Consider the following 57,671-nt stretch of genomic DNA (forward strand, 5'->3'; position numbering starts at 1 on the left):
TGTCGGGGAAATCCTTCAGCAGTTCCTCAGTCAGTTTCATGATTCTGGATAACCTCTCGGATAAAATTCTGGATAAGTGCCGCGTTCTTGATTCCGGGCGCGTCTTCCACACCCCCACTGACATCCACTGCCCAGGGCCGTACCCGGCGGACAGCATCTCCCACGTTTCCCGCGTTAAGGCCGCCAGCAAGAATCAGCGGTCTGGACGGCCGTTCAGGGAGCCAGCCCCAGTTGAAGGTCCTGCCAGTACCCCCGTACTGGTCGGGATCATAGGCATCGGCAAGAATTCCCGAGGCCCCGTGATACGCCTCCTCAGCCTGAGCGACCACCCCGGCGTCACGCACCCTCACCGCCTTGATCCAGGGATGACCGAAGGAGTTACAGAACCCGGCGCTTTCATCGCCGTGGAACTGCAGGAGATCCAGTGGGAGCGCCTCAAGGTGTTTACGAACCATTTCGGCTTCCGGGTTCACCATCAGCCCGACAACGGTGACAAACGGGGGCAGCACATGACAGATGGCGCTCGCCTGGGGAATGGTCACTGCTCGCGCACTTGCGGGGTAGAAGACCAGCCCGATGGCATCCGCTCCGGCTTGAGCGGCGGCGAGGGCATCCTCCGGTCGCGTAATGCCACAGATTTTGACGCGGGTGCGATCCAACGGGCCTCTCCTGCCGATAAAAACGATAGGATAGCGGTCCTTGCCCGCGAGACCAACCGTCAGGCGTCGGAAACCATCCAAAGAGGGCCCGGCAACGGACGGGGAATGCCGAATTCCGGCGGGTAATGAATATCCACAAGGTAGAGACCTTCCGGCGGTGCGGTAACCCCAGCCCTGCGCCTGTCCCGGCCCTCGAGCACCTCGGCGACCCAGTCCCCGGGAAAATCACCACGGCCGACCGCCATCAGGGTTCCGGCGATATTCCTGACCATGTGATGCAGAAAGGCATTGGCGGTAACATCCAGAACCAGGAAGGGTCCGGAAGCGGTCACCGAAATCCCGGTAATCTCACGGTTCGGAGTGTTGGCCTGACACCCTGCCGCACGAAAGGCGGAAAAGTCATGCTCTCCCACAACATGCTGGGCGGCTGCGTCCATCGCCTCTGGATCAAGGGCGTGGTGTGTCCAGGCGACGCGCTGACGCAGCAGCGCCGGCGGGGTCTCCCGGCTCAGCATCAGGTAGCGGTAACGACGGGCCGAAGCCGTGAACCGGGCACTGAAATCCTCCGGAACCGGACCCGCCCAGTGCACCCGGATATCGGAGGGAAGCGCCGAGTTGATACCCAGGACCCAGGAACGCAGCGGGCGTGTCACCCGCGCCTCAAAACTCACAACCTGGTAACAGGCGTGAACGCCCGCGTCCGTGCGTCCAGCGCAGACCAGGTCCACCTCATGGTTGGCCACACTTGCCACGGCCGCGTCCAGGGTTCCGCCTACGGTACGGATGCTGCTTTTCTGGTCCTGCCAGCCGTGAAACCCCGTGCCATCATATTCGATGACAAGAGCGACCGGCCCCGGACCGACCGTAACCTCCGTTGAGAGCTCGATGCGCTGTTCAAGCACGCTGTATCAGAGTTCAGCCAGAAGGCGCTGGGCTTCCTGCTGCTGCTGCTCGCTGCCCTCTTTCGAGACTTCTTCGAGAATATCCCGGGCGCCTTCCGCGTCACCCATTTCGACATAGGCGCGCGCGAGGTCGAGCTTGGTACCAGCCTCGTCCGTGCCTTCGAGAAAATCGAATTCGTCGTCCTCGCCGCTTTCGCCGGAGGCCGATTCTTCCTGGGCAGGACCCGTTCCCTCAAGCGCGGCCTTCTCCTCATCGGAGAGCGTTTCCTCCGCACTGTTGTCCCCAAGATCAGTATCCAGAAGCCCTTCCTCGCCCTGATTGGATGATTCCGAAGCCTGCTCCGTGGTTTCGCCGGATTCCTCACCACTCAATTCATCCATCAGCCCCAGATCATCCTCGGACACATCAAGCTCCAGGTCGCTGAGCTCTTCTCCGGAGGTCTCGCCCTCTTGAGCTGCTTCCGGTTCTGCCGGCGCCTCAGTCGTGGAGGTATCAGCCCCTTCGCTCCCGGACTCCGCCTCGGTCACCTTGTCCAGCTCCGCATCCAGCTCATCAAGGAACGATTCGTCGAATGACTCAGAACCAGTATCGGCCTCTGCCTCGCTTTCGGCAGCCGACGGCGCCTCCTCCCTCTCGATACTTTCATTGATTTCCGTCAGTGGTTCCGGCTCTTCCTCGGCCAGTGGTTGCCCGGACTCACCTTCCCCATTGCCAACATCGGCTACCGGGATCTCGTCGTCAGAAGCATCCTCGAACTCACCGGTGTCCGGAATGGCCGAATCCTCATCAAGCTCCAGGTCAAGCGCTGACTCGCCAGAGGTTTCCTGCTCAGCCGGCGCTTCAACGGCCGGCTCTTCAAGCTCCAGGTCATCCAGGGAGAACCCGAGATCCTCTACATCCTCATCCGCGGGCTGCGGAGCGGACTCTGTCTCCGAAAACTCGAAATCAATACCCTCAGATTCACTGGAACCCTGCTGCGGCTCCTCGTCATCGAAGCCAAAGTCCTCTTCGAACTCAAGGGCCTCGTCGGTCTCCGCCGAGGTGGACTCACCGGACGACTCATCGTCAGACAGCAGCTCATCCGCCTCATCGAGGGCAGAAAAGTCAAAGGAGTCATCATTCTCGACGTCAGCGCCCGTCGCCTCGGATTCAGCGCCGGGACCCGTCTTCAGTTGCTCGGCAAGATCGTCAATGCTCAGGTCTTCTCCGGCGTCACCCAGTTGCTCGCGCAACGCATCCGCCTTTTCAATCGCCTTGTCGTCACCCAGGGCGCTCAGTTCCCGGTACTGTTTCTCGAAAGTATCGCTGTCACCGGTGTTGGCATACACCTCGAGAAGCTTAAGACGCAGATCCGCGCGGCTTGGCTCCTTGGAAATAGCCTGCTCAAGGTGCTGGGACGCTTGATCCATACGCCCATAGGCCATGTAGACATCCGCGTCCGCGATCACATCATCACTGCTTTCCGGCGCCCTGGAGTCAGTCTCTTCGCCCGCGTTCTCACTGCCGCCCGGTGCTTCCGCTTCAGGCTCGAGGTCAAGAACATCGTGGGCTTCCTCGTCCCCGGAGACATCCCGGACCTGATCGTAGAACGCCTTTTCGCGCGCGGCATTGCGCCTTGCCAGAGCCCAGAGGACAAGGAGCAGGAGAATGCCAAGAACCCCGGCACCGATCTGATACATCGGCTCTTTCACAAGCCGATCAAAAAAACCACCTACCGTGGTGGGCGCTTCCGCCATTCCGGTCTGCTCACGGGACGACTCATCAGGGTCGGCAGCCGCGCCCGTGTCCGCGGCGGACGTTTCCGTCTGATCTTCGGAGCCACCCTCGGCTCCGGACTCCGCCCCATCGCCGCCAGTTCCGGTCGAAGGCTCACCTCGGTCAGTGTCACTGTCACCACCACCGGCATCATCGGTTTCCGGCTCAGGTGCCTCACCGGACTCCGGGTCGGGCCCATTATCGCCTGTTGCGGCCGCAGGATCCGCGCGCTCGCTTTCCTCATCCGTTTCGTCTGTATCCGTTCCGTCTGTAGACGCTGCCTCGTCGTCCCCGGCAGCTTCCTCGTTGGCCTGAAGATCCTCGGGGATTTCAGCATCCTCGTCCGCCTCAGCGAGACGCTGCTGAAGTTCGGCAAGCTGGTCGTCCTTGAGTTCGATCAGCTGGGCCATGGTGTCGATCTGTTCCTCAAGGTCGCCCAAGCGCGACTTAAGCTCATCCCGGTCACGCTTTGCCCGATCCAGTTCCTCGAGTGCCGCTGAGAGAGCTTCATCGCCCTCGCCATCGCCCATCCCGGCGGTGTCGCCTTCACCATTTCCAGACTCATTGTCCGCAACCAGGATACGAAGCTCATCGTCACTGGAGCCCCCTCCACCGGCTGCGCCCGAACCTGCCGCCTGGTTGGTGGAATCCGAAGGTGAATCCTGAACCACAGCATCGGAGGCGGCATCACCCCGGCGGGATCGATACGCCTCGTTCTGCGCCATAACCTCCCGCACGGCTTCCTGGGTGGAGCGCGAGCGGATTTTCTGTTCGGACGGAAACCGCAACACCTGGCCCTTGCGCAGCTGGTTGATATTGTCATTCACAAAGGCGCCCGGGTTGGCGTCCTTCAGTGCCAGCATCACCTGCTGGCGGCTGGCACCTTCTGGTGCATTGACGCGTCCGGCAATACTCCAGAGCGTGTCATTGGCTGATGTGGGCCCATACTCATCGGATTGGCTGGGTTGCGAACCGGTTTGCGCTGCCTCCGTGGCGGAACCTCGCTCAGCAGGTTCGGGGGGGCTGGCGCGGGTCTGTCCCGTCTCACCGCCCCCCTCCGGACCAGCCGCCTCAGGCCCACTGGAGCGCTTCGGCGGGTCGACCAGGAACGAGTACTCCCGCATCAACCGGCCATTGGGCCAGGTCAATTCGACGAGCATCTTCACAAAGGGTTCCCGGACAGGGTTTTCAGTCGTTACTTCAACAATGAGCTTGTTGTCTGCGTCCCGGGTTATCTCAAAATCGAGCTGACTCAGTATCCCCATACGCCGGATCCCGAAACGCTCAAACTCCTCCTGGGAGGCGAGGCCAATCTTGATCTGGTCCATGGAAACGTCGCCGGGCCGGGTCAGCTCAATTTCGGCACGCAGGGGTTCATTCAAACGGGTGAGAATCTGTCCTTCACCCATCCCCATTGCATGGGCCAATCCCGAACTCAGCCCACCTGCCAGCGCCAGTGCAACCGCCAGTTTGCGTACTTTCATGCCGTTTCCTTTCCCGTTTCGTTATGCCGCCGATCCACGGAGTCCGCGGAAATCACGGAAATACACCTGTAATTATGAAGTTAAGCCGAAGTATTGTTGATAAACCGGGATTACGCAATAAATCGCGGGCATCCCGACCCCATTGGGGCCGGAACACCGTTTATACTGCCCCGGAGATGGAGCGGGGAGGGATGACGTGCAGGTCAGCCGTTGCGTTCCCGGAGAATCCCCAGCATACGCCTCAGGGGCTCCGCCGCGCCCCACAGCAGCTGGTCGCCAACGGTGAACGCGGAGAGATACTCGTTGCCCATGGACATCTTGCGCAGCCGCCCCACCGGGACATCCAGGGTGCCGGTAACCTTCGCCGGTGTCAGATCGCGCATGCTGGCCTCCGGCTCATTGGGAACCACGCTCGCCCACTGGTTTCCCTCGCGCAGAATCGCCTCGATATCGGCGATCGGTGCATCCTGGCGCAGCTTGATGGTCAGCGCCTGGCTGTGGCTCCGCATGGCGCCGATCCGAACACAGATGCCGTCGATGGGCACTGGATTATTCTCGCGTCCGAGTATCTTGTTGCTCTCCGATTCTGCTTTCCATTCCTCCTTGCTCTGACCGGATTCCATGGCCTTGTCGATCCAGGGGATCAGGCTGCCGGCGAGCGGAACGCCAAAGTTGTCCACCGGGAACTCACCGCCACGCATTGTCGAGGTAACCTGGCGATCAATATCCAGGATGGCCGAGGCCGGATCCGCCAGGAGATCCGCCGAGGTGCCGTGCAGTGCCCCCATCTGCTCAAGCAGTTCGCGCATGTGCTTGGCACCGGAACCGGAGGCCGCCTGATAGGTCATCGGCGAGATCCACTCGACCATGTCCTGCTCCAGAAGCGCGCCCATACCCATCAGCATCAGGCTGACGGTACAGTTGCCTCCGATGAAGTCTTTCTGGCCGGCGTCGAGCGCACGATCAATCACGCCCCGGTTAACGGGATCCAGGACAATCACCGAGTCGGATGCCATGCGCAGGGCGGAGGCGGCATCAATCCAGTACCCCTTCCAGCCGGATTCGCGCAGTTTCGGGTATACCTCATTGGTGTAATCGCCGCCCTGGCAGGTGACGATGATGTCCATGCCGCTGAGTTCCTCGATGGAGGTGGCGTCCTTGAGCGGCGGCGCTTCCTTACCGAAGTTCGGAGCAGGCTTGCCCGTCTGGGAGGTGGTAAAGAACACGGGCTCGATGCCGGCAAAGTCATTTTCTTCCTGCATGCGCTGCATGAGGACGGACCCCACCATTCCACGCCAGCCGACCAGTCCAACTCTGTTCATGGGTATACCCTTATTTCAATACAGTCGATTTCGTTCACGCGCTCACAGGCGCTTGTCCAGTGCCGCCAGCACCGCTTCACCCATTTCGTTGGTACCCACTTTGCGGGTGCCCTCGAAATGGATGTCCGGCGTGCGCAGCCCCTGGTCCAGCACATCACTGACGGCCTTCTCAATGGCGTCCGCCGCCTGCTCGTAGCCCAGGCTGTAACGCAGCATCATGGCGCCGGACAGGATGGTCGCCAGCGGATTCGCCAGGTCCTGGCCCGCGATGTCCGGGGCCGAGCCATGACAGGGCTCGTACATACCCTGCTTGCTCTCGTTCAAAGCGGCCGATGGCAGCATGCCGATGGACCCTGTCAGCATAGCCGCCTCATCCGACAGGATATCACCGAACATGTTGCCAGTGACAATCACGTCGAACTGCTTGGGGGCGCGCACCAGCTGCATGGCGGCATTATCCACGTACATGTGGCTGAGCTCCACATCGGGGTAGTCCTTCGCCAGCTCCTCCATGACTTCCCGCCACAGGACGGTGACTTCAAGCACATTGGCCTTGTCGATGGAGCAGACTTTTTTATTGCGCTGGCGCGCCGACTCAAAGGCCACGCGACCGATGCGCCGGATTTCGGATTCCGAATACCGGTAGGTATTGAACCCTTCCCGCTCGCCGTCCTCGCGAGTCTGGATACCCCGAGGCTCGCCGAAATAGATGCCGCCAGTCAGCTCACGCACGATGAGAATATCCAGGCCACTGACCACCTCAGGCTTGAGGCTCGAGGCCTCTGCCAACTGTGGGTACAGAAACGCCGGACGCAGGTTGCCGAAAAGGCCGAGCCCGGAGCGCAGGCCGAGCAGCCCCTTCTCCGGACGGACCGCCATGTCAAGCGCATCCCATTTGGGACCTCCCACGGCACCGAGCAGGATACCGTCCGCCTCGCGCGCCTTGGCCATGGTGTCGTCGGGCAATGGAACGCCGGTCGCATCGATAGCGGCGCCGCCGACTTTGGCTTCGTCGAATTCCAGACCAAGGGAGAAGCTTTCGTCGGCGCGACGAAGAACCCGCTCCGTCTGGGCGATGATGTCGGGACCAATGCCATCTCCGGGCAAAAACAGTACTTTATTCGTCATTTTTCATCCATTGAGTCAATTGGGTAGTCGGGGTCATCCTGCGGGGAAGAGCCAGGGCGCCTCCTGGCGGCGCCGTGTCTCATAGGCACGAATCGAATCAGCGTCCTCGAGCGTCACGCCAATATCGTCCAACCCGTTGAGCAGGCAGTGTTTCCGGAACTCGTCCACCTCGAATGAGTAGGTCTTGCCATCTGGTGTGGAAACCGTCTGGCTCTCCAGATCCACCGTTACGGAATACCCCTCAACCGCCTCCACGGACTTGAAGAGTTCATCAACCTCTTTCTCATCAATAACAAGGGGTAACAAGCCATTCTTGAAGCAGTTGTTGTAGAAAATATCCGCAAAGCTTGGCGCGATGATGGCCCGGAACCCAAAGTCCTCCAGCGCCCAGGGCGCATGCTCACGGCTGGAGCCACACCCGAAATTCGCCCGCGCGAGCAGCACACTGGCGCCCTGGTAGCGCGACTGGTTCAGCACGAAATCCGGATTCAGGGGCCGCTGACTGTTGTCCTTTCCGGGTTCCCCACTGTCCAGGTAGCGAAGCTCATCAAAGAGGTTCGGCCCAAAGCCGGTCCGCTTGATGGACTTAAGGAACTGTTTCGGGATGATCATGTCGGTGTCGACATTGGATCGATCCAGGGGGGCAACGAGCCCCGTGTGCTTGGTGAATGCCTTCATGCCATTACCCCGCCTTAGAGTAGAAATCGCTGATGTCCACAAAGTGGCCGTTGATCGCGGCTGCCGCGGCCATAGCCGGGTTCACCAGATGCGTGCGGCCACCGAAGCCCTGCCGGCCCTCGAAGTTGCGGTTGGAGGTGGATGCGCAGTGTTCACCCTCACCCAGCTGGTCCGGGTTCATCCCCAGGCACATGGAACAACCCGGCTCACGCCACTCAAAGCCGGCCTCGAGGAAAACCTTATCCAGACCCTCCTGCTCCGCCTGGGCTTTCACCATCCCGGAACCAGGCACGACCATGGCCTGCTTGAGGCTAGGGGCTACTTTATGGCCCTTCACAATCGCCGCCGCCTGGCGCAGGTCCTCGATGCGCGCGTTGGTGCAGGAACCGATAAAAACTCGATCCAGCCGGATATCGGTCATAGGCGTATCAGCCTTGAGACCCATGTACTTCAGGGCCCGCTCCATCCCTTCGCGCTTGATCGGGTCCGACTCGTTGGCGGGGTTCGGCACCCGGCCACCGATGTTGGTCACCATCTCCGGCGACGTCCCCCAGCTCACCTGGGGCTCAATATCCGCCGCGTCCAGGTGCACCACCTTGTCGAACTCCGCGTCCGGATCGCTCTTGAGATCCCGCCAGGCTTCCACGGCCCGGTCCCACATCTCACCCTTGGGCGCCATGGGCCGGCCCCGGACATAGTCGATGGTCTTGTCATCCACCGCCACCATGCCGGCACGCGCACCCGCCTCGATGGACATGTTGCAGATGGTCATGCGCGCTTCCATCGAGAGGCTGCGGATGGCGGAACCGGCGTACTCAATGGCGTAGCCCGTGCCACCGGCGGTCCCGATGGTGCCGATAATCGCCAGCATCACGTCCTTGCCCGTGATCCCCGGCTTCAGTTCCCCATCCACCTGGATGAGCATGTTCTTGGACTTCTTCTGAACGAGACACTGCGTCGCCAGCACATGCTCCACCTCGGAGGTGCCGATGCCGTGAGCCAGGGCCCCGAACGCGCCGTGAGTGGAAGTGTGGGAGTCGCCACAGACAACCGTCATCCCGGGCAATGTCGCGCCCTGCTCCGGCCCGATCACGTGCACGATGCCCTGGCGCTTGTCATTCATGCCGTACTCGACGATACCGAACTCGTTGCAGTTCTGGTCGAGAGTCTGCACCTGGGTCCGGGAAATCGGATCCGCGATGCCCTCGACGCCGCTCTCGCGTCCGGTGGTGGGCACGTTGTGATCCACGGTCGCGAGGTTCGCATCAATCCGCCAAGGCTTCCGCCCGGCGATCCTCAGCCCTTCAAAGGCCTGGGGCGAGGTCACTTCGTGCAGCATGTGCCGGTCAATATAGATGAGGGATGACCCATCCGGTCGATCCGTCACCACGTGCGAATCCCAGAGTTTGTCGTACAGTGTCTTGCCACTCATGAAACGCTCTCCTGTGCGGCTTTTCAGCCAAGTTGACGGCTATTGGGGTAATCATACAAACTTGCTATGGATTACAGCAATTCATGTTTTTTATGTTTCGGATTCTATATTGGAATTTGAACTAACAACTGAAACAGAGGGATAGGCGATCTCCGGGGGTGGTGGGAAGGTCTCCCAGGAACCGCCACAAGTACGTCCGTGTAGGCGGTTCCCGGAAAGGGCACCCCCTAGCCTCTCGTCAATAAAGCACAACCCCAAACAAGCTAGGGACAAAACCAAACAATGGACACCCAAGCACTAACGGCATTCGTAGCAGTAGTCGATGCAGGCTCATTCTCGATAGCCGCCGAAAACCTGCATTTAACCCAATCGGCAGTGAGTAAACGAGTAGCCACCCTCGAGGACCAGGCAGGACGGGAACTGATTGAACGCCATGGCCGCCGAATCAGCCTGACGGACGCCGGCCGCGCCCTGCTGCCCCATGCCAGACAGGTCCTTGATGACCTCCATAACGCCAGGCAGTCCCTCACCAACCTCGATACCGAACTCCAGGGCCCCCTGCGGCTGATCACCAGCCACCACATCGGCCTTCACCACCTGCCCCGCTGGCTCCGGGCCCTCACCCAGCGTCATCCGGATCTGAGATTCCAGCTCCAGTTCATGGAATCGGAACAGGCCCTGGAGCAGCTTGATCAGCGGGATGCGCCGTTGGCCTGGGTGACGTTGAATGATCGGGTCATGGAGAAGTTCCAGGTGTGGTTTGCCTGGGAGGATCCGATGAGTTTTGTGTGTGGGACGGACCATCCACTCGCGGCCAGGGAGTCGATCACCCTCAGGGATCTGGCCGAATACCAGGCCATATTGCCGGCCGCCAGCACCGAGACGTACCGGGTAATCTCGCATCTTTTTCTGGAGCAGGGGCTGCGGCTGGAGGCGCAGATGCCAACCAACTACCTGGAGACCATCAAGATGATGACGTCTGTTGGGCTGGGTTGGTCGGTGCTGCCCGATACCATGTTGGATGACTCTCTGAGGGTGCTGTCCGTGGATCAGCCGGTCACACGTATGCTCGGGGCCGTCGGGTTGCGAGGTCGGGAGCCGGGGCGTGCTGCCCGGGAGTTGGTGGACGTGGTGCGGGAACAGGAAGCGCCGGCCGGTTAGCCTGCTCTGCTGCCGGCATAGGCATGCTCAGGGTTGGGGCGCATCCAGATCCACGCAGCAAGCACCCCGATCAACATGGCGCCCGCCCCCATCTGGAACGCAAGAACAGTGCTCTCCCACTCCACCATCAGCCCGGCCAGGGCCGCGCCCGTGGCACCCCCGGCGCCGTAGGTTAAACCGCTGTAAAGCGCCTGGCCCTGCCCCTGGTGGCCTTCCCCGAAATGGGCGTGGATGTAGTGAATGGAAGCGGCGTGCAGCGCGGCGTAGGAGGCCGCATGGAGGAGTTGGGCGCCCAGGAGTATCCAGAGAATCGCGGAGAACTCAGCGATTACCAGCCAGCGGAACGCGGTCAGGATTGCGGCGCAGAGCATGATGGTGCGCATGGGGAACCGGGCGAGCACCTTGTGCATAACCAGGAAGAGCCCGACCTCTGCCAGCACCCCGAGCGCCCAGAGGGTACCGATACTGAACTTGCCGTAGCCGATCTGCTCCAGGTGGATACTGAAAAAGGTGTAGTAAGGACCGTGGCTGGCCTGGAGCATGAAGTTGAGGATGAAGAAGGACCAGACCTCGGGCTTTTTCAGTATGGCGGTGACCGGGCCATGGTGGGGCTGACGGCGCGTTCGGGGTTCATCCCGGACGCCGAAGGACGCGAGAAAGAGCGCCATAAACAGCGGCAGCACCAACCAGGGCAGAATGGAAACCGGCAACCATTCGAGCAAGGCCCCGAAACCCGCCACGGAACCAATGAAGCCGATGGAGCCCCAGAGCCGGACCCGCCCATAGCGGCGGGCATCGGAGCCGAGATTGTGCAGGGTAATCACTTCAAAGAGGGGCAGTACCGCGTTCCAGAAGAAGCTGAAGCTGAGCATCACCAGCAGCAGTCCCCAGAAGCCGGGGCGCAGCAGAACGAACGCGAAGCACAGCAGAGCAAGCATTGAGCCCATGCGGATCAGGCGCAGACGCTGGCCGCTGCGATCCCCCAGCCAGCCCCAGAGGTTGGGGGCGATGATCTTGGTGCCCTGGATCGTGGCCATGAGCAGCGCGATCTCCAGGTACGCGAAGCCCTGATCCTGCAGGTAGAGGGCCCAATACGGCATGAGGACGCCGAGGGCGGCGAAGAACCAGAGGTAGAGGTTGGAGAGGCGCCAGTAGACCGAAAGCCCGGATGGCGCCATATCAGCGTTCCTGGCGGCGCGACTGCTCGATATCCGGGGTGTCGACCTTCACATCCGCATTCTGGGCCCGATGACGGAGGTAGTGGTCCATGACCACGATGGCCATCATGGCCTCGGCAATGGGGGTGGCGCGGATGCCGACGCAGGGGTCGTGGCGGCCCGTGGTGATCACCTCCACCGGGTCACCATTGACGTCAATGCCCCGGCCCGGAATACGCAGGCTCGAGGTGGGCTTGAGGGCGATCTGGGCCACCAGCGGCTGCCCCGAGGAAATCCCGCCCAGCACACCACCCGCGTTATTCGACAGGAACCCCTCCGGGGTCATCTCATCCCGGTGCTCAGTGCCTTTCTGGGCCACGCTGGCAAAGCCCGCACCCATCTCTACGCCCTTGACCGCATTAATGCTCATCAGCGCACTGGCCAGGTCGGCATCCAGGCGGTCGAATACCGGCTCGCCCAGCCCCGGGCCCACACCATCGGCAACCACCATGATCCGCGCGCCAACCGAGTCCCCTTCCTTGCGCAGGGCATCCATGTAGTCCTCCAGCTCCCCGACGCGTCCCGGCTCGGCACAGAAGAAAGCATTCTCGTGGACGGCGGACCAGTCCTCCACCTTGAGTTCAATGGGGCCAAGCTGGGTCATACAACCCCGGATCTCGATCCCCTTCTCCCGCAGGAAAACCCGGGCAATGGCGCCAGCCGCCACGCGCATGGCGGTCTCACGGGCCGAGGAACGGCCACCGCCGCGATAATCACGGATGCCGTACTTGTGCCAATAGGTGTAGTCCGCATGGGCGGGACGGAACTGGTCCTTGATCTTTGAATAGTCCTTCGAGCGCTGGTCGGTATTCTCGATCAGCAGTCCTATGGGAGCTCCCGTCGTCCGGCCTTCAAAGACCCCGGAAAGGATCCGCACCTCGTCCGCCTCACGGCGCTGCGTGGTATGGCGGGACGTGCCGGGCTTACGCCAGTCCAGTTCCGCCTGGATGATTTCCTCGGACACGGGCAGCCCCGGCGGGCAGCCGTCAACGATACAGCCAAGGGCCGGTCCATGGCTTTCCCCGAAGGTACTGACCGTAAAGAGTTTTCCGATTGAGTTACCTGACATTGTCGGTTCTACCCGGTTTCCGTTTCATCAAGACCCTGGAGCGCTTCGGCATCCAGAACAAACACCCCGTGACCACCGTTCTCAAACGCCAGCCAGGTAAAAGGCAGGCCGGGAAACGCGGCTTCCAGGGCCGGCTGACTGTTACCCACCTCACCGACAAGCACCCCGTCCGAAGCAAGATACCGGTAAGCCTGACGGACAATACGCTCCATGAGCGCCAGCCCATCCGGTCCGGCCGCAAGGCCAAGCGCCGGTTCGTGCTGGTACTCGGGCGGCAGGTCCGCCATATCCTCGGCGTCCACATAGGGCGGATTGGCCAGGATCAGATCATAAGGGCCTTCCAGCGCCTCGAAAAGATCCGATTCAATCGCGGTAACCCTGTCGGAAAGGCCATAACGCTGAATGTTGCGCTCGGCAATCTCTCGGGCACCCGGGGAAATATCGGCAAGATCGACCTGGGCCTCGGGAAACTGACAGGCAGCGGCGATCCCAATGCAGCCGCTACCCGAGCACAGGTCAAGGATACGCCCAACGGGCTTCCCGTTCAGCCAGGGACCGCCCTCCTCCAGCAGGAACTCACCAATGGGCGAGCGCGGAATAAGCACCCGTTCATCAACCTCGAAGGGCAACCCCATGAACCAGGCTTCGCCGGTCAGGTAGGCCACCGGAGTCCGCTCACTGACGCGTTTCTCGATGCGGCCGAAGAGCGTCTCGCGCTCCGCGTTCGTGAGCCTGGCATCGAGATACTGGGTATTATCCATCATGGGCAGATGCAGGGTCTGCATCACCAACTGCACCGCCTCATCCCAGAGGTTATCGGTGCCGTGCCCGCAATATACCTCGCCCACTGAAAACCGGGAGACGGCAAACCGCAACCAGTCACGGACCGTGTGGAGATGTTGGAGGGCATCGGCCTGCGTATCGGGCATTCCCGGATTCCTGTCTATCCAATTGAGGGCGGAATTATATCAGTTATTGGCTGCCGGGGCCCGGGACCGGACGCATCGGATTTCCCGTCTGCCGGTACTCGGCAAGGGCGTCCTCGGCCAGCATGCGACCGAGCTGGATCAGTTCCGGAGCCTTATGGTAGTCAAAGGACCGGCACACGTGCTTGGGGAAGTTGATCAGCAGATCCGGCGGATAGCCGGCCAGCTTATAGCGCGTCAGTGAGTGCTGCATGGTTTCGAGGGAGAGGTTCATGACATCGAACTTACCGAGGCCCAGTTCCTGGAGACTGACGGGCTCCGCCCCCTCGTCCCCACCATCATCGGTGGGCTCACGGTTTCTGCTACGCAGGGCGAAACGCGCCTGAGCCTTTTGCAGCGCCTCTTCTTCACTGCTTGCCTTATTGCGTTTCCAGCCGCCGCCGGGGTCCTGGTTGTCCCAGTCAAACCACCGTGCCGCTCTCTGCTTGAGCTTGTCGATCCATTCATCCGGCGAGGCATCCGCCTCATCGGACGGGTCCACCGCCCCCTCTTTATCCGGATCCGTCTCCTGGGAGTCAGACTTTGGATTGGAAGGATCAGGCCAGTCAGAGCCCTCAACCTTTTCGTAGTTGCTCCATTGGTCCAGCGGGGGCAGGTCCCGGTACTTGCGATCCAGACCACTGAGGTTAACGGCAACAATCATATCCGCGTGAGAGGCCACCGTGGGAATGATCGGCACTGGATTAAGCAGGCCACCGTCAACCAGGACACGGCCATTCATCATCACCGGCGTCAGAACGCTGGGTATGGCAGCCGATGCCCTGACCGCCTCGTAAAGCGGCCCCTCCTGGAACCAGATCTCCTTGTGGGCAAGCAGGTCCGTGGCCACGGCAGTGAAGTCAATGGACAGATCCTCGATCCGGGTGTCGCCAAGCATTTCGTGGACCACCCCAAAGACCTTTTCGCCCCGGATGGCCCCGGGAGATCCCAGGGAAAAGTCCAAAAGGCGAAGCAGCTGGAACTGATCCAGCCCGGTAACCCAGTCCTTGTAATCCGTGAGCGTCCCCGCGCCATACATGCCACCGATCAGCGCGCCCATGCTGGCTCCGGAAATCGCGATAATGTCATACCCCTGCTCGCGCAGTACCTCGATCACGCCAATATGGGCATAGCCGCGGGCACCGCCACTGCCGAGCACCAGCGCAACCGTGATGCCCTCTCCCGGCAGGGTCCTGTCATTGCGGCTAACCTTGCTACTCATCATTCCCTTCCCGAATCAGCATCACTTCGATACGACGCCCACTGCGCTCCGCCTCAACCGTACGCACCAGCGGCCCCAGAACCCGGGTCCTGATCCGGTCGGCGTTGAGCCCGCGTTCTTCCAGCAGTGCCTGTAATCGCTGGGTAGCGGCCTTCGTCTGTTCCATAACCTGATCCAGGCTCCCATCCTCCAGGGGTGAAAAGCCAATCAGATGCAGCGAACCATCCTCGTATTCCTCGGCAAGCGCCAGTATTCGATCGAAAACCGCCGCGCTGGCCTCCATGGTAGGCGAATCCGGGTTGTCCCAGGGAACGATCACGGGCCCAAAGATACGTCGTTCCTTCAGCGCCACACCCGGGAGACTTTCACCCTCGGCCAGCCGGAATGCCTGCTCATGAACATAGACCTCCCGGTTGCCGCGCTCAATGGCATAGAGGGTGTTGAGCTGGATGCGGTTCTTGGCATCCGGCCAGGCCGTCACCCAGTACCTCTGGGCATCATCGCGCCCGTAAAGCCTGGACTCATCAAATACCCGGTTCGCCCAGACATTGCTGTTCCCACAGGCGCGCCCCTGGCATTCGAAGAGCACCGTCGCTTCTTTTTCCCGGATCCGGGACCGGTAGTAGTCAGCAACCTCCTCCACACGGTTACTCCGCCCGACACGCAGTGTCCGAATAAACCCGGACCAGCGCTTGCGGATCGAGTCATTGACACGCAATTCGTTATTCACCTCACTGACCGCCCCGAGGAAGACCCGCATCTCCTTGTCCTCGATAGAGGAGCGCCGCTCCACGCTTCCCCCGGGAAAAGGCGCAAAACCCGGCTCTCCTTCGGCCGTCGCGGCAATGGCCGGACTGACCAGCCCCGCCATCAAAAGAACAACTCCCAACCCGTTTCTCATTCCGCGTCCATCCTTTGTTCAAGCCATTCCCGGCAACCGGCGCTGATTTCCTCGACCCGCCCGTCGAGATGACAGTGATGGCCCCCTGGCGTATCCAGAATCCGGTAATCGGGCAGGTAAACGTATCGCTGTTCCATCATTTCCCGCTTATAGGTGAGCAGACCATGAGAGGCCCTGACAACAAGAACCGGCACCGCGACCGCGCTCAGGCAGGCAACGACTTCCGCTTCATCAAGGCGGTGCATGGACGGGTAACGCAGGCGCGGATCCGTAACCCAGGACCAACCCTGCTCCGACTGTATCAGGTTACGGGGTACAATAACCTCCGCGGCATCGCGGGTCAGCGGGATGCGACCGCCCATGCGCGCCGTTACCGCGTCTTCCGGGTCGGCATAGACGGGAAGGGAGCCACGGCTGCCGCCACGCATCCGGTCAATCGACTTCCTGAGATCCGCCGGGAAATGCTCGGCATCACCGACGAGGGGCCCTAAGCTGTCGATCATGATCAGCCCGCGGACCCGGTCCGGGGCAGCCACCGAGAGAAGCAGAGCAATAATACCGCCCAGGGAGTGACCCAGCAGGATTGCGCCTTCGGGCGCATGGCATTCCAGGAACTGGGCCAGGTCCCGCACGTAATCAAGCATTTCATAACTTTCGCCCGGAGGGCGATGGAAGGAATGGCCGTGCCCCGGCAGATCCAGGGCAATCACCCGATGATACCGGGCCAGACGGGGTCCCAGTCGGCTGAAACTGGCCGCATTATCCAGCCAGCCATGGAGAGCGATGATTGGGGGATCCTCATGCCGACCCCAGCACAATCCCTCCAGCACACCGGCGGGCGTTTCAAACTGGCAGTAATCGGGCTTTGGCTGGGGCGCTGATTCGGGGTCTGTCATCACCTACATGGTGTGCGTGGGTCGATCGGAATTCAATGACCCTGCAAGATAGGCTTCGATTTTCGTTCGCGCCGTTTCGTCGTCACCGTTGAACTGGATACCCACCCCGGCAGCACGGTTGCCCTGTGCCCCCTTTGGGGTCACCCAGACCACCTTTCCGGCAACGGGAATCTTATCCGCCTCATCCATAAGATTCAGCAGCAGAAAGACTTCATCCCCCATCCGATAGTTCTTCTGGGTCGGTATGAAGAGGCCGCCATTCTTCACGAACGGCATGTAAGCCGCGTAAAGAACCGCCTTGTCCTTGATGGTCAGCGTCATTATGCCGCTGCGTGCACCGATACCAGGGCCCATAGCGCTCCAGTCCCGTTATTGAATTTACTGCCTCCAGTCTAGCGCCTCAGCCCTGTTTTGCCACCCCGGGCCTTCTCATCAGCGCACGCCACTGATCCAGGAGCCCAATCAGTTCGAGTTCCGGGTTGACGTTATACTCCATGCCACGGCGCGCTTCCCTGACGCCCTCGTACACCTGGTGAAGATGTGCCGGATGCTGGCGGCCGGCCAGAAACCGCAACATGGCCGCCGCCTCCCCGTCACGAATCGCCTCCGGCGATGCGGCGGCCCTGGCCAGATCATGGGCCCAGTCCTGAAGCAGATCCAGGGCCTCGGAAAACGGCATCTTCAGAAACGGTTGCACCGCCTCGGAAGGCGAGTTCGCTGACTTGAGATACTGCTGCAGCGCGCGCAGACACTCGCGCCGCTGCCCGATACGCTCCGCCTCGAGAAGGCGTTTTGCCTCCAACGGCGCCCCGCCCGCCCACTGCAGGGCCGTCAGACGATCCGCGGCACTGCTGCCCGGGCACTGATCGCCCAGCCAGGCAACGCCCGTCTCGGTATCCGGAGCCTCCACCCGCAACGCCTGGCAGCGGGAGCGGATTGTGGGGAGTAGCGGCTGCCCTGCCCGGTGCAGAAGGATCAGGAAGGTATCGGCGGGCGGCTCTTCCAGGGTCTTGAGTAGTGCGTTGGCCGCATTCAGATTGAGTTGGTCCGCCCGGCTGATCAGCGCCACCTTGCGGCGTGCCACCTGGGGGCTCTCCATACTGAACGTGGCCAGGGCCCGAACCTGATGGATCCGCACAAAACGGGACTGATCGGTAGGGTGAAGAAGGCGGGCGTCAGGATGCCCCTCCCCGATGAAAAGCCGACACTGCTTGCACTGGCCGCAGGCTACAGCGCCCGAACCACGCTCCACCGGCGCATCACAGACCAGCAATGCGGCCAGCGCAGTAGCTAACTCGGTCTTGCCGACACCGGCTGGGCCGGTAAGAAGGCTGGCGTGCGGGAACAGCCCTTCTCCGATGCGCCGGGCCATGCTGGCGTACAGGTCACCGTGCCAGGGTAATGGCTCGGGCTCATCCGCCTGAAGAGGCAGCAGTTCGGGATCGGCCATGGATTGTCTGTCTCCTGATGCGGGCCAGTAACTGGCGTGCTTGCTTCAGTTCAGGTCCGGGATCGGTGTCCGGTTGATAGAAAACGCGATTCATGACGCTGCCAAAGGCCCGGATCCGTTCCGCCTGTTCCGGAAAGGCAGCCACCGCTGCCTCCACCTGGGCGGAAACGGGGGTGTGGCGGGCCCCGCAAACACCTCGCTTCTCCAGCCAACGGCACCATCGATCATAGAGCCGGTACCAGGGATCACGAAAACGCCGGCGATGCTGCTGCACCACGGAAAAGAGAACCGCCGCCCCGATGATGAGCGCCACGGCACCCGCCGTGATCAGGCCAAGCTCCCGGAAGCCAATACTGCCCGGCATTTTCTCAAAGAGTGACAGCTGAGTCTGCCCCTCATACCCGACAACCCAGCGCTGCCAGTAATAGTTCACCGCGTCGAGACGCAGGCTGACCCAGTTCACCCAGCCAATATCCCGGTAACGCTGCGGGGAAAACAGATCATCCTGCAGGAAGCTGCCCTCGCCCGACATAGCCGCTTCCAGGCCGGATTCGATGCGTTCCGGCGCAATCATGGCCGTGGGGTCCAGACGCACCCAGCCCCTGTCCGGGAACCACGCCTCAACCCAGGCGTGGGCATCATACTGGCGCACGATCAGATAGTCATTATTGAGCCCGGGTTCGCCCCCCAGATAACCGGTCATGATCCGTGCCGGTATCTCCGCAGTCCGCAGCATGAAGGCCAGCGCGCTCGCATAGTGCTCACAGAACCCGGAGCGGGTTTCAAACAGCAGCTCGTCAACAGGGTTGTCCTCCAGCTCAGGCGGTTGCAGCGTATAATGAAAGGGTTTCTCGCGGAAATGGTTCATGAACCGCCGGACCAGCGCCTCTTTATTCCCGGCCTCTCGGCGCTCGCGCGCCACCCACTCCCGTGTTTCTTCGTTGCCATCCTCCGGAAGCTGCGTGTAAAAACGCCGCCCCGAGCGCGACAGCTGCCTCGGCTCGGTCTCGGAATCCCGTTTCATCCGGTAGCGGGTCTGGGTATCGACGCTGCGCTCAAAGCGCGGCAGGCCCCGGAAATCCATGCCCACGTTGGACGATGCCGGAACACTGTCCTTCAGGCCGAATCCCCAGCGCCGGCCATGGGGCTCGAGCAGGACCTCGTATTCGCCCGGTTCCAGGGAATCCGAAGGCGCGGACTCGGAAACACGGGTCAGCCCCTCCCTTTCATCAAACTCGTGCCGGCTCCAGGTGCGTCCATCAAAGCGGTCCAGGATCAGGGCGCGCCAGTAGCGCTGGGACCGCGGAGGTGGCTCACCGCCAAAGGTTGCCCGGAAGGCGCGCTCGTCATTCTGCACCAGACTGGTGATACCGCCTGGCGTCATCTCGTCACTCAGCCCCGTTGTTGCCTGGTCCGACACCAGGGGAACACTCCAGAGGGGGCCCACGCGGGGAAAGAGCAGAAAGAGAAACGCAACCACCGGCAGCATCTTCAGGAAAAGCCACCCGGAGCGTCGCAGCGCCTGGCCCGAGAGCCCACTCACACTGGCACCCAGCGCCACCTGGAGGCCGGTAAATAGCAGGAAAAGGCTGGCAAGAAGAACCACCGCCCAGAGGATGGACTGGTGGAACAGCAACGTGACCACGACCAGGTAACACAGGATGAAGAACAGGATGAACAGGTCACGCCGGCGCCTCAGTTCGAGCCATTTCAGGGCAACCGTCAGCACCAGGAAGGACGCGGCCGTATCCACGGTGAACTGGCCCCGATAGAAGACCCAGAACAGCGCCGCCGCCCCCAGAGCCAGTACTGCCAGCCAGCGCCCGCGAATCCCCCTGCGGCCCTGCCTGCGTATGATCCAACCCAGAACACCGAGCACGGCGGCAAATCCCGACAGCCACAGCGGCAAGCGCCCCACCTGGGCCAGCAGTATCAGCACGTAGGCCGCAAACCAGAAATCGACGCCTCTCAGCGAGCCCGAATGGAGTCTCGACACGCTCATGACAGCCCTCCATCCTCTCCGAAGGTTCCGAGCGCCTCAAGGCAGCTCCGGTAATGGCCCTCAGTCAGCTCAGGAGGAAAAACGTGCCCGGGCAGCTTCAGCCCAAAGGGGCGCTCATTGCTGTAGGCATCCTCAACCTGCCAGGCGAGATAGCTCAGGCGCAGTTCCCGGTCCACCCCCGGATACTGGTCCCAGTCGATCCAGCTGGGATCAGCGGGTGGCGAGTCCCAGTCGGCCACCGTCATGTGCCCCGTCCGGGCGAAGCGCTTCCAGCTCACACGGCGCAGCGCATCCCCGACGCGGTAGGGCCGCAGGCGGATATCGGCCTGGCCGCTGTCATGGACCGGGACGTCCGGCGACTCAGTGCTGTTTTCATCGACGGCCTGCCCGGCTTGGGGCGGCATCACCGGCCTTGGTGTCGCAACGCCCCTGCTTTGGGGTCGTATCCAGGTCCAGGCGCGGATCAAACCAAAGGGAAAGTCCGTCTGGATCCGAACAGGTGGAACCTGGACATAGCCCCGCCGCACTGAAGGCACTGGCACAGCGACCTGCTGGCTGGCTTCCTCGTCCACGGAAACAGGGAGCGCGCTCTGATCCGGCGCGGAGAAAAGCAGTGATGGTCGTGCCACCCCATCGGTTGCGGACAACCTCAGATGCAGCGGAATAACTTCTCCGGCCACCCCCTGCCCGACGGAGATGACCGCGATGTGCAGGTCATCCAGGTTGCGGTAAGTCTGGAAGATGGTGCCGTAGAAAGCCGTTCCCAGAAAAAAGGTGAAGAGGTAGATCAGGCTGTTCTGGTAGTTGATGCCAGTGAGCAGACAGAGGATGAGCAACCCCGCAAACATGACCCCTTCGCGGGTCGGGAGGACAAAGATATTGCGCCGCCCCAGGCGGTACTCATCGGAGCGGGGAATACGCCGGTTAATCCAGCGCCACCACAATTTTCGCATTCAGTCACCAAGTCTTGAAGGTCGTCACGCTTATTAACGAAACCGCACCGGCTACGCAGTAATCACTATTGCAAAACCGTGTCAATACCCAAATACTATGAATAATAACGGATCATGAACTGAGGCATACCATCATGCGCGCCAAACCCATTCTAGCCACCGCCGCTCTGGGCCTGACAATCGCAGGTTCAAGTGCCGTTGCCGAAGGCGTTCGAACCCTGTCCACCGACGAGATGGTGGACACCTTCATTCGTGATTCCGCCATCGTAGTATCTCCGAGGGGTAATCGCGAGGCCCGCACCATTGAGGAATCCCGGGCCAGGGCCATCCAGGCCATTGTGCGCCCGGGCGAGCCCATCCGTTCCGAAACGGAAGAACTCCAGACCGCCACGGCAATGCAGAACCAGCGCCTGGACAGCCTGAAAGAGGCGCAGCAGGTGGCGGAAGAGCAGTTCATCCGGGATTCACTCTTCCTGACGTCCGATCAGCTGGCAAGCGCCCAGCCGCAGATCCAGACCGCGCTGCCCACGCCACCGCTTTTCGGTGTGAGCCGGCCTGAAATTCCCGATGCACCTTTCGCCAGAAACTATTTCAATGACCAGCTTGGTCTGGCCTATGACGGCAACACCGTGGATTTCAAGATCGGCAATAATCTGCCTGGTGTTGACCAGATTGACGTGCCTCACGCCATCAATGAAGGACCGGTGCAGCTGCAGCCGCGGGCTGGTGGTGGGTTTGATCTTTCCATCGCGGTTCCGGACTGACAGCCGCGTCCCTGACAGGCACGCATAAAAAAGGGGGCCACATTGTGGCCCCCTTTTTCGTTTACCCCGGTTCCTTCAGTCTCTCGCCTCAACCAGGGTCACATCTCCAACAGTAACTTCTGAACCGCCCTGGCTCAGGAAGTCCGCGAGCTGGTTCTGCATCTCGTTGTGCACCTGCTCGCCCCGGTAGACCGGGAAGGTTGCACCGTCACCCTGGCGCGGATCGCTGTCCTCTGTCACGGGCTTCAGGGGCGATGCGTGCGTTCCGAAACGGAACCCGAGCGCTGCCTGCAGCACACCGCCATTGTGGTAACCCGCATCCAGTGTCAGCGGCCCTGATCCAGGGTCATCCGCAACAGTGGGCGCCTTGTTCAACCCCACGGCCTCGAGCAGCGGCGTACTGCCGGCCAACGGACGCCCTTCGACGGATGGCGGCAGCACCAGATCCGCCGGGGTTTCGCCGGCCCCTGATGACCCGTCATTGCCAAGGATCTGGCTGAGATAGACGGGACGCTTCTGGCCATTGGCGCCCTTCCCGATCGCACCCGCATGGTTGAGTGGCTCGGCGCTGTCGATCGCTGCCTGCACGGATGCGAAGAACCGGTAGTAGTCCTCGGTGCCGGGCACAACGCCGCTCTCGGCAAGCCCTGCACGGAGCTGCGAGCCAATCGTTTCGCTGCCTTCAAGGGCGCGCATCAGGCCGCCAACGGGCGCCAGCATGGAGACCGATTCAATGCGGGCATCCCAGGACAGGAAGGGCGCCGCAACAATGTTGCCCACGGAGTGGCCAACGAAGTGGAGCTCGCTGGTATCAATCTGACTGAGCGCCGCGTTCTTGCCGCAGTCCGGCCCGGCGAAGCCGTCACTGAACAGTTTGGTACCACACTCCGAGACATCGCCGTTACGCAGGTGGTGAGCCAGTGCAACCAGATCCAACGCGCCCTGGCGCAGGTTATCCCGCTGGGTCAACGGCTGGGAGGGGTTCAGGAAATGCGCTCCGGATCCATCAACCTCCCCGTTGCTCTGGTCCCCGGACTCGCTGACGAGATCCAGATACTGGGTCCGCTCATAGGTCACGGGCAAGGCGCCGCGCATCCCCTTGGCCCACTCGATGTCGCCGTCACAGAAGATCCAGCAGGGACTCGTAATGGCCGAGTCATAGAGCCGGAAGTTGAAATTGGGCGCGTAAAGGTCGGTCAGGTCCGGGTTCTCGATATTGCGCTCGACCAGTCCATGGAGCGGCATGTCGATGGCGACAACCGCGAAGCCTTCCTGGGCCAGGCGATCCGCAACCGCCAACGCATTGGAGCGGTTCTGCTTGATCGCATGCTGGAAGATCACCACCGGATAGCCATCTCCGCTCGGCTCGGGAACCCCACCGGCGCTCGGATCCGGAACCGCCATGACCAGAGGCGCGGTCTGCACGGTCTGGATCAGTGACTCTCCGGACGCACTGCCCCGAACATCATCCGCATTGCAAGGCCCCTCCTGGCATTCCCAGTTCCCGCTCAGGGGCGCATCATCCTCTGCCGGGGTTGGGTTGAAGTCATTATCCGGCGACCCGGGTGACAGGTCCGACGCTTCTGCTATGCCGTAGGGAAGCCGGATGCTGCCCGGGAGAATCCGTGCCTTGCCACCGGGTGTGGGCGGTGCCTCCTCACCCGTGGCCTCATCCAGGTTCACGAGGCAGATCACGGAGGTGCACTCGGCATCGGTCTCGTTGAAGAGCGACTTCAGCCCGTCGTTCCCGATGAAGGTTGCCGCCGAGGCAAAGGTTGAATCCATCCGCTGGGTGGTAATCCCCCAGGCCATGAGCATGTCATAGCGACCGATCTCAAAGGCCGGATCCTCCTCGATCGGCTCAATGGCCCGGTTGGTGGTGCACTGCAGCAACGCCTGGGACTCCTTCACCGGCTCATCGCACTGGTCCAGCTGATCCAGGTTCCGGGCGGCCAGCCAGGGCGTCATATACCCCACCTTGTCACCATCCGTGTCCTCAACACCTTCCGCGATCACGACCGTGTAGTTGGTGTTGTAATCCAGCGGCTCCGCGGGAATGATCTGCAGGGCGCGCTGTTCCGGATCATAGCTGAGCCGGTAATCCTCTCCCGGTGTCAGCTCACGCTCGACGCCGTGGGGCCTGACGCGCGCCGGGTAGTTCTCCCCGTCATTCGCCATTTTGAAGACCCTAACCGTCTCACCGCCAACGAGGGTCTCGGGTTTGACGTCTCCGGTGAATGCCACCCGCCAGGCGCCGACGGTTGAGAATCCGTCCAGGGTATTGAGCGCCATGGGTACGGAGGAGGCACTGTCATTCGGGTTCTCCACGGGAATGTTAAGGGTGCCGTCGAGCTGATCGGCACTGGTCACATCCGCCTCGAACAGCAGATCATAGGGGAAGGGGATTGCCTGGTTCCTGGGATCAAACTCCACCTTCACATCGGCCACGACGGAAGAGGCCGACGCTTGGACGCTGAACAGCAGACTCAGTAAGCCAGCAATAACTATTCGTGTATCCAATTTCATAACTCCAACTCCATGTCTGAGCATTGCCCGTCTACGCAAAAAGCCACCCCGGAGGGTGGCTCTTCAGGTGCAGACCCTGCACTCAGTCGCGACCGTAGACGGCCATCTGTGTATCCGTAAGCACCATCTGGCTGATGGCCACGGATCCGATGCTGGCACCACCCGTGTTATTGCCCACGTTGATGGTCGGCATCCAGATATCCGCCTCGAAGGTCGACAGATTGATGTTCAGCGCTTCACTGACCTCGGGGTTTGCAGCCCCACCGACACCGATGTCCATGCTGGCAACAGCCGGATTGGTGACCGAACCACCGGTTCCGATGTTCGCCGGCTCCTGGAGGTTGGGCATCGAGCCCGGGCCGGCCATGCGCATGCCTTCCAGGGAGACGGAAGCAACATCGAAACTTACGTCCAGCTGGTCGATGGCGAAGGCCACATCAATACCCAGTGAACCCTGGGTTCCCGTGTTGCCCTGCAGGTCCTCGATCTTCGCGATGATATCGAGCTGGGAAAGGAACACGTCCATATCCAGGTCCGAGATCAGCGTGGCTGAGTTGCTGCCATCGGAGGACGCAAGCTGGAAGGCGTTGCCGTTGTTGCTGTTATCCGTGGCATCCCCTTCACCAATCTTGATCCTGGCATCCACGGGAGCGGACCCATCGTTCTTGATATTCTTCAACGAAATCAGCGCATCGCCGTCGTTGAGGCCGGAACGCTGGATCGGACGGGGGTTCTGGCCAGGCTTCACATCATCCGGTGTCTGGCCGTCTTCCACCAGGTCGATGTTGATTGCCAGATCCAGGCTGTCGCCGAAGGGGCCACCAATACCGCCAATGTCGACGTTGTTCACCAGGAAGGAGCCAGTGTTCTCGCCCTGGCTGTAGGCAATCTGGTCCATGCTGAGGTTGGCGTCCAGTTCAATGGTCACGCCTGCCTGGCCAGTGGTATCTCCCATTGCCGCATCGGACATGGGTTCCATCGCCTGGCTGGCAAAAGGTGTCGCAGCGACTGCTGTCAAAAATGCAAGTTTATTCAGGCCTTTCATTACGTACTCCTTGTATCAGATCGTTTTCCATTCGGTCGCCATTCAGGCAATTCGACAGGTTTCACAGTGTTAACCCTGAGTTCACCCCAATCCCCTGAAAATGGCCAAATGAGGCTAAAAAATGGACCTTTGAGTAAACTCAAATAATGACTGCAGTGACTGACCTGACAGTCAAAACAGTCAAGAATCCGCCAATCTCCCCATTTGCCGGGGAATTTTACAGTGGGGTACTAGTGCCTGAAATTAATGGATTTCCAGAGATGGGGAACAGGTCACAGAGTTTCAAGGGAAGGATAAGCGCTCAGACAAGCGACTGACTGACGCACAACTTTATCTTGTCGAGAATCACCACAATCTGACGAATTTCCTCTTCCAGGTGATGCTCGAAAGAATCACCTGCAGCATAACCGTCTGAAACGATCCTGGCTCCCATACTGATCCGGAGTGCGGCTGTATGGGTGCCTTTCAGCGGCACCGGTTGCCCGATGTGGCAACACTGCCGCGCGGCCTGCTGCATATCACCGCTCAATGGCTCGAGCGTATCCGTTTCAAGTTCCTGGTTCAGAAGCTGATAGAGTTTTTTCGCCCGGTCTGGGTCGAGCCAGGCACCACCGGCACACTCTCTCACCAGGAACGGAAAGATACTCCGGCGGTTTGAAAGTTCCCGGCCGGAAAAATCATCACGGGCCCACCACTCATCATCCGACTCAAAAAGCGGGTCGACCAGCGGATGCTCGCGAAGAAGGCTCATCACCTGCTCGCTGAACCGGTTCAGGCCATCGATCCTGAGAGCGTCTGGTACGGCGTAATACCGCTCTATCTCCGCTAACGCTGCTCGCCAGCGCAGCAGCACCCCTGTCTGGACAACGGCTTCAGCACCCGGAACCATGGATGCCCATTCCCCCAGCGCATCCGAGGGTAAATATTCAGACAGCCCCTCCGGTAGCTGGGGAGTATCCGTTATCCGGCGACACACCTGATCAGGGAAAACGGCAGCACCACTGAAAGGCGGTCCCGTGAAAAACTTGGAACCCGTCAGAAGCAATATGTCGCCGTCAGCGAGGTGGGAACGCAGATCGTCCCAATCCGTTCGCAACTGACAGGCATCCACAACAATCTGGAGCTTGTCACCATAATTGGCTCTAAGCCGGTCCATGACGTCCCTGGATGGGCACCACCTGCCAAGCTTCGATTGCTCCATGGCATGCAGAATGACCGAGTAGCCATCACGCACCAGTGTTCCGACATGGCGCTCAACCGCGGCATCCATTTCCGCAGGGGAGCGAATCGCCCCGGCTTCGTTGTGGACATCGACGGCGCTGTAGTCAATGGAGGGCATGCCAGCCAGCCGTTCACCCCGGGTTACCGGAACACCCAGACAGGTTTCATCATCAAAATGCCGTCCGGTTACCGACTCCGGTGTACCAGAGCCTGTTTCATCGGCCATACAGACAACGCTGACCCAGGAGGCGGAGGAATCATTCGCGGCCACCCCAACAGCCAGAAGCTGTGCGTCGGTTCCGGAGGGGACAAGAAAAACAGACGGCGCCAGGTCAGCCAGCCCCAGTAGCTGCATAAGCCTCTGCTCAAGCTGACGGAAACAGTCCGGGATAACCTTACCGGGATCACCCGGGACCAGGTCGTGCAGCAGCTGCTGTCGGTAATGCTCTGCGGCCTCGTAAGCCTGTCTCGAAACGGATGAGGCTGTCGAAGAAGCGAACGTGAACGCATGGTCCCGGGGTGCCGGCGAACAGCCATAGCGGTTGAGCCCGGTCACCGGATCCACGATGAGCCGGCCATCACCGCCCTGCATGAAATGCCAGTGCGTTGGGTTGAGCAGTGCCGGGTAGCACTGGTCCAGTTGCTCGCCAATACGCCGGGTATGATGAAGCAGCTGATCGAGATGCTCCCATTCCGTCCTGTGATTCACAATGGCGACACGAATCGCCAGGGACCCATCCAGTTTGGTGGTAGACGGTGCGGATACGCCCTGAAGCTGAAGCTGCGTGACAATGGCCCTGTTCAGCGCATTCAGATAATACTCCGAACATTCCACGGCGGCGTTGGCCCCAGGCGGCTGATACCGCAGGCACACAATATTGCTGCGGACCGGCGCAAGCAGCTCCAGATCGTCAGCAGCGTTGACGCGGCTTTCCAGTTCACGCGCCAGCCTGCAGTGCTTTCTGACACTGGCCGCCATGTTTTCGAGGCCCACCCCCTGGAAGGTGAACCAGACTTTCAGCGCCAGGAATCCACGGGACAGTTCAGGCCCAAGGTCGCAGGGCCAGGGAGCGCCCGCTTCAAGGCCGAGGGACTGGGTTTCAAGGTACTCAACAGGTTCCGAAAACGTGCTCCGGTGGGCCGCCGCATCACGTACGAGCACACCGCCAACGGCGTAAGGAACCTGGAACCATTTATGGAAGTCGAAGCCCACTGAATCCGCACGATTCAGCCCCTCAAGGTCGTCCGCATACTCCTCGAGCAGAGCCAGAGCCGCTCCGAATGCCGCATCCACATGAAACCAGAGCTGCTCCTGTTCACAGATATCAGCAAGATCAGCCAGGTCATCAATAGCGCCTGTGTTAACCGTGCAGGCCGTGCCAATGATGGCGAAGGGTTTGAACCCGGCGCGCCGATCATTCGCAATGGCCTCGCGCAGGGCCTCCGTGTCGAGCGAGTGATCGTCACGGACCGGAACGCGGCGCAATGCATCGCTGCCCAGGCCAAGCAACTGGAACGCTTTGACCAGGGCCCCATGGGTCTGGGTTGAACAATAGCCAACCAGAACGGGCCCTTTCCCCTGGACGCCCTCCTTTTTGACCTCTTCGCCCAATGCCCACTGACGGGCAACGGCAAGCGCAATAACCGAAGCCATTGAGGTCCCGCTGACCAACAGCCCGGAACTGTTCGACGGAAAGCCGAACAGCTCCCGGCTCCACTGGATGACCTGGGCTTCCACCGCGTGCGCGATGTGATTACGGCCCCCAAGGTTGTTGTTCAACAGAGCGGAGCAGAGTTCCCCCAACGCACCATAGAGATTGCCGCTGCCATGCACCCAGCCGAAAAATCCCGGATGCAGGTTGCCGTTGGTATAGGGAATCAGGTAATCCCGGAAGTGATCCAGAAGCTGCTCAGGGGGCTGGCCCTCCCGGGGCACGGGGCCTGTAAAGGCACGCCAGGCAGCCTCCGGCGCAGGCTGCCACACCGGCACGTCCTCAAGGCCCCTGTAATGCTCCAACCCCGCCTCGAGCGCCTCATGGAAAAAACGCGCCAGGGAACCGAAGTCGTCCGGATCAAGATTGGCCATGGTCACCCCCGCCCGGTGCCCGGTTAGGCTTCAGCAGTTTCAGTAGTAACCCCAACAGGTTCATCCACGGTTTCATGGACTCTGACCCCTTGCGGAACTGCCCCTGTCCAACGCTCCCTGTCCACGTTTTCAATGGAAGCCCCTTCAGGCCCTTTCGGATCTTTCAGCAGATGCTCAACGGCCGCCTTACTGCCGGCCACCACGGCCTCTACCCGACCGTCGGCGAGATTCCTGAGCCACCCCTTAAGGTTATGCTTGTGCAGTTCGTGCCAGAGCCATTCGCGGAAGCCATGGCCCTGAAGATCGCCGCTGAAAAGGACATGCGTGACGGTTGGGTCTGCCGGGTCCGCCTCAAAATCGTGTTCCTGGGCCGGCCCTTCAAGTCCGCGCGGCGGTTCGAAATCCCACTCGGAAACGCCTGCGCGTTTGCAGAACATACGGTGAGCTGCCAGTACAATGTCCAGCGCCGCATCATTCTCGGGCGTGTTCTGGTAGGTCTGCCGGAGAAAGCTGCGCATACTGGCGTTGGTTTCGAAGACGACAACCTTGCCGGCATTCTCTTCTTCCGTGCAGACGGCGAAATCAACTCCGAAATAATCGAGATCCAGTATCTGGAGCGCCTTTTCAAGGTTCTCCCAGGCATCGGATTCAAAATGCGCAGCCGGATTCTCGATGAAATCCTTTTCTGCGTCATAAAGCCATGGGAATTTCCGGAACGCTTTACGGGTTTCTTCACCATGGACGTTCCAATCCCCGTCGTGCCCCATCCGAAGATGCGCCGGATACAGCTTGCCGCCAACCATAAAGGCGCGGTATTTGGGATGAAACCGATGCCCCGGAGCACGCGCGTCCGTAAAAGTCACATCGTGGTACTGCAGAACATACACCTCCGCCTCATCACTGATGGATACAGGCGTCGATTCCGGTTTATCAATAAGGTACATGTGGCGACCGTTCTGGTAACCAGAGGGCCTGACAATAACGGGAGCCTTCATGCCATTGTTCGCAATAGCTTCGCGCACTGGCTGGCTGATATCGCCCTTGACGCGGCCAAGGGAGACACTTTTCGGCATAAGCAGCCCTTCGCATTCACCCAAGCGTTCCGCATTCTCCGCGCGGGTCGTACGAAGCACTTCCTGCGGCGGGTTGATCACCGGCAGCTTCAGCTTGTTGCAGATCTTCTTCGCTTTCTTCAACGCTTCCTCACAGCGTCCCGCATCGGTAATACTGTTATAAACGACGTCGATCTCCGGAAGCTGCTTCAGCACCTCTGGCTGTTCCTGGGCGGCATCCACAGACAGTGAATGTATACTGATCGAGCCTCTATCAACCATGTGCATCAGGTTGTTATGGCCTTCATTGATCATCACTTGGCGCTGGGAATGGTCATAATGGTAGGGAACATTATCCTGGGTCCCAAGCACCAGAACGGAAAGCCTGGGCTTCTCACTGGCGTCACTGCTCGCAAGTGGCTGAATTGATGCCGACGCAAGCCCCCACTCGGCACTCAGAACCGGTTTGCCGAGCAACCCATACAATCCGGCGAGAAGCTTAGTGGCTGTTACCGGTTTTTCTTTTGCAACATCCACCCAATGACGCGCTGCACAGAGTGCATCAAAATAGTACTCTTGAGTCAGCGCATGAAGGATATAATGCTCTAGCAGTTTTTCGTCGTCGGGCTCAATTCGCAGGGCCCTGGAAAAGCTGATCAACGCCTCCTCAGACTTTCCCGCATCCAACTGGAGTGGCGCCAAACACCTCCACGCGTCTACGCAAGCCGGATCAATGTGAAGCATTTGTTTGGCGGCAGCGGCAATTTCCTGTGCGCTGGTGGCCTGTAAGAGCCGCTGCCGGGCTTCGGATAGAGCATCCGGCTCCCGAATGGAGGCTCCTTTGTTCTTTCCTACAGCCCCTCCGGAATGTCGTTTACCCGCTACAGAAGTCTGTTTATTCTTTTTTGCCATTAGCTCTTCCCCCAATCCACTGAGCCGCAATCTCCCAGGATGCGGTTACTGCACAATAAATCGCCACAACGATTTCATTCCGACTATACGCTTCTTCTGGAACCGCGTATGCGGAGCATTTCCCAATTAGCAAACTGGACTTCTGATCTGTCGCCAGCCATGTCGCGGCCCCATAAACACAAAAAAAGGCCACCCCGAAGGGTGACCTTTATCTTTCAAGCTACGTATCTGCGATGTTATTCGCGGCCGTAGATGGACATCTCGGTGTTGGTAACCTGCAGGTTGGAGATGCCTACAGAACCAATGCTGCGCTCTGCGGAAGTGCTACCATTGTTACCAACAGTGATGGTCGGCATCCAGATGTCAGCCTGGAAGTTCGCCAGGTTAACACGCAGGGTCTCGCTCGGACCGGTGCCGCTCAGAGTGCCGCCCTGGCCGATATCCATGCTGACGATGGCTGCGCCGCCGCCGAGAACTTCGCCACTGCCCTGGCTCGCACCCTTCAGGACGCCGAGGGAGCCGGCGCCGGCCATGCGCATGTTCTCGATGCCAACAGAGGCAACGTCGAACTGAGCGTCCAGATCATCAACGGCGAATGCCGCTTCGATCTCGAGTGCACCGTTGGCGTCGGAACCAACACCGGTGTCTGTTGCGTCATTGCGAGCAATGATGTCCAGCTGAGTCAGGAACACGTCCGCCTTCAGCTCGGAAACCAGAGTTGCCGTGTTGGAACCGTCAGAATCAGACAGCTGGAATGCAGCATCTTCGCCGTCCGGGTTGCTATCGCTGGCAGTGCCCATTTCCATGCGCAGATCAACAGGCTGAGCTTCGCCATCAACTTCGTTATAGCTCTGCACTGAGATCAGCGCATCACCGTCGTTCAGGGTCAGATCTTCGCCACCAAGCCCATCATCGTTGCCAGCCTTGGAGCCGTATGTGCTCAGAGTGTCGCCCTGCTCAGGAAGGTCGACGTTGATTTCCATGTCCAGAGCATCGCCAAAGCCCTGGGCAGCATCAGTACCGATACCGCCAACTTCCAGGTTGTTGACCAGGAAGGAACCTGTGTCAGCGCCCTGGCTGTAAGCGATCTGGTCGATGCTCATTTCAGTGCTGAGCTCGATGGTAACGCCAGCCTGGCCAGTGGTTTCGCCCATAGCCTGGTCGGACATCGGTTCCATCGCCTGGGTGGCGAAGGGAGCAGCAGCTACGGCTGTTGCGAGTGCAAGTTTATTCAGGCCTTTCATCATCGTTCTCCTTGGAGATTGACTAAATTGATTTATTTTTATATCCGGCCAACCTTGACCGGATATGATTGATTCTAGGTTAGACAATCAGAACAAAAAGTGACGAGGTTCACACCTGACTGACAGAGCACCCGACCGCGCATGAACTGTGATAGGTTTAACACCTGCCTCAGGAATCACTGCCTCCGGAGCCCTGCTTTTGAGAGGCCTTACGCATGATGCGCTGAACGGACCGCTGCAGCTCCGGGGAAACCTGCTGGGAAACAGGCTCGCCGAAAACCCACTTACCCTCGTCGCTCTGCCAGTAGGGGACAGTCATAAGCAGGCCCAGCCCGCCCAGGTGCTGGAGCTCGACCATCAGGAAGCGCACATCCTCGATCCCGCGGTCGCCCTTGATCGATTTTTCCAGCTTTTTCCGGGTCTCCTCTTGAAGCCCCTGGGGGACGCCCATTGTGAGAAACATCCCGCTCGCCGCCAGATCACCGCGGACAGCGTTGGTAATAATGGTCTTCTGGATCGCGTGGGCGGCCATTTCCGCCTTCAGCTTCTGCTCCGGGTCAATGTGCAGGAACTGCCCCTGCCCTTGGTTATTCGCGGCATAGCCATAGGGAACCATACTGCCGTTTTCGCGAATACTCTTTTCGGCCTTGCCCTTGGCGTCCTTGAAAATCTTCTTGAGCATGGCAATGACCTGCTTCTGTTTCTCCTCGGAAAGCTGGCCGAATGCCATTTCCTTGGCTTTCTCCTGGGTCATCCCCTCTTCCTGGGCCGGAGCCTCAACGGCAACCAGTGCGCCAGCAATCAATAGCGCCAAACCAATACTCTTCAGTTTCATAAAGCCTCCCGGGAAATGAATACAACACAGGGTATTGTGCCTCACAGCGGGGCCTGGCTCATTGCTGCCTGGTCACATTGGTGGAATGAATCGTTAAAATGTGACACCTTTCACTGCTCACCCATTCAGTAGCGATCGGCCGACCCCCTCTGTCATGACGCAGGACCACCAGACACTGCCAGGTTCCAACTGGAGCGCCCTCCTCCGCGCGTTCGCGACGGAGCCCGGATGCTGCGTCTTTGACGTGCCGGAGTCGACCAGCCAGCCCGCGGCTGTTCAGATGCTGACCGCGACCCCCTACTTCCGGGAGACCCGGATTGCAGGTTTCGGTCACAACTCGGAGCTGTCACAGAGGGCAAGGCGGGCACCCGAGGCGTCGGCTGATTCACCGGATGCCTGGCTCCCGCTGAAGATCGGCTTTCTCGGCTACGGCAACGGCGAACCGCAGCCAGGTGTGCAGGTTGCCGAATACGACTGGGCGATCATCCGTGAGGTTCAGTCGGGCAAACTTGAGCTGGTCTTCCACGCGGACTGCCCGGCATCGAGGCGCGCGCGAGTCCGGGAAAGGATTGAAGCCGCCCGAACGACGGCGACCAGTCCCGCGTTTTTCCTGAAATCCGGGTTCCAGCCCGCCCAGTCGAGGGATGAATACCTCCACAAGCTCGAACGGATCAGGGACTACATCCAGGCCGGCGATGTCTATCAGGTGAATTACGCACAGCAGTTCACCGCCACCTATGAAGGCGACCCGATGGACGCCTACATCGCCCTCCACCATGCAAGCCCCAGCCCCTGCTCCGTCTACCTGGACACCGGCTCCCGCCAGCTCATGAGCCTCTCGCCTGAGCGGTTCCTGCGGGTTCACCGCGATGGGTCCGTGGAAACCCGACCCATCAAGGGAACCCGGAGACGGGGGACAACAGAGGCGGAAGACCGGGAAATGGTCAGGGAACTGACGACGAGCACCAAGGACCGCGCCGAGAACCTGATGATCGTGGACCTGCTCAGAAACGATCTGGGGAAGTGCTGCGAGATTGGTTCCGTCCGCGCGGAGCCACTGTTTGCCCTGGAGAGCTTCGCCAACGTTCACCACCTGGTCAGCACGGTGACGGGCAGGCTTGCCCCGGAACTCTCCCCGCTGGACCTCCTACTCAGCGCTTTTCCGGGCGGATCCATCACGGGGGCGCCCAAGGTGCGGGCAATGGAGATCATCCGGGAACTTGAGCCAGTCCCAAGGGGGGCCTATTGCGGTTCCTTCTTTCACTGGACACCCAGGAACGGTTTTGACAGCACAATCGCCATCCGCACCCTTGAATGCCGGCAGGGCACCGTGGACTGCAAGGGCGGAGGCGGCATTGTCGCGGATTCAGTTCCCGAGGAGGAATACCGGGAATCCATCAACAAGGTGCGACTGTTCATGGATACCCTCGAAAACCTGAACGCGTGATTCAGCCGTCCGGGTGTTCGTTACTCGCCTTCAGGAACTCGGCCCTCAGGCCGTCAAAATCATGAACCGCCGGGAACTGGGGAAATTCGGTAATCACGTTCTCCGGCGCGTGGAAGAGGATGCCCGCTTCCGCCTGTTTCAGCATGGTGGTGTCGTTGTAGGAATCGCCCGTGGCAATGCACCGCATATTCAACAGCTGAAACGCCCGTACCGCCTGGCGTTTCGGGTCCGGCTGGCGCAGGAAATAGTTTTCGATGGTACCGTCAGCCCCCACCCCGAGCCGGTGGCACAGCAGTGTCGGATAGCCCAGCTTGGCCATCAGCGGCATGGCAAACTCGTAGAAGGTATCCGAGAGTATGACAACCTGGAAATGCTTGCGCAGCCAGGTCAGGAATTCCGGTGCGCCCGGAAGTGGCTCGAGCTCACCAATCACCTCCTGGATCGCCGGAAACCCGTACCCATGCTCGCTCAGCAACCGTAGCCGCTGCTGCATGAGCTGATCATAGTCCGGCACATCACGCGTGGTTGCCTCCAGTTCCGGGATGCCCGTCTTTTTTGCAAAGGCCACCCAAATCTCTGGAATAAGCACTCCTTCAAGGTCAAGACAGGCCAGTTCCACGCTCCACTCCTTAACAGTTCAACCAGTTTGCGCAATGCGACCGTGACCCGGGAGCCACGAACAGGGCGCCATGATAAATAAACGCATCGCCGATTGCACGAGTAACCGCAATGTCAGAATGATACAATGGCCACATCCCGAAACCGTTAACAATCACCGACCCACGAGTCACCTATGGATGTCGAAGCACTGAATGAAGAGCTGGCGGACGCCTCGCCGCGCAGGATCATCAAGACCGCGCTGGAGCAGTTTGACCATATTGCCATTTCCTTCAGCGGCGCCGAGGACGTGGCGCTCATCGCCATGGCTCACAGCCTGAAAAAACCCTTCAGCGTGTTCAATCTGGATACAGGGCGCCTGCACCCGGAAACCTATGAATTCGTGGAACGCGTCCGCAAGCACTACAACCTGGATCTGGAGATCCTGTTTCCGGACACAAGCGCCGTGCAGAACCTCGTCAACAGCAAGGGCCTGTTCAGCTTCTACGAGGATGGTCACGAGGAATGCTGCGGCATCCGCAAGGTCGATCCGCTGCGGCGCAAGCTCAGCACGCTGGATGCCTGGATCACGGGGCAGCGCCGGGACCAGAGCCCGGACACGCGCAACGATGTTCCGGTGGTGCAGCAGGACACGGCCTTCGCGGGCCGGAATGGGCCCCTGGTGAAGTTCAATCCCATGGCCAACTGGTCGTCCAAGGACGTATGGGATTACATCCGCACCATGGAGGTTCCCTACAACGCCCTTCACGACCAGGGTTATGTGAGCATTGGCTGCGCGCCCTGCACCCGCCCGATCCTGCCCGGGCAGCATGAGCGTGAAGGCCGCTGGTGGTGGGAAGAGGCCACCAAGAAGGAGTGCGGCCTCCATTCCGCCAACCTGATCACCAGTCAGTAGACCGGCAGCACCACGTCCTTGAACAGCTCATCCAGCTCCTCCTGGGAGGTGCGCTGCGCCGCCGCTTCGATCAGCTCGCGGCTGAGGTGCGGCGCAAACCGCTGGATGAAGTCGACCATGTAGGCCCGCAGGAAGGTGCCCTTGCGGAAGGCGATGCGGGTGGTGCTGGACTCGAACAGGTGCTGGGCATCCAGCGCCACCAGATCGGTATCCACCTTCGGGTCGTGAGCCATATGCGCCACGATCCCCACGCCAAGACCCAGCCTGACGTACGTCTTGATGACGTCCGCATCCGAAGCCGTGAACACGACCCGTGGCGTCAGTCCCCGGGCATGGAAGGCTTCATCCAGGCGTGAGCGCCCCGTAAAGCCCAGCACATAGGTCACCAGGGGATGTTCCGCCAGGGCCTCCAGGGTGAGGGTCTTGAGCTCGGCCAACGGATGCCCGCGAGGCACAACAACACAGCGGTTCCAGCGGTATCCGGGCATCATGATCAGATCATGGAACTGCTCCATCGCCTCGGTGGCAATCGCAAAATCAACAACGCCGTTGGCTGCCATTTCCGAGATCTGCCAGGGCGTTCCCTGGTGCATATGCAGGGTGACGTCCGGATAATCCCCCATAAAGCCCTGGATCAGGGTCGGAAGCGCGTATCGAGCCTGGGTATGGGTCGTTGCGATACGCAGTTCCCCCTTTTTCTGGTCGCTGAACTCCAACGCAATGCGACGGATTCCTTCACTGCGACGCAGAATTTCCCCGGCTTCACGTATAATGCTTTCCCCGGCGGGCGTAATCCGCGTAAGGTGTTTTCCGGATCGGGCAAAGATCTCCACGCCCAGCTCATCCTCCAGCATCCGGATCTGCTTCGAGATACCCGGTTGCGAGGTAAACAGCTCCGCTGCCGTGGCGGAAACATTGAGGTCGTGGTGCGCAACTTCCCAGATATAGCGCAGCTGCTGAAGCTTCATGGCCTTTCGGGCTCCATTATCGTTATTTGGCTATAAGAATGTAGCCTATTATTACCTTTACTTCAGCGGGTTGACATCCATCGGCGAGCCCTGACAATGCAAACAGTGTACCCAACGGGACGACGGACTGCCTAAAGATGTTACTGGCGACCAAATTCATGCGCCCTGCGGTGGACCCCCGTGCCGTTGCCCGGCCCAGACTGCTCTCCCGGATGGAGGCCACGCCCGGTAGACGCCTGACCGCCATCACCGCTCCGGCCGGCTACGGAAAGACGACGCTGGTCAACCAGTGGTGTGACCAGCAGGCTTCCGCCGTTGCCTGGCTCTCCCTCGATGACCATGACGATGAACCAAGGCGGTTCTGGACCTATTTCATCGGTGCCCTTGAGCAGACGGTGCTTCCCCACCGGGATGATATCCACCACTACCTGAACGCTGACGACGAGCAGCACCTTGAAGGCGCCATTACTGCCCTGATCAATGCCCTGATTCAGGAAGCAATCCCCTTCTGCGGCCTTATTCTGGATGATTACCATCTCATACAGGATCCGCGGATCCACCGTCAGATGACCTTCCTTATTGAGCACGGCCCGCCATCACTGCATCTGGTTCTGCTGTCACGCACGGAGCCACCCCTGCCGCTGTCAAAATGGCAGGTAAAAGGCTGGATGAATGCCCTGCACGCCAGCGATCTGGCCTTCTCGGAAACCGAATGCTCCGCGTTCTTCAACGATTACATGGGAATGGCCCTGGACGAGCAATCGATCCGACGCCTCTGGCACAGAACCGAAGGCTGGGCCGCCGCCATGCAGCTTGCGGCACTCTCCGGCAACGACCGGAATGATCCGGGAACCGCGTCGGAGGTTCTGGGAGACGGCGGTGACAGCAAGCAGATCAATGACTACATCCTCACGGAGATCCTGGAACGCCAGCCCACGGAACTCCGCGAGTTCCTGCTTGATTGCTCAGTCTGCCGCCGGCTCTGCGCCTCGCTGTGCAACAGCATGATGGAGCGGGAGGACAGCCAGTCCCTCCTGGATCAACTGGTTGCCGCCAACCTTTTCATCATCCCACTGGATACGCGCAACGAGTGGTTCCGCCTTCACGACCTGTTCCGCGAAGCGCTGAGCCTGCGCCTCAAGCAGAGCGATCCCGACCGCTACCAGACGCTCCAGGCGCGCGCCATCCGCTGGCTCCTGGACCAGGATTACCTGCAGGAAGCCATCATCCAGTTGATTGAGCTGGAGGACTGGGACTGGCTCGAGGAAGTCCTGGAGCTCTATGGCAACAACCTGATCCACGCGGGGTTCCACGAACTGGTGCACCGCTGGCTCCAGTACCTCCCCGACGAGCGCACCACATCCAATCCCCGGCTGCTGATGCTCCAGATCTGGGCCCTGTTCTTCCTGAACCGGCTGAACAACATTGAGCCATTGCTCGAGCAGCTGGAAGACCTTCTTGATACCCGGGTGGCGGGGTCTCACCACAACGCGGATGTGGCGCTGGCCCTTCACAGCGAGATTGCGCTGATCCGCTCCTACATGGCGCGTACGCGCAGTGACCACTCCAGCGCCCAGGACCTCACCCAGCAGGTACTCAGGGACATTGACCACACGAACATTCCCCTGAAATCCGTGACCTATTACGGGATTGGCCTGGACTGTTACGCCAACGGGGATCTTGCCAGTGCCACAACGGCGCTCGAATCCGCCATTGAACACGGAAAGAAGGAGAAAAAGCACGCGACAACCCTCTCCAGTGGCGGTCTGCTGGCCTGGATTCTTTTTTACCAGGGGGAAATGGATCGGGCGCTGGATATAGGCACCAGTGTGCGGGAATGGGTGAACAGCTATCACACCGACCCCCAGCAGCCACGCCTGGTGTCCTGCTGGCAGAACAGCGCCATGGTCCAGATCTACCGCGAGAAGAATGACCTGACGCTGGCGGAAACCTATCTGACACCGCTCCTTCCCCACCTTGAGTCCGGGACCGAGCCGGGGCAGCACGTGGTCATACAGTACACCAGGGCCCACCTGGCATTTTCGAGGGGGGACTATGGGGAGGCCATTGACTACCTGGAAGATGCCGAACGCGTTCAGAACCAGAAGCGCGATGCCATACTCTTCGAACCCCCCTGCCTGGAGGCACTGCACGTACGCTGCCTGCTGGCGTTGGGCGATACCGAGGCGGCAAGCGCCTGGCGGGAGCGCCTGGAAAACAGTCAGTACCGTAATCCCATCAACCGGGAGCAGGCCCAGATCGGGCTGGCACGCGTTCAGCTCGCGGAAGGCCACGGCGATGAAGCCATTAATACGCTTGCGCCGCTGAGGTTATCCACGGAGCGAGGGCGCCACATCAAGCACCTGATCGAGCTCCTGGCGCTCTACGCAACCTGCCTTGAGGCGCAGAACCAGCAGGAACAGGCCTGCACCATGCTTTACAGGGGCCTGGAGCTCGCATCACGGGATCACTTCCTGCGCCTTTTCGTGGAAGAGGGGGGCGACCTGACCCGGATATTCCGGAGAATGGACAAGAGCGGCCTTCCCTCCAGCTTCCTGCGGGAACTTGAGCCATTACTTCCGGATGCAGGAGAGTCTCCACCGCAGGCAGAAACACCCGCCCCCACCCGGAAGACCGCAGCCGACGCCCTCGTCGAGCCTCTGAGCCAGCGGGAGGTGGAAGTGCTTCAATTGATCTATGCCGGGCACGCCAACAAGGAAATTGCCCGGCGGATGGCGGTCGCCCAGACCACCGTCAAAGCCCATATCCGCAACCTGTACGGAAAACTCGGGGCAACCAGCCGAACCGGGGCGCTGGCAAGGGCGCGGGAGCTTGGCCTGCTCGAATAATGTGATACAGATCACATTTTTGACGCTTTACGCCCGGATTACGCCCTTTGGACGATCCCTCTACGCCCCCTACCCCCCTAAAGTGGGCAACATCAAAGAGGCAACGAATTCTGATTTCAGGCCTTTCAGATTTCTCCTCACTGAGCTCCTCCTTCTGGGCCATCACCATTGTGATGGCCTTTTTTTATGTCTTTCCGCCGTTGAATTTTATAACAGTCCTGTCATCATCCCGCGCTTCATTCTCTCTAGACCAAGGCTCCCAGCATGAACAGCGAACACAGCAACGCCGCCCCGGGAACACTGGGGAAACTCGGCGATCCAGTCGTTCTGGGTCTGAGCGCCGGGTTCATTGTTCTTTTCGTCGCCCTGTCGATATTCGACATCAACATGGTCTCCGATGGCATTGGCGCCGGCTTTGCCTGGACGGCTGCCACCCTTGGCTCCTATTTCCAGCTCCTGCTGCTGGCCACCTTTTTCATCGCGCTGGGTGTTGCCATGTCGCCGGCCGCCAGCGCGCTTGTGGGCAACCGCTCCTATCCGGAGTTCACCACCTTCCGGTGGCTGTCCATGATCATGTGCACCCTGCTTGCCGGTGGGGGCGTATTTTTCGCCGCCGGCGAACCGGTGTACCACTTCGTTGTCACGCCACCGGCATTCGGCACTGAGGCAGGTACTTCCGCCGCGGTTGCCCCTGCCCTGGCCCAGTCGTTCATGCACTGGGGCTTTCTTGCCTGGGCCATCCTGGGGTCGCTCACCGCTGTGGTCCTGGCTCATGCCCACTATGACAACGGCCACCCCCTGCGCCCGAGAACCCTGCTTTACCCGGTGTTTGGGCAAAGGGTGATGACAGGCTGGTTCGGTGGCCTGGTGGACGCGTGCTGCGTGATCGCGGTCGTGGCCGGAACGGTTGGCCCCATTGGCTTCCTGGCAACCCAGGTCAGTTACGGCTTTGAGACGCTGTTCGGGCTCCCCGACAGCTACGGCACCCAACTGGCGATCCTTGTGGCTCTCGGGGCTCTCTATGTCACCTCCGCGGTCACCGGTATCCATAAGGGCATCCAGTTCCTGAGCCGCGTCAATGTGATACTGGCCCTGATCATTGCCGCCGTCATCTTCGTCTTCGGCCCCACCCTGTTCCTGACCAACAGCTTCACCCAGGGCTTCGGAGAGTACATCACGTCCTTCTTCGCCATGAGTACAGTTACCTCGGAGACGGCGCCGGACTGGTGGATGAAGTGGTGGACGGTCTTCTTCTTCTCCTGGTTTATCGGTTACGGACCACTGATGGCCATCTTTGTGGCCCGCATATCCCGGGGCCGCAGCATCCGCCAGATGATTCTCGCGGTTGGCGTAATGGCACCAGTGGCCACCACGGTCTGGTTCACGCTGCTGGGCGGCTCCGGCATCTTCTACCAGATGACCGGAGCGATCGACCTCACTGAAGCGCTCAATAATTTCCAGTTCGACGTGGCGACCCTGACGGTAGCCCAGGAACTGCCCGGCGGCGCCTTCATGGCCGTGGCCATCCTGGTCCTGACCACGATTTTCGTGGCGACCACGGGCGATTCGATGAGCTATTCCATCTCCGTTGTCGCCACCGGCCACGATCAGCCCAACGTCCTGGTGCGGGTATTCTGGGGGGTTGCCATGGCATTGATGGCGGCCATCCTGCTTTACATGGGCGAGGGCCAGATCAGTTCACTCCAGCAGTTCATCGTGATCACGGCCATACCGGTCTCACTGATCCTGCTGCCCTCGCTCTGGACAGGACCGAAATCCGCGTACGCCATGGCTCGCCAGCAGGGGCTGGTCGCGCCACTGGAAGCCCCTCGGGAAGATCCCGCGTAACGGGCGAAGCCACTGCCTCTGCTCAGGCCGCGATAATGCGCCGGAACGGAGGCAGTGCGTCCAGCAGGAGCTGGCCGTAACGGCGGGTGATGATGCGCCGGTCCAGAATGGTAATCCGCCCGGTGTCCGTCTCACTGCGCAGCAGCCGGCCCGCCGCCTGTACCAGTCGGATGGAGGCATCGGGCACGCTGATCTCCATAAAGGGATTGCCGCCGCGCGCGCTGATCCATTCCGCCAGACTTGCTTCAATGGGATCATCCGGTACCGAGAACGGGAGCCGGGTGATCACCACATGTTCAAGATACTCACCCGGCAGGTCGATGCCCTCAGCAAAGCTTGCCACCCCGAACAGGATGGACACCTCGCCCTGATCCACCCGTTGCCTGTGGCGTTCGAGGACTTCGGCGCGCGTATAGTCATCCTGGGTAATGACCCGGTCCCGCCAGTACTCGTCCAGCGAATCCCGCACGCGATGCATCTGGCGGCGTGCCGTGAACAGCACCAGTGCCGCGCTGTCGCGCTCGAGCACCGAGGGGAGCGAGTCCGCAATACGGGCCGCGAAGGTTTCACTGTCTCCCGGCTCCATACTGCTGGCGGGAACTTCCACGGTAGCGTTTTCCTGGTAGCGAAAGGCTGACGGAATGACCAGACAGCGACTGTCCGCAGGCAATCCCGCGCGCATCTGAAGCCGATCGAACTGGCCGAGGGCCGTCAGCGTCGCCGAGGTCAGCACGGCACCGAAGCACCGGCTCCACAGCCGGCTGAACAGGACATTGTCGGCAAGCACGGGGCTGCTGTAGAGGGTGATTTCCCCATCATCGCCACTGCCCCGCCTTGAGAGCCAGCGAGCGGGGGCCGGCGGCGTGGCGCCCTGGTCATCCGGGTCGGCCTCCGGCAATGCCTCGGTATAGGCCTGCCAGAGCCTCAGTTGCTCTTCGCTGCGAGCGTGGAGCTGGCCGATCACCGGATACCAGGCTTCCGCGGTTTCCCGGTCCACGGCACCCTCGCGGCGCTCATCCAGCCCCTCTTCCACGGCATCCGCGAGCTGATCCAGCCGCCGCGTCATCTGGACCTGGACCTGCTGCAGTTCGGAAAGCTGCTGCGTCAGCGCCTCCGGGAGTTGACCACCGGGGTACCGGTATTGGCTGTTCTCAGGATCGCCCTCGGCTTCCCAGGGTGTATTGCTCTCAAGCCATTCGTAGAGCCCCGCCAGCATCGGATCCACTTCCCGGGCCAGGCTTGTCAGCTTCTCAATGGCTTTCCCGGGCTCGGAGTCCGGCGGCAGCCAGGGCAGAAAGCCGGAAAGGGTCTGGGTCATTGTCTTGAGCCATTGCCGTGTTCCTTCCAGGCCCAGTGACGCCGCGAAGTGGCCGAGTGCCTTCTCAGGCAGGTGGTGAGCCTCATCGAAGATGTAGATGGTGTCTTCCGGCTTGGGCAGGATGGCGCCGCCACCCAGTGCCAGGTCCGCGAGCACCAGGTCGTGATTGGCAACAATGACATCGGCGTCTTCCAGTTCCGAGCGCGCCGAGAAAAAGGGGCAACTGTCAAAGTAACTGCAGTGGCGGTTGGTGCACTGGCGGTGGTCCGTGGTAACCCCTCGCCAGATCTCATCCGGAATGTGATCCGGCCAGTGATCACGGTCGCCATCCCATTCCCTGGAACCGTAGGCCGACAGCAGGCGTTCATGGAAGGCCCGGGTTTCCGCCGGGGCCTGATCCCGGCTCTCGGTCATGAACAGGGGCATGGTGTCACTGTCGCCATTGCCGTGACCGTGGAGGCGTTGCTCGAGTTTGGACAAACACAGGTAACGACCGCGTCCCTTCGCCAGGGACCAACTCACGTCGAGCCCTGAGTGCTCCTTCAGGTCAGGCAGGTCCTTGCTGACGATCTGGTCCTGCAGCGCCACGGTGGCCGTGGTGACCACCAATTGCTTGCCAAGCGCCTGGGCAATGGGGACAGCGGCAAGCAGGTAGGCAAGGGTTTTGCCGGTGCCGGTCCCCGCCTCCAGTACACAGGTCTTGTGGGGGGAGGTGCGGAGGCCATCGTGCTCGGTGATCTCACCGAGGTACCGGGCAATCTCGGCAATCATCAGGCGCTGTCCGTAGCGGGCGCGGATGTCCTTGCCAGCAAGGACGGCGCGATAGGCCTGCTGGATTACGTCCTTGGTCTGGTCGTCGATCATTCGCGCGGATTCCGCCTGTGTTCGGGGGCGCCAATGATAGCGCTACAAAGCCCGCGCGTACACAGGACGGGACTCAGCTGGCGATCACATGCAGGTCGGCGCCCTTGCGGTTGTGGGTCCGCAACCGGCGGATACAGCCCTCCAGCGTGCGCGAGATACGCGCATGGGTGCGGATCTGGGAGATCAGCGGCCAGGTGGCCCTCTGGCCCTCCAGCATCATCTCCTTGACGAACTCGGGAGACGGATTGGACATCATCCGCCGGAAATGGCGAACCCGATAGCGTGGCGCAATGGTGACATCGCCCTGATACTGCTGGGACATGATGGTATACATCTGGCCGCAGATCTGCCGTGCCAGCTCGGGACGGACCCGTTTGCGCAGAAAATCAAACATCCCCCGCCCGTGGAACTGGACCTCGGATCTCAGCAGGTGCATCGGCAGATGCGTGATGCCCTCCTTGTGCTTGCCCTCATTGATCTTGAGGAATGGAACCACGTGGGGGTTGGTCTGGCTGACCAGAGTGAAGTTCACGTCGTAGAGGTGCATCAGCCGCTCCCTGGGCAGGTCGCTCACCACGGACCCATCCACGAAGCGCAGCCGGGGCATGTAGGGCACGGTTGCGCCCTGGTGATCCTTCTTCTGGAGCTGCACGGGCGGAAACACCCCGGGTACGGCCGACGACGCCAGGGCCGCGCTCCAGACCAGCATGTAGGGGGATGTATAACCGCTCAGCAGACGCGCGCCATGATGCCCCTGGTCGGAGGACACGCTCACATTGATGGAGCGCCCCGTGTGCTGGAACGCCTCTTCGAAGGTGAACTCTCCGATGTTCTCGCGCAGGCATTCCTGAAGGGTTTCCTGATCCATGAAACCGGCACCGCGCAGCCCGTTCATCAGTCCCTTCCAGCGCCAGGCCTTGAGGTTGTGATTCTCCGGCTTGAGCAGCGTATCGAGCTCATCATCCGGCGTGGTGCCCAGCATGGCGGCCATCACGGCGCCCGCACTGGACCCTGATATCACCTGCGGCAGCAGATCCCGCTCCCACAGGGTCCGGATCACGCCAAGATGGAAGAGCCCCAGCGTTGCGCCACCACTCAACAGCAGGGCCGGCCGGCCATAGCTGAGCAGGGTGTCCTTGAAGAAGCCGATCTTCTCATTCTCCGGGAGTCCGGGGACCGGGTTGTCACACAGCAGGTTGATGGAGTCGCAGACCTGGTTGATGTATTCCTCGATCAGGTGCTTGGTGCCAACATAGCTGTTGTGGTAGAGCGCCGGATTGGAGATATCACCCAGGTCATGGTGAAGGCCCTCGCGGATTGCCCGCTTGAGCCGGCTGTAATCGCCGGTCTGGTGGTACTGGCGAAGCTCGCGCAGGCGGTCGTAGATGAGATTGTAGTTGTACAGGTCAGAGGCGAACTCCTCCTTCCACTCAACATTGCCCTCCAGGTAATCCAGTTCCAGGGCCGCCGCTTTCCACTGCTCGTAGGTCTGGGCCTGTTCAAGCTGCTTGCGATACTGGGCAATCTTACCGCGCATAATTGGCTCCGATCAGTTTCACTCCTGGAAGGATAGCGCTGAACCCGGCTTTATGCCTCTCCCGATGCCGGTCAGAAATCATCGAGCATCAGATCCTCGTCCTGCTCGGCAAAGGGGTCATTTTCAACCACACCATCGTTGACCAGGTAGTTTCTGCGTTGCAGATAGGTATTTCGAATGAAATTGTACCGATCACCCGTAATCCGGTCCTCATAACTCAGCAGGGAGGCGCGCAGATCCACGGCATAGAGCCCGATGGCATAATAGCTCTCCGGGCTTTCAATCAGATCCCAACCATCGGGATTGAAATAATCCACCCCCATTCCGGCGGAATCCCGGACCGTCGAGGGCCCCAGAAACGGGAGAACCAGGTAGGGCCCGGTATCAACTCCCCAGTACCCCAGAGTCTGCCCGAAGTCTTCCTCCTGTTCCGGCAACTCCATATAGCTGGCGACGTCAAACAGCCCCAGGATCCCGAAGGTGGAATTGAAGACGAACCGGCCGGTGGAAATCAGGGCCGCTTCACCCTTGGCCTGGAACAGGCTGTTGGAAATATTGTTCAGTTCACCCAGGTTATTGAAAAAATTGGAAACACCCGTGTTCACCGGCGTCGGCGTAACCGCGTTATACCCTCTGGCAACCGGTTTTGCCAGGTTACGGTCGATTACCTCATTGAACCGGAAAACGCCCCGATTGAATCCCTCCCAGGGATCGTCATCGTCATAGGCGCTACTGTCGGCAACGGTGCTGCTGTCCACGCCCTCGGGAAGGGTCGAGTCCGGGTCCCCAGGGGCCTGTGCGAGCGCGCTGCCCGCCATGAGCAGTACCAGCCCACCGGGAAAGAGTCGTCTCCTCATATTTCTTGGTCCTTTTCGGCACAGGGGATTGAAATCGGCCAGGCGATTTCTACAATCAGGCCTCCAAACCAGGAGGTATCCAATGTCAGAACAGGCCATTCAGGGCCGTTTCGTGCACAGTGAAACCTTTCCCGTTCGTTGGGGCGATCTGGATGCGTACGGTCACGTGAACAATACGGTTTATTTCCGTTTTTTTGAAGAGGCGCGGATCCGCTGGTTCGCCGAACAGGCCCTTACCGCGGACGGTCAGGGAGACGGCCCGGTTATTGTCACCACCAGCGCCACCTTCCGCCAGGAACTCACCTACCCGGCAACAATACGGGTCGAGGTCTACACGGGGCGTGCGGGTAACAGCAGCCTGGAAACACGCTACCAGGTGGTGGACGCCGAGGATGGCACCATCTATGCGACTGGTGAGGCCAAGGTCGTCTGGATCGACCACGACGCCGGACGCCCGACGCCCCTTCCCGATCGGCTACGGGAGCTGAGCGCCGGTTAGCCGGTCCTTGTGGGTGCGCTCAGCGCTTGCGCACCACCACGTTACCGATGGAATAGCCCGCACCAAACGAGCAGATAACCCCGTGATCACCGGCCGTCAGATCATCCTGGTACTGGTCGAATGCGATGATTGAGCCGGCCGAACTGGTATTGGCGTATTCGTCCAGGATCACAGGCGCCTCGTTTTCCCCGGGTTCATGTCCAAGGACGCGCTTGGCGATGAGCTCATTCATGTTGAGGTTCGCCTGATGAAGCCAGAGACGCCGGAGCTGGTCCGTCTGCAGCCCCAGGGACTCCAGGTGCTCGCCGATCAGTTCGGCGACCAGTGGAGAGACCTCCTTGAACACCTTGCGGCCTTCCTGGACGAACAGCTTGTCCGGTTGACCGATGCCGGATTCGTCGGCGCGGTTGAGGAACCCGAAGTTATTGCGGATGTTGTTGGAAAACCGGGTCTTGAGACGTGAGCCCAGAACATCAAAGCCCCGACCTTCCGGCACATCTTCCGCAGCCTGGACCAGAACCGCCGTGCAGGCGTCGCCGAAGATGAAGTGGCTGTCCCGATCCCGGAAGTTCAGGTGCGCACTGCAGATTTCCGGACTGACCACCAGGATCGCCCGGGCATGGCCGTTGGCAATGGAATCGGCTGCTGCCTGAATGCCAAAGGTGGCGGAACTGCACGCCACGTTCATGTCGTAGGCGAAGCCCTCAATGCCAAGCGCATCCTGAAGCTCAACGGCAACCGCCGGATAGGGGCGCTCCAGATTCGAGCACGCGACAATCACCGCATCCACGTCCGAAGCCGCAAAACCGGCACGCTCCAATGCTTCCCGGGATGCCTTCATCCCCATTTCGCACTGTATACCGTACTCGCTGTTGGGGCGCTGGGGGATGGAGGGCCGCATGCGTTCCGGGTCCAGGATGCCGTCCTTGTCCATCACATGGCGGCGCTTGATTCCGGATGCTTTTTCAATAAAGGCGGATGCAGAAGGCTCAAGGGCAGTAAGCTCCCCTTTCTCAATGGCCTCCGCATTGCGCTCGTTATACCGGTGCACATAGGTGTTGAACGACTCGACCAGTTCGTCGTTATCGATAACCTGGGGGGGTGAGAACAACCCGGTGGCGCTGATTACTGCTCTGGTCACGGCAGACTCCGTTTGTTGTTGGTTGCCCCAAATAGTAACACAGAGATTTCCACTGTCAGTCGTAGGGGATTACCGACGCACCTTTTCCCACTGCCGGTTCAGGCGCTGTGGCGAAACCGAGACGGCTGTCCCCAGCTGCTGTGCGAAATAGGAGACACGGTATTCCTCCAGCATCCACCGATAGGTAATCAGGGCCTCATCCTCAATGCCCTGGGTCGCCAGTGCCTGACGCCTTTCCACATAGCGCTGCCAGAATGGCGCAAACTCGGCCAGGAAGGCTCTTTCACGACCCGCCTCGCGGGGCATTTTCTCAAGGCGGATCAGCGCCGCTTCCATATAGCGGGGGAAATGGACCAGCCACTCGGGCGGCGTATCCGCCATGAACCCTGGATGGATAAGCTGCCCCATCTGGAACTTCAGGTCCGCCATGCTCTGGGCAACGTTCAGGGGAACCTGGCCCTTGAGCCCTTTCATAACCTGGTGATAGGGCGTGAGCAGCTCATGCAGCAGCCGACTCTTCTCCTCCAGCGCCTGGTGGAAATCGCCTTTGCGTTGTTTCAGACACTCCTCCAGCGCCGTTTCGGACCGCGGCAGGTCGCCGTTCCCGAAAAAATGCGCCTGGGCAGTAGCGATCAGGAGATCGTCCAGGAGCTCACTTTTCCGGCCGACGGGTGCAAATAAAAGTGCCGCCTCGTGGAAACCAGGCAGTTTCCGATCCAGGTCACGCAGCGAATTGCCGAGGCGATTGATGACCAGCCGTGCCAGGCCACGACGGTTGATATGCCAGGCCCTGACCGGATCCAGGACACGACTCTCGCGAACTTCCCGGCCCTCGTCCTCGAGCACCGGATAGACCCGGACCCGCATGCCACCCTGTTCGGTTTCAACGCTTTCCGGCAGTTCACCACCCGGCCAGTACCCGGCGCCCCTGTCGCTCGCCTCACCCGTCTCTTCCTGCCCGGCATCACTGCTCCGCGAGTCCATGCTGGTTTCCAGCGCCCTGTGGGCATCTTCCTCGTGGCGGGCAATCAGGGCCTGTACGTCACGGCCCTGATCAAGCACATTCCCCTGCTCATCAAGAACCTGGACATTCATCCGCAGGTGCGGCGGCAGCGCCTCAATATCCCAGGCATCCAAGGGGATCTTCACACCAGTCATGCGCGTCAGCTCGGCGCCAAGGCGCTCCGTGAGCGGCTCATTACAGGGCGTGAGGTTGGCCAGGGCCGCATCCGCAAAATCCGGCACCGGAACAAAATTACGCCGCAGGGACTTCGGCAGGCTCTTGATCAGGGCAATGGCCTTGTCGCGAAGCAGCCCCGGCACCAGCCAGCCAAGCCGTTCAACGGGCAGCTGTTTGAGCGCCATCAGCGGCACCCGGATACTGACGCCATCCTCCGCGCTCCCGGGCTCGAAATGATACCGGAGCTCGAAGCGCAGCCCGTGCCACTCCAGTTCATCCGGATACAGGGTTACCCCCGCCTCCTCAGGCGAGCGCTGCAGCACATCCGACTCGCTCAGATAGAAATCCTTGAGCTCCGTTTCCGACAGCTCCTTCCACCAGCTTTCAAAGTGGCGGCCGCTGACAATGGTCTCGGGAAGGCGTTCAGTGTAAAAGCGAACCAGTGTTTCCTCATCCACCAGGAGGTCCCGGCGCCGGACCTTGTCTTCCAGGGACTCCACGGTCTCCACCAGTTCCCGGTTCGCGACCACGAACGGCGCCTGAGTCTCGTACTCCCCCTCCACCAATGCGCGCCGGATGAAAAGCTCTCTGGATAATGCCGGATCAATTCGCGCATAACCCACGCGGCGCCCGGAAACCACGGTAAGGCCGTAAAGGGTGACGGATTCAAACGCGATCACCTGGGCACGCGTCTTCTCCCAGTGGGGCTCCTGATAGTGGCGCTTGACCACGTGTGAGGCCAGTGGCTCGATCCATTCCGGTTCAATGCGCGCCACCATGCGGGCGAAAACCTGACTGGTTTCCACAATCTCCGCTGCAACGATCCACTTGGGCGGTTTCTTCGCCAGTGCGGATCCCGGAAAGACCTTGAGGCGCCGATTGCGCGTCCCCAGGAACTGGTTCTTCTCTTCCTTGACGGCCACGTTGCCCAGAAGCCCGGCCAGCAGCGCCCGGTGAACCGCGCCAAAGTCGGACGGCTGCTGGTTAAGACGCATTCCCTGCTCGCGCGCCAGCAGCAAAATCTGGCGATGGATATCCCGCCACTCGCGCATGCGCAGAAAGTTGAGGAAGCGTTTCCGGCACCATTTCTGGAGCTGGTTCGTGGATAGCTCCTGGCGCTGGTCCTCCCATGCCGACCAAAGATTCAGAAGGCCATTGAAGTCCGAGCTGGGGTCGGAAAACTCGGCGTGCGCCTGATCCGCGGCCTGCTGCCTGTCCCCCGGGCGCTCACGGGGGTCCTGGATGCTGAGCCCGGCCGCGATAATGGCCACTTCCGCCAGGCTTCCGGTCTCTTCTCCGGCCATCAGCATACGTGCCAGGCGCGGGTCCACGGGCAGTTTCGCCATCCGGTGCCCGGCTTTGGTCAGCTTTCGCTTGCGATCCACGGCACCCAGCTCTTCCAGCAGCTTGTAGCCGTCGTTAACCAGCCGACTGTCGGGCGGATCGATAAAGGGGAAGCGTTTAACCTCACCCAGCCCCATGTTGACCATCTGCAGGATCACCGAGGCGAGGTTGGTGCGACGGATCTCCGGGTCCGTATGCTCCGGGCGGTTGAGGAAGTCAGTCTCATCATAGAGCCGAAAGCAGATCCCCGGCGCAACCCGCCCACAACGCCCCTTACGCTGCTCGGCACTCGCCTGGGACACGGGCTCAATGGGGAGGCGCTGCATCTTGGAACGGACGCTGTAGCGACTCAGCCGAGCCAGGCCGGTGTCGATCACATAATGAATACCCGGAACCGTCAGCGAGGTCTCCGCCACATTGGTAGCCAGCACAATCCGCCGCCCGCCATGGGCCTGGAAAACGCGGTTCTGCTCCTGGTTGCTCAGACGGGCGTAGAGAGGCAGCACTTCGGTATGCCGCAGGTCCGCGTGTCGCAATTCCTTGCTCACCTGCCGGATGTCCCGCTCCCCGGGAAGGAACACCAGGATATCCCCTGGCCCCTTGCCCTGGTCCCGCTCGTAGTCCTCGATCTCATGGACAATGGACTCGATGGCCCCGGGCCACCCCGCCTCGGCCTCCTCCTGATCCGCCAATGGCCGATAGCGCACCTCCACAGGCCAGGTCCGCCCCGACACTTCAAGCACCGGCGCATTCCCGAAGAAAGCACTGAAACGTTCAAGCTCAATGGTCGCGGAGGTAATAATCACCCGCAGATCCGGCCGTTTGGGCAGAATCCGCTTCAAAGCCCCCAGCAGGAAATCAATATTGAGACTCCGCTCATGGGCCTCGTCCACGATGATGGTGTCGTACCGATCCAGGAACCGGTCCCGGGTCAGCTCATTGAGCAGTATCCCGTCCGTCATCACCTTCACCAGCGAACTCTCACTGGACTGATCACTGAACCGCACCTGGTACCCGACCCGGTCGCCAACCCGCGTCTCCAGCTCCTCCGCCAACCGTTGCGCCACAGTACGAGCCGCAATCCGCCGAGGCTGCGTATGCCCAATCAACCCTCGCCGCCCACGCCCCGCTTCGAGCGCAATCTTCGGCAACTGAGTCGTCTTCCCCGACCCCGTCTCCCCCGCAACAATCACAACCTGATTGGTCTCAAGCAGCCCCCGAACATCCGCCACCCGCTCCGCCACCGGCAGCGATTCCGGATAACTGATCGCCGGCACCAACCCATCACGCCGCTCAACCGCCGCCTTACCGTCAGCCAGAAGCGAATCAATCTTCTCCCGATCCTTCGCCTCAGGGTTACCCCGGCCAAGCAACCGAAGAATACGCGCGGCTTCCCACTGGCGGCAATCGCCAAGGGATTGTTTAACTTGTGCTCGCCAATCAGGTTCTTTCTTACTCAACGTAATACCAGCTCTCGGTCAAACGGAAATCATCGACGGCAGGATTGCCGGGGAGGGCTTCCCGGGAAGCTCCGGAGCCATGGATGGCGGAGGCGCAGCGTACATGGACGTATTTATAGCGGTTCCCGGGAAGCCCTCCCCGGCAATCCTGCCCCAGCACCAGATTCTGACATGGTGAATGCCAGAGGACGGCCCATCAAAAAACCCCGCCACAAGGACGGGGTCTTCGGAAACAGCCAAGGCCTCAACCTTAACTGTCACGCAGCTCCTTCCGCAGAATCTTGCCAACATTACTCTTCGGCAGTTCATCCCGGAATTCCACCGTCTTGGGAACCTTGTAAGCCGTCAGATTCTCGCGACAGAAGGACCGAACCTCTTCGCTAGTCAGGTCCGCCTCTTTCGCCACAACAAAGATCTTAACGGCCTCGCCACTCTTGTCATCCTGAATACCCACGGCCGCACACTCCATGACCTTCGGATGCCCCATCACAACGTCCTCAATCTCATTCGGATAGACGTTGAAGCCAGAGACCAGAATCATATCCTTCTTGCGATCCACGATGCGGATAAAGCCATCATCCTGGATCAGGGCCACGTCACCAGTCTTGAACCAGCCATCCTCATCAATGGACTTGGACGTCTCCTCCGGACGCTGCCAGTAGCCCTTCATGACCTGTGGCCCCTTGACGCACAGCTCACCCGGCTCACCGATCGGCTGCTCATTGCCCTCGTCATCAACGACCTTCACCAGGGTGCCGGGAATAGGGATACCAATGGTCCCGATCTGGGGATTATCCAGCGGGTTCAGCGTGACAACCGGTGAGGTTTCGGTAAGGCCATAGCCTTCCGTGATCTCGCAGCCAGTCACCTGGCGCCACTGATCCGCAGTGGGCTTCGTCAGTGCCATTCCGCCAGCTGCTGTAACCTTGAGGGAACTGAAGTCCAGCTTGCGGAAGTCCTCATTGTTGCAGAGCGCGACAAAGAGCGTATTGAGACCCAGAACCGCCGTGAACTTCCACTTCTGAAGCTCCTTCACGAATCCGGGAATATCCCGCGGATTGGGAATCAGAACACTGTGGTTGCCGGTTTCCAGCATAATGCCGCAGTTCATGGTGAAGGAGTAGATGTGATACAGCGGCAGTGGCGCGATTACCGTCTCCTTGCCTTCCTCCATCTTGGTCAGCAGCATCGGCTTCACCTGCAACAGGTCCGAGACCAGGTTCGCATGGGTCAGCATGGCACCCTTGGCCACGCCGGTAGTACCACCGGTGTACTGGAGCACCGCGATATCGTCACGCTGGATGCTCACCGGCCGATAGGTGCTGCTCGCGCCCTGTTTCAACACCTTCGGGAAAGAATGCGCCTTCGGCAGGTTGTAGGAAGGCACCATCTTCTTCACGTGCTTGACCACGGAATTCATCAGCTTGCGCTTGAGCGGCTTATGCAGGTCGGCAATCTCGGTCACGATCACGTGTTCGAGGCCGGTATTGGGCAGCACTTTCTCCACGTTACTGGCCATGTTGGCCAGCACGACCAGCGCCCGCGCACCGGAATCATTGAACTGGTGCTCCATCTCGCGCGTGGTGTAGAGCGGGTTGGTGTTAACCACAACCAGCCCGGCACGCATGGCACCGTAGATGGCGATCGGGTACTGCGGCAGGTTCGGCATCTGGATGGCAATGCGGTCGCCCTGCTGCAGATCGGTCTCGTTCTGGAGCCAGGCCGCAAAGGCACGGCTGTAATGATCGAGGTCACGATAGGTCAGCGTCACACCAACGCCGCTGAACGCAGGCCTGTCGGCGAAACGGGCCACTGACTTCTCAAACATGTCCAGCATGGTGCTGTACTGCTTGGTATCAACCTCCCGCGAGAGTCCCGCCGGGTATTTTTCCTGGAAAAACGTTTCCATATCCATCAACTATCTCCTCAGGCTTGCCTGTCATTCGGCGTTCGTATTGTTCTGGTTCGCGATCTTAAAGTGTTTTCATCCTTGAGTCATCAGCGGCGATCGGCTTTAGCGACTCATGTAACGCATTGCCGATTCCAGGCCCTCAAGACTCATCGGGTACATGTGATAACCCACGAGCTTCTGGATCATCCCCAGTGAACCACCCTGCCCCCAGTATTCTTCCGGGAGGGGGTTCAGCCACACGACCTTGCTGAAGTGCTCGGTTATGCGCTGGAACCAGGTGGAACCGGCTTCCTGGTTCCAGTGCTCGATGGAGCCGCCCGGGTGGCTGACTTCATAGGGAGCCATGCTGGCATCGCCCACAAAGATCACCTTGTAGTCGGACGGGTAGGTATTAATCACGTCCCAGGTGGGAGTAATCTCCTGCATCCGGCGCTTGTTGTCCTTCCATACGCCTTCGTAGATGAAGTTATGGAAGTAGAAATATTCCAGGTGCTTGAACTCTTCCCGACACGCCGAGAAAAGCTCCTCGCAGACGTGAACGTGCGGATCCATGGAACCGCCGACATCAAAGAACAACAGGACCTTCACGGCGTTATGGCGTTCCGGCACCATCTTCAGATCCAGATAGCCGCCGTTGCGCGCCGTGCTGCGGATGGTGTCATCCATGTCCAGGTGCTCGGGAGCGCCCTCGCGCGCAAACTTGCGCAGTCGCTTGAGGGCAACCTTGATGTTGCGGGAGCCGATGGTAACGCTGTCATCCAGGTCGCGATACTCGCGTTTCTCCCAGACTTTGACCGCGCGGTTGTGACGGCTTTTTTCCTGGCCGATCCGGTAACCCTCCGGGTTGTAGCCATTGGCCCCGAAGGGTGATGTGCCACCGGTACCGATCCACTTATTGCCCCCTTCATGGCGGTCCGTCTGCTCGTCCATGCGCTTCTTGAAGGTCTCGATCAACTCCTCGAGCCCGCCAAGGGAATCGATCTTTGCCTTTTCCTCTTCGGAGAGATGCTTCTCGAACTCCGAGCGCAGCCAGTCATCGGGGATCATCTGCTCCAGCAGTTCATCCAGGTTCTCGATCCCCTGGAAATAGGTGTCAAAGGCCCGGTCAAACTTGTCGTAGTGACGCTCATCCTTAACCAGGCAGAGCCGGCTCAGGTAGTAGAAGTCCTCCATGTCGGCGAACGCCAAGCGCTTCTGGAGTGCTTCAGTCAGGTCCAGGAATTCGCGCAGGCTTGCCGGCACCCCGACACGACGCACTTCCAGGAAAAAGTCGATGAGCATAGTGCCCCCGCTATGAGTCGATGTGCCTACCGTAACAGCCTATCAGCGACGACGGCGTGCCATGAATGCCAGTTTCTGGAGCAGGTGCACATCCTGCTCATTCTTGACCAGGGCACCGTAGAGTGGCGGCAGCGCGTTGGAGGTATCCTTGTCCTGGATCACCTTCTGGGCGAGATCATCCGCCATGAGAAGCTTGAGCCAGTCAATGAGCTCGGAGGTAGAGGGCCTTTTCTTGAGGCCGGGAACGCGACGCACGTCGAAGAAGATCTCCAGCGCATCCTGAACAAGCTGCTGCTGGATGCCGGGGAAGTGCACGTCCACGATCTGCTGCATGGTCGCGTGATCGGGGAAGTCGATGTAGTGGAAGAAACAGCGGCGCAGGAAGGCATCCGGCAGTTCCTTCTCGTTATTACTGGTAATCACCACAATCGGCCGCTGCTTCGCCACAACCTGCTGCTGGGTCTCATAGACAAAGAACTCCATGCGATCGAGTTCGAGCAGCAGGTCGTTCGGGAACTCGATATCGGCCTTGTCGATCTCGTCGATGAGAAGTACGGCCCGCTCCTCGGCTTCAAAGGCCTCCCAGAGCTTACCCTTGACGATGTAATTGGAGATGTCGTGAACCCTGTCATCCCCAAGCTGCGAATCACGCAGCCGGGAAACGGCATCGTACTCGTACAGTCCCTGTTGCGCCTTGGTGGTTGACTTGATATGCCACTGGATCAGCCGGGCACCGATGCCCCGCGCCATCTCCTCGGCCAGCATGGTCTTGCCGGTACCGGGCTCGCCCTTGATCAGCAGCGGCCGCTGCAGGGTGATGGCCGCGTTGACCGCCATCTGCAGTTCATCGGTGGCGACGTAATTCTCGGTACCTTCAAATTTCATGGCTGCGTTAACCTCGGATTTGCGGATTGCTTCGCGGCCAGCATTGCAGTTTCGGCACGACTCTATACTGGACCGGCCACATTAAAGGGGCGAAGTATATAGGTAGGACCAGAGGGCCAACAAGTGATCGGTTGGCCCTCTGTGCACGCGGGCACGACGGCAGGGACAATCCGCTGGCGCTTATTGTCCTCCCCGGGATTGTCAGCGGCGCCGGTAGCGCACCCAGGCTGAATCCAAGGCCAGAACCACCAGCATTGCAATCGCCGCGAGTGCGAAGTTAAACAGGGTTCGCCCCATCTCGTCCCCCTGGTCAAGCAGGAAGCCGTAGGCGAAATTCAGCCATCCAGGCACAAGCCACCCCTCCATGTCCGTGGAGACAACCGGGGTGAGAAGCAGCACCGCCAGTAACCCCTTGAGCATCTGACGGGCAACACGGATGGGAACCCATGCGACAATGCCCGCCCAGGCCCAGTACAGGACCACGAACGCAATCAGATAAGCAACCCATGCCAGTTGATACTCGCCCATAACCCAATCCATCAACGCCGCCCCTCTGTAATGCCTGAAATCACGTGCCTGCCGCCTCCGCCGAGTCGACCGAAGGCGGCATCTGGAGATAGAAGCCCTGATCGTCAATCGCCGCGAGCACGTCCGCGACATCGACCCGCGCCAGCTTTCGCTCGGGTGTCAGTACAAGGTCGAGGGCATGCACCGGCCTGCCGAAATACTCAAGCAGGGATGCGGGCAGATCCAATGGGCTGTTCTCTCGGGGAATATAAACGTACATACCTTCCCGACGGGGGCTTCTGAAGACGCTGACCAGGTATTTCTCACTCATTTAGGATGCTTTCCATTTCCTTCTGCCGCTGGCCCAGAAGCTGAGCCCGCCAGCCTGTTTTCAGAAAAGAGGGAATACTACCGGTTTTCAATCCTTCCCGAACCGCCGGCTCAAGATAACGCCTGGAGGCGATAAGTTCCAGAGGCAGACCCGCGGTTTCGGCGACATCACGAATCACTGCCTTCACGCTGCGGTACCGTTGCTGTTCCTTTTTTGAAAGCGGCGGTGGAATGGGCTCAACAGGTCGATGTTCGCCGTTGATAACATTGTCAATCACGGCCAGCAGCGCCTCCCCGTCGCGACGGACCACGCCCGGTGGTATGCCGGGGATCGCGGCGAGGGACTGACGGTTACGAGGCAGTGCCTCGGCAATGGAAACCAGAACCGGGTCGCCCACAACCCGGTTCCGGGGCCGGTCCAGTTCCCGGCAACGTGACTCCCGCCAGTCACAGAGAGCGCGCAGAACCGCCTGCCGCCCCTTTGAAAGGCGCCAGGCAGAGCGGACCTTCAGGTAGTAGCTCTGCGGGTCTTCCCGGGTCGCCATGCGCGTGCAGGCCTGCGCGGTTTCCTCACGCATGGCCTCGAGAAAGCCCTTTGCCTCAAGCTGTTCGACGAAACGTTCATAAAGCGGCTGCAGGTAATAGACATCGGCCATGGCGTACTGCTGCTGGGCAAGGCTCAGGGGGCGCTTCAACCAGTCGGACCGGGTTTCATCCTTCGACAGCGCCACGCCCATCAGTTCGTTAACCACGGTTACGTAACCGGCGGAGAGGCCATAACCGCAGAAAGCACCGGCAATCTGGAGGTCGATCACGCCGCAAGCAGTCACGCCCAACCATTCGCGGAACAGCTCCAGGTCTTCACTCATGGCGTACAGCAGTTTGACCCTGTCCGGGTCTTCCAGCAGCGCCGGAAAGCGATGGGAGGCGGCTACTGCTGACGGCTCCACCAATCGCACGTCCTCTCCCGCTGAAATCTGGACCAGGCCCGGAATGGGGTAAAAAGTGCTGGTGCGCTCAAATTCAGAGTCAATACCCAGGGGCAGCCC

The 57,671-nt window shown here is 60.4% G+C and carries 43 protein-coding genes and 1 pseudogene (2 of these 44 only partly in view); 7 read left to right on the forward strand and 37 right to left on the reverse strand.

Annotated features, from left to right (window positions below; all coding sequences use genetic code 11):
* The 8 genes from trpB to leuC all read right to left on the reverse strand — a co-directional run.
* A protein-coding gene (gene trpB / locus DES49_RS08075; protein WP_133735899.1) for a tryptophan synthase subunit beta crosses the window boundary here: on the reverse strand, positions 1-40 show its start. It extends 1,178 nt beyond the left edge of the window; 40 of the gene's 1,218 nt are visible here — the first part of the coding sequence; the start codon lies at positions 38-40; its stop codon lies beyond the left edge, outside the window.
* The gene (locus DES49_RS08080; protein ID WP_133735900.1) at positions 27-659 is read right to left on the reverse strand and encodes a phosphoribosylanthranilate isomerase; all 633 of its coding nucleotides are present in this window, start codon (positions 657-659) and stop codon (positions 27-29) included. The genes trpB and DES49_RS08080 overlap by 14 nt, the downstream gene beginning before the upstream one ends.
* Positions 660-718: 59 nt before the next feature.
* Positions 719-1,561, reverse strand: coding sequence for a tRNA pseudouridine(38-40) synthase TruA (gene truA, locus DES49_RS08085; RefSeq protein WP_133735901.1), 843 nt, complete (start codon positions 1,559-1,561; stop codon positions 719-721).
* Positions 1,562-1,567: 6 nt separating this feature from the next.
* Positions 1,568-4,801 (reverse strand): FimV/HubP family polar landmark protein, encoded by a 3,234-nt coding sequence (locus tag DES49_RS08090; protein ID WP_133735902.1) that lies wholly within the window; start codon positions 4,799-4,801, stop codon positions 1,568-1,570.
* Positions 4,802-5,004: 203 nt separating this feature from the next.
* On the reverse strand, positions 5,005-6,123 hold the full coding sequence (asd, locus tag DES49_RS08095; RefSeq protein ID WP_133735903.1) for an aspartate-semialdehyde dehydrogenase: 1,119 nt from the start codon (positions 6,121-6,123) through the stop codon (positions 5,005-5,007).
* A 42-nt stretch (positions 6,124-6,165) separates the two neighbouring features.
* Positions 6,166-7,251 carry a 3-isopropylmalate dehydrogenase gene (leuB, locus tag DES49_RS08100; protein WP_133735904.1) on the reverse strand — a complete coding sequence of 362 codons (1,086 nt, stop codon included), beginning with the start codon at positions 7,249-7,251 and terminating at the stop codon, positions 6,166-6,168.
* Positions 7,252-7,284: 33 nt separating this feature from the next.
* The gene (gene leuD, locus DES49_RS08105; RefSeq protein ID WP_133735905.1) at positions 7,285-7,929 is read right to left on the reverse strand and encodes a 3-isopropylmalate dehydratase small subunit; all 645 of its coding nucleotides are present in this window, start codon (positions 7,927-7,929) and stop codon (positions 7,285-7,287) included.
* Positions 7,930-7,933: 4 nt separating this feature from the next.
* On the reverse strand, positions 7,934-9,361 hold the full coding sequence (gene leuC / locus DES49_RS08110; RefSeq protein ID WP_133735906.1) for a 3-isopropylmalate dehydratase large subunit: 1,428 nt from the start codon (positions 9,359-9,361) through the stop codon (positions 7,934-7,936).
* Positions 9,362-9,643: 282 nt separating this feature from the next.
* On the opposite strand from leuC, the gene DES49_RS08115 reads away from it, so the two are divergent.
* Positions 9,644-10,522 (forward strand): LysR family transcriptional regulator, encoded by an 879-nt coding sequence (locus DES49_RS08115; protein WP_133735907.1) that lies wholly within the window; start codon positions 9,644-9,646, stop codon positions 10,520-10,522.
* Here DES49_RS08115 and DES49_RS08120 read toward each other — a convergent pair.
* Genes DES49_RS08120 through DES49_RS08165 form a run of 10 tightly spaced genes read right to left on the reverse strand, consistent with a single transcriptional unit; the run spans position 10,519 to position 21,197 of the window.
* Positions 10,519-11,700: an MFS transporter gene (locus tag DES49_RS08120; RefSeq protein ID WP_133735908.1), complete on the reverse strand. Its 1,182-nt coding sequence runs from the start codon at positions 11,698-11,700 to the stop codon at positions 10,519-10,521. The two genes, DES49_RS08115 and DES49_RS08120, sit on opposite strands and share 4 nt — an antisense overlap.
* Before the next feature lies 1 nt (position 11,701).
* The gene (aroC, locus tag DES49_RS08125) at positions 11,702-12,808 is read right to left on the reverse strand and encodes a chorismate synthase (protein ID WP_133735909.1); all 1,107 of its coding nucleotides are present in this window, start codon (positions 12,806-12,808) and stop codon (positions 11,702-11,704) included.
* Between the two features lie 8 nt (positions 12,809-12,816).
* Positions 12,817-13,737 (reverse strand): 50S ribosomal protein L3 N(5)-glutamine methyltransferase, encoded by a 921-nt coding sequence (prmB, locus tag DES49_RS08130; RefSeq protein WP_133735910.1) that lies wholly within the window; start codon positions 13,735-13,737, stop codon positions 12,817-12,819.
* Between the two features lie 43 nt (positions 13,738-13,780).
* Complete coding sequence (locus DES49_RS08135) at positions 13,781-14,995, reverse strand: patatin-like phospholipase family protein (RefSeq protein ID WP_243864966.1); 1,215 nt, start codon at positions 14,993-14,995, stop codon at positions 13,781-13,783.
* A complete protein-coding gene (locus tag DES49_RS08140) occupies positions 14,988-15,896 on the reverse strand; it encodes a DUF4892 domain-containing protein (protein WP_133735912.1) in 909 nt (302 codons plus the stop codon). Before DES49_RS08140 ends, DES49_RS08135 begins: the two co-directional genes overlap by 8 nt.
* The gene (locus DES49_RS08145) at positions 15,893-16,792 is read right to left on the reverse strand and encodes an alpha/beta fold hydrolase (RefSeq protein ID WP_133735913.1); all 900 of its coding nucleotides are present in this window, start codon (positions 16,790-16,792) and stop codon (positions 15,893-15,895) included. Before DES49_RS08145 ends, DES49_RS08140 begins: the two co-directional genes overlap by 4 nt.
* 3 nt (positions 16,793-16,795) lie before the next feature.
* A complete protein-coding gene (locus DES49_RS08150) occupies positions 16,796-17,146 on the reverse strand; it encodes a PilZ domain-containing protein (protein WP_133735914.1) in 351 nt (116 codons plus the stop codon).
* Between the two features lie 46 nt (positions 17,147-17,192).
* Positions 17,193-18,242: a DNA polymerase III subunit delta' gene (gene holB / locus DES49_RS08155; protein ID WP_133735915.1), complete on the reverse strand. Its 1,050-nt coding sequence runs from the start codon at positions 18,240-18,242 to the stop codon at positions 17,193-17,195.
* Entirely contained in the window at positions 18,205-20,244 is a 2,040-nt protein-coding gene (locus DES49_RS08160; protein WP_133735916.1) for a transglutaminase TgpA family protein, read from the reverse strand. The genes holB and DES49_RS08160 overlap by 38 nt, the downstream gene beginning before the upstream one ends.
* On the reverse strand, positions 20,241-21,197 hold the full coding sequence (locus tag DES49_RS08165; protein WP_133735917.1) for a DUF58 domain-containing protein: 957 nt from the start codon (positions 21,195-21,197) through the stop codon (positions 20,241-20,243). The genes DES49_RS08160 and DES49_RS08165 overlap by 4 nt, the downstream gene beginning before the upstream one ends.
* 134 nt (positions 21,198-21,331) lie before the next feature.
* On the opposite strand from DES49_RS08165, the gene DES49_RS08170 reads away from it, so the two are divergent.
* Positions 21,332-21,961, forward strand: a complete 630-nt coding sequence (locus DES49_RS08170; RefSeq protein WP_133735918.1) for a hypothetical protein — start codon at positions 21,332-21,334, stop codon at positions 21,959-21,961.
* Between the two features lie 75 nt (positions 21,962-22,036).
* Here the strand turns inward: DES49_RS08170 and DES49_RS08175 are convergent, their stop codons facing one another.
* The 6 genes from DES49_RS08175 to DES49_RS08200 form a co-directional block, all read right to left on the reverse strand.
* Complete coding sequence (locus DES49_RS08175) at positions 22,037-24,487, reverse strand: Ig-like domain-containing protein (RefSeq protein WP_208297026.1); 2,451 nt, start codon at positions 24,485-24,487, stop codon at positions 22,037-22,039.
* 82 nt (positions 24,488-24,569) lie between these two features.
* On the reverse strand, positions 24,570-25,532 hold the full coding sequence (locus DES49_RS08180) for a DUF6160 family protein (protein WP_133735920.1): 963 nt from the start codon (positions 25,530-25,532) through the stop codon (positions 24,570-24,572).
* A 301-nt stretch (positions 25,533-25,833) separates the two neighbouring features.
* Positions 25,834-28,839: a pyridoxal phosphate-dependent decarboxylase family protein gene (locus DES49_RS08185; protein ID WP_133735921.1), complete on the reverse strand. Its 3,006-nt coding sequence runs from the start codon at positions 28,837-28,839 to the stop codon at positions 25,834-25,836.
* 23 nt (positions 28,840-28,862) lie between these two features.
* Positions 28,863-30,818, reverse strand: a complete 1,956-nt coding sequence (locus tag DES49_RS15620) for an acylphosphatase (protein ID WP_243864968.1) — start codon at positions 30,816-30,818, stop codon at positions 28,863-28,865.
* Between the two features lie 221 nt (positions 30,819-31,039).
* Complete coding sequence (locus DES49_RS08195) at positions 31,040-32,047, reverse strand: DUF6160 family protein (protein ID WP_133735922.1); 1,008 nt, start codon at positions 32,045-32,047, stop codon at positions 31,040-31,042.
* Positions 32,048-32,216: 169 nt separating this feature from the next.
* The gene (locus DES49_RS08200; RefSeq protein ID WP_133735923.1) at positions 32,217-32,882 is read right to left on the reverse strand and encodes a hypothetical protein; all 666 of its coding nucleotides are present in this window, start codon (positions 32,880-32,882) and stop codon (positions 32,217-32,219) included.
* A 154-nt stretch (positions 32,883-33,036) separates the two neighbouring features.
* On the opposite strand from DES49_RS08200, the gene pabB reads away from it, so the two are divergent.
* A complete protein-coding gene (pabB, locus tag DES49_RS08205) occupies positions 33,037-34,329 on the forward strand; it encodes an aminodeoxychorismate synthase component I (RefSeq protein WP_133735924.1) in 1,293 nt (430 codons plus the stop codon).
* A gap of 1 nt (position 34,330) precedes the next feature.
* Here the strand turns inward: pabB and thrH are convergent, their stop codons facing one another.
* Entirely contained in the window at positions 34,331-34,948 is a 618-nt protein-coding gene (gene thrH / locus DES49_RS08210; protein ID WP_133735925.1) for a bifunctional phosphoserine phosphatase/homoserine phosphotransferase ThrH, read from the reverse strand.
* 171 nt (positions 34,949-35,119) lie between these two features.
* Between thrH and DES49_RS08215 the strand changes: the two are divergent.
* Positions 35,120-35,842 (forward strand): annotated as a pseudogene (locus DES49_RS08215) (phosphoadenylyl-sulfate reductase); the annotation flags it as partial.
* On the opposite strand, the gene cysB reads toward DES49_RS08215, so the two are convergent.
* On the reverse strand, positions 35,836-36,810 hold the full coding sequence (gene cysB, locus DES49_RS08220; RefSeq protein ID WP_133735927.1) for an HTH-type transcriptional regulator CysB: 975 nt from the start codon (positions 36,808-36,810) through the stop codon (positions 35,836-35,838). The pseudogene DES49_RS08215 and the gene cysB sit on opposite strands and share 7 nt — an antisense overlap.
* 137 nt (positions 36,811-36,947) lie before the next feature.
* Here cysB and DES49_RS08225 point away from each other — a divergent pair, with 137 nt between their 5' ends.
* Entirely contained in the window at positions 36,948-39,659 is a 2,712-nt protein-coding gene (locus tag DES49_RS08225; RefSeq protein ID WP_133735928.1) for a winged helix-turn-helix domain-containing protein, read from the forward strand.
* Positions 39,660-39,923: 264 nt separating this feature from the next.
* A complete protein-coding gene (locus DES49_RS08230; RefSeq protein WP_133735929.1) occupies positions 39,924-41,507 on the forward strand; it encodes a BCCT family transporter in 1,584 nt (527 codons plus the stop codon).
* A 22-nt stretch (positions 41,508-41,529) separates the two neighbouring features.
* On the opposite strand, the gene dinG is transcribed toward DES49_RS08230, so the two are convergent.
* The 3 genes from dinG to DES49_RS08245 form a co-directional block, all read right to left on the reverse strand.
* Entirely contained in the window at positions 41,530-43,689 is a 2,160-nt protein-coding gene (gene dinG / locus DES49_RS08235) for an ATP-dependent DNA helicase DinG (protein ID WP_133735930.1), read from the reverse strand.
* A 73-nt stretch (positions 43,690-43,762) separates the two neighbouring features.
* Positions 43,763-45,226, reverse strand: coding sequence for a DUF3336 domain-containing protein (locus tag DES49_RS08240; RefSeq protein WP_133735931.1), 1,464 nt, complete (start codon positions 45,224-45,226; stop codon positions 43,763-43,765).
* Between the two features lie 71 nt (positions 45,227-45,297).
* The gene (locus tag DES49_RS08245) at positions 45,298-46,083 is read right to left on the reverse strand and encodes an MlaA family lipoprotein (RefSeq protein ID WP_243864970.1); all 786 of its coding nucleotides are present in this window, start codon (positions 46,081-46,083) and stop codon (positions 45,298-45,300) included.
* Positions 46,084-46,165: 82 nt separating this feature from the next.
* Between DES49_RS08245 and DES49_RS08250 the strand changes: the two genes are divergently transcribed.
* A complete protein-coding gene (locus tag DES49_RS08250) occupies positions 46,166-46,582 on the forward strand; it encodes an acyl-CoA thioesterase (RefSeq protein WP_133735932.1) in 417 nt (138 codons plus the stop codon).
* 19 nt (positions 46,583-46,601) lie between these two features.
* Here DES49_RS08250 and DES49_RS08255 read toward each other — a convergent pair whose 3' ends face one another.
* The 8 genes from DES49_RS08255 to DES49_RS08290 form a co-directional block, all read right to left on the reverse strand.
* A complete protein-coding gene (locus DES49_RS08255; protein ID WP_243864972.1) occupies positions 46,602-47,723 on the reverse strand; it encodes a beta-ketoacyl-ACP synthase III in 1,122 nt (373 codons plus the stop codon).
* Between the two features lie 69 nt (positions 47,724-47,792).
* Entirely contained in the window at positions 47,793-51,707 is a 3,915-nt protein-coding gene (gene hrpA, locus DES49_RS08260) for an ATP-dependent RNA helicase HrpA (RefSeq protein ID WP_133735934.1), read from the reverse strand.
* 250 nt (positions 51,708-51,957) lie between these two features.
* Positions 51,958-53,622, reverse strand: coding sequence for an AMP-binding protein (locus tag DES49_RS08265; protein ID WP_133735935.1), 1,665 nt, complete (start codon positions 53,620-53,622; stop codon positions 51,958-51,960).
* A gap of 99 nt (positions 53,623-53,721) precedes the next feature.
* Complete coding sequence (locus DES49_RS08270; protein ID WP_133735936.1) at positions 53,722-54,900, reverse strand: vWA domain-containing protein; 1,179 nt, start codon at positions 54,898-54,900, stop codon at positions 53,722-53,724.
* A 42-nt stretch (positions 54,901-54,942) separates the two neighbouring features.
* Positions 54,943-55,785, reverse strand: coding sequence for an AAA family ATPase (locus DES49_RS08275; protein ID WP_133735937.1), 843 nt, complete (start codon positions 55,783-55,785; stop codon positions 54,943-54,945).
* A gap of 201 nt (positions 55,786-55,986) precedes the next feature.
* Complete coding sequence (locus DES49_RS08280) at positions 55,987-56,325, reverse strand: hypothetical protein (protein WP_133735938.1); 339 nt, start codon at positions 56,323-56,325, stop codon at positions 55,987-55,989.
* A 28-nt stretch (positions 56,326-56,353) separates the two neighbouring features.
* The gene (locus DES49_RS08285; protein WP_133735939.1) at positions 56,354-56,623 is read right to left on the reverse strand and encodes a YcgL domain-containing protein; all 270 of its coding nucleotides are present in this window, start codon (positions 56,621-56,623) and stop codon (positions 56,354-56,356) included.
* Positions 56,616-57,671: the 3' portion of a ribonuclease D gene (locus tag DES49_RS08290; RefSeq protein WP_133735940.1), read on the reverse strand. It continues 87 nt past the right edge of the window; 1,056 of the gene's 1,143 nt are visible here — the last part of the coding sequence; its start codon lies beyond the right edge, outside the window; its stop codon occupies positions 56,616-56,618. The genes DES49_RS08285 and DES49_RS08290 overlap by 8 nt, the downstream gene beginning before the upstream one ends.

Source organism: Halospina denitrificans (assembly GCF_004364635.1).
GTDB classification, from domain to species: domain Bacteria; phylum Pseudomonadota; class Gammaproteobacteria; order Pseudomonadales; family Oleiphilaceae; genus Halospina; species Halospina denitrificans.

Excerpts from the sequence above, each read along its gene's own strand:
- DES49_RS08090 (WP_133735902.1), bottom strand. The coding sequence starts at position 4,801 with ATGAAAGTACGCAAACTGGCGGTTGCACTGGCGCTGGCAGGTGGGCTG.
- asd (WP_133735903.1), bottom strand. The coding sequence starts at position 6,123 with ATGAACAGAGTTGGACTGGTCGGCTGGCGTGGAATGGTGGGGTCCGTC.
- leuB (WP_133735904.1), bottom strand. The coding sequence starts at position 7,251 with ATGACGAATAAAGTACTGTTTTTGCCCGGAGATGGCATTGGTCCCGAC.
- leuD (WP_133735905.1), bottom strand. The coding sequence starts at position 7,929 with ATGAAGGCATTCACCAAGCACACGGGGCTCGTTGCCCCCCTGGATCGA.
- leuC (WP_133735906.1), bottom strand. The coding sequence starts at position 9,361 with ATGAGTGGCAAGACACTGTACGACAAACTCTGGGATTCGCACGTGGTG.
- DES49_RS08115 (WP_133735907.1), top strand. The coding sequence starts at position 9,644 with ATGGACACCCAAGCACTAACGGCATTCGTAGCAGTAGTCGATGCAGGC.
- DES49_RS08120 (WP_133735908.1), bottom strand. The coding sequence starts at position 11,700 with ATGGCGCCATCCGGGCTTTCGGTCTACTGGCGCCTCTCCAACCTCTAC.
- aroC (WP_133735909.1), bottom strand. The coding sequence starts at position 12,808 with ATGTCAGGTAACTCAATCGGAAAACTCTTTACGGTCAGTACCTTCGGG.
- prmB (WP_133735910.1), bottom strand. The coding sequence starts at position 13,737 with ATGCCCGATACGCAGGCCGATGCCCTCCAACATCTCCACACGGTCCGT.
- DES49_RS08135 (WP_243864966.1), bottom strand. The coding sequence starts at position 14,995 with ATGAGTAGCAAGGTTAGCCGCAATGACAGGACCCTGCCGGGAGAGGGC.
- DES49_RS08140 (WP_133735912.1), bottom strand. The coding sequence starts at position 15,896 with ATGAGAAACGGGTTGGGAGTTGTTCTTTTGATGGCGGGGCTGGTCAGT.
- DES49_RS08145 (WP_133735913.1), bottom strand. The coding sequence starts at position 16,792 with ATGACAGACCCCGAATCAGCGCCCCAGCCAAAGCCCGATTACTGCCAG.
- DES49_RS08150 (WP_133735914.1), bottom strand. The coding sequence starts at position 17,146 with ATGGGCCCTGGTATCGGTGCACGCAGCGGCATAATGACGCTGACCATC.
- holB (WP_133735915.1), bottom strand. The coding sequence starts at position 18,242 with ATGGCCGATCCCGAACTGCTGCCTCTTCAGGCGGATGAGCCCGAGCCA.
- DES49_RS08160 (WP_133735916.1), bottom strand. The coding sequence starts at position 20,244 with ATGAGCGTGTCGAGACTCCATTCGGGCTCGCTGAGAGGCGTCGATTTC.
- DES49_RS08165 (WP_133735917.1), bottom strand. The coding sequence starts at position 21,197 with ATGCGAAAATTGTGGTGGCGCTGGATTAACCGGCGTATTCCCCGCTCC.
- DES49_RS08170 (WP_133735918.1), top strand. The coding sequence starts at position 21,332 with ATGCGCGCCAAACCCATTCTAGCCACCGCCGCTCTGGGCCTGACAATC.
- DES49_RS08175 (WP_208297026.1), bottom strand. The coding sequence starts at position 24,487 with ATGAAATTGGATACACGAATAGTTATTGCTGGCTTACTGAGTCTGCTG.
- DES49_RS08180 (WP_133735920.1), bottom strand. The coding sequence starts at position 25,532 with ATGAAAGGCCTGAATAAACTTGCATTTTTGACAGCAGTCGCTGCGACA.
- DES49_RS08185 (WP_133735921.1), bottom strand. The coding sequence starts at position 28,839 with ATGGCCAATCTTGATCCGGACGACTTCGGTTCCCTGGCGCGTTTTTTC.
- DES49_RS08195 (WP_133735922.1), bottom strand. The coding sequence starts at position 32,047 with ATGAAAGGCCTGAATAAACTTGCACTCGCAACAGCCGTAGCTGCTGCT.
- DES49_RS08200 (WP_133735923.1), bottom strand. The coding sequence starts at position 32,882 with ATGAAACTGAAGAGTATTGGTTTGGCGCTATTGATTGCTGGCGCACTG.
- pabB (WP_133735924.1), top strand. The coding sequence starts at position 33,037 with ATGACGCAGGACCACCAGACACTGCCAGGTTCCAACTGGAGCGCCCTC.
- cysB (WP_133735927.1), bottom strand. The coding sequence starts at position 36,810 with ATGAAGCTTCAGCAGCTGCGCTATATCTGGGAAGTTGCGCACCACGAC.
- DES49_RS08225 (WP_133735928.1), top strand. The coding sequence starts at position 36,948 with ATGTTACTGGCGACCAAATTCATGCGCCCTGCGGTGGACCCCCGTGCC.
- DES49_RS08230 (WP_133735929.1), top strand. The coding sequence starts at position 39,924 with ATGAACAGCGAACACAGCAACGCCGCCCCGGGAACACTGGGGAAACTC.
- dinG (WP_133735930.1), bottom strand. The coding sequence starts at position 43,689 with ATGATCGACGACCAGACCAAGGACGTAATCCAGCAGGCCTATCGCGCC.
- DES49_RS08240 (WP_133735931.1), bottom strand. The coding sequence starts at position 45,226 with ATGCGCGGTAAGATTGCCCAGTATCGCAAGCAGCTTGAACAGGCCCAG.
- DES49_RS08245 (WP_243864970.1), bottom strand. The coding sequence starts at position 46,083 with ATGAGGAGACGACTCTTTCCCGGTGGGCTGGTACTGCTCATGGCGGGC.
- DES49_RS08250 (WP_133735932.1), top strand. The coding sequence starts at position 46,166 with ATGTCAGAACAGGCCATTCAGGGCCGTTTCGTGCACAGTGAAACCTTT.
- DES49_RS08265 (WP_133735935.1), bottom strand. The coding sequence starts at position 53,622 with ATGGATATGGAAACGTTTTTCCAGGAAAAATACCCGGCGGGACTCTCG.
- DES49_RS08270 (WP_133735936.1), bottom strand. The coding sequence starts at position 54,900 with ATGCTCATCGACTTTTTCCTGGAAGTGCGTCGTGTCGGGGTGCCGGCA.
- DES49_RS08275 (WP_133735937.1), bottom strand. The coding sequence starts at position 55,785 with ATGAAATTTGAAGGTACCGAGAATTACGTCGCCACCGATGAACTGCAG.
- DES49_RS08280 (WP_133735938.1), bottom strand. The coding sequence starts at position 56,325 with ATGGATTGGGTTATGGGCGAGTATCAACTGGCATGGGTTGCTTATCTG.
- DES49_RS08285 (WP_133735939.1), bottom strand. The coding sequence starts at position 56,623 with ATGAGTGAGAAATACCTGGTCAGCGTCTTCAGAAGCCCCCGTCGGGAA.